Raw genomic sequence first — 57417 nt, 5'->3', positions numbered from 1 at the left:
TCTATGCCGAATACGATGCTTGGCCGATCCAGATCGGCGATGGCGATCAGTTCAGCAGCGGTTTTGTGAAGGTCAATCCGAACTCAAAGATTCCCGCGTTGATGGATTGCAGCACCACGCCCAAGCCCACCCGGGTATTTGAGTCCGGCTCGATCCTGCTCTATCTCGCCGAAAAATTCGACGCCCTGTTGCCCCGGGAGCCCGCAGAGCGTACCGAAACACTCAACTGGCTGTTCTGGCAGATGGGCAGTGCGCCCTATCTCGGTGGTGGGTTCGGTCACTTCTATGCGTATGCGCCGACCAAGATCGAATACGCCATTGATCGCTTCACCATGGAGACTAAGCGCCAGCTTGATGTCCTCGACCGCCGCCTGGCCGAGTCGCGCTATCTGGGCGGGGACGAGTACACCGTCGCGGACATCGCCAACTGGGCGTGGTATGGCCAGCTGGCGCTGGGGCAACTGTACGAGGCCGGCGAGTTCCTGCAGGTTGAGTCCTACGAGCACGTGCAGCGCTGGGCCAAGGAGATCAGTGCACGCCCGGCTGTCCAGCGTGGACGTATGGTCAACCGCACCTTCGGTCCGCTCGAGGAACAGCTACATGAGCGCCACGATGCCAAGGACTTTGACCTCAGAACGCAGGATAAGCTCGAAGCCAAGGGCTAGGGCATAGTGATCAGAACGGCGGCTGTTTGCGCTGCCGCTGTTCTTTTGCTGCTTCTGTCCACCAGGCCAGGTCCTCGGCGAAGCGCGCAAAGGATTTTTCCAGCGACTGGCCGGCGTCGCCGGTGGGTTGACCGTCGGCATCCAGTGTCTTGGTGATTGGGCCGACGGTCACCGAACTGGAAATGACGACCATCCCCATTTCTGCGAGCGTGCCGTGCCATAACAGGCCGGCACGTGCACCGCCCAGACGGCCAGCCGAATAGCTGACGATACCGGCCGGTCGCCAGTACCACTCTTCCAGAAAATGGTCGGTCAGGTTCTTGAGGCCGGGCTGCATGCCCCAGTTGTATTCACCAGTGACAAAGACGAAACCATCCGCCTCGCGAATCTTGCCCGCCAGTGCCTCCATTGCCTCGGGCGCTTCGCCCTTGGGGTACTCCTTGTACATGCGATCCAGCATCGGCAGGTCGATCTGCTTGGCATCGATCAGTTCCGCCTCGAAACCACGGGCCTGCAAGGTACGTACGGCATAGTCGGCAAGACGGATGCCGGTGCGGTCGGAACGATAGGATCCATAGAGCACGAGGATTCGGTCGGCCATGGCAGACTCCTTAATCAAGACGGGGCAACACGGGATGATGTGAAGCGAGGTGGTGTCATGAAGCGTAGCCTTGAGATAGCCGAGGAGCCATCTATGGAAGCAGGCCGGGATGGCGAAGCGGAAAGGGTTGCCCATTGTTGGCTTCCGGGATCGAGCTACCGAGCGTTTAACGTTTCACAAGAGTTTCTGCAGGAAAAACCTTATAAGTCAAAGTAACGCAAGTTAGTTCGTGGGTACGTCATGTTTGGCACAATGTGCGGCGTTGGGCAGGAAGCCCGATCAGGGAAGAACGAGCCAGGAAGGCTCTGGTAGCCAGGGAAGCGCGGACAGGACGTTCGCGAAAGCATCCAGGGAAGCATGGGCAGGAAGCCCGTGGAAGTGAAGCAAGGAAGGCAGCGCTAGAGCGCTTGAGAAAGCCCGATGAAGCCCAGATTGGCCCGGCCCCCCTAGGGGGTCCGGGCTTTCTTTTGTCCCGTTACATGAGAATGGATGCGCTGGTCTTTAGAGCATATGAGGGCTAAGCAGCAAAGAAACGCTGACAGTATGCCAATACAACGAGCATGCAGACCGGTCCTGCACGAAGACTAACCTCCTGACCTTTCCAACCTGAAGGCAGCCCTGCTCGGCAGGTACGCTTAAGCATCACAGGGTTCTATCTGGCAATGAAGATAGTTCGGGTTAAACTGCGCAAACGCCTTGAGGCGTACCCAATCGAGGATAACCAGGCGTTTATTGTCTGTAGCGATAAGGCCTTCTCCGCGTAGCCGCTGAAGAACCCGGTTGATGTGCACCTCAGTCAGGCCCATTGACTCACCTAGCTCTGCCTGGGTGATCGGAAACTCAAAGCTATTGTCTTGGGAAAGACCCGCAGCACGCGAGCGTATTAGCATCTCACAGAAGAAATGAGCCAAGCGCTTGTCGGCAGCCCGGCTACCCGCATTGACCAGCCACTCTCGCAGAATCGCCTCGTCAACCATCGTCGACCAGGTAAGCGCTCTTGCAAGCCGAACATTTTTCGCCATTAAGTTACTTATTTCGTTGGCCGAATAAACGGCAGCTTTCAGGGGAGTGATGGTGCGAATCGAATGGTCCATCTGATCCAGTATGGTGGTATGGAGGTCGCACAGATCACCGGGAATCAGATAGGCCATGATGTGGTGCTCGCCATTTTCAAGAAGCTTATAGCGGCAAGCCCAGCCTTCTTCTATGAGATACACCTCGTCAGGCTTCTGCCCTTCGCTGATGATGTCTTTCCCTTTTCTGATGGTAATCCTTTGCCTGGCTGCATTCTCCAATGTCTTTTTTTCTTCATCGGTCAGTTCCATGAACTGGCTCAGCCTATGTATCAAAGGGGATGGCAATGCATGGCTCCTTCCAATGACGTATAAACAAGTTCTTGTTTGACTTTAGCAGAGCTGGCCAGCCCCCCGCTACCCCAGCCACTCCGAGCTTTAGTGTCTTGCAGATGCTTGAACCACTGTTGGCGATGTCACATCGCCTGTCAGTGAGTAATCAGCTGTGCCGCGTCAGCAGGCAGTAATGCCGCGAGGTGACGCAGCTTGTCAGGATTTCGCACCACGAAGATGGCCTGTATACGCCCCGCCTCAAACTGCAAGGCCGTGGTCTGCAGCGTGCCGTCGTGTTCGACCGAAAGATGGCCGGGCAGGCCATCGATCCTGACATTGCGGGTCCAGAGGGGCATGGCGAAAGCCCTTTTGCGGGCCAAGCCTGCATACATTCGACCGATCTTGTCAGCGCCCGAGATGGTACGAAGGGCCGCAGGCTTGCGACCGCCGCCATCGGAGTGAAAGGTAGCGGTTTTGGTCAGCAGTTGTTGCAAGCTTGTGGCGTCGCCGCTGCGGGCGGCAGTGAAGAAGGCGTCGGCAAGACGCGCCCCCTCATTGGGGTCGATCTTGAAGCGGGGCTTAGCAGAGATCACGCGCCTCCGTGCGCGGCTGGCCAACTGCCGGCAGGCGGCTTCCGTTCGGCCCAACGCCGTGGCCACGTCGTCGAACGCCATGTCGAAGATATCGTGCAGGATGAAGGCGGCACGCTCCAGTGGCGACAAACGCTCAAGCGCCAGCATCAGGGCCACCGTGACATCCTGATCGACGGGTGAAGCCGCGTGTTCGGCGGCTGACCAGTCTTCCACCAGTGGCTCCGGCAGCCACACACCCACATAGTGTTCCCGCTGGTTGCGGGTCTGCTTGATCCGGTCGAGGCAGAGCCGTGTCACCACCTGATTGAGAAACGCCCGAGGGTTGTCGACCCTGGCCGTGTCCTGACGGTGCCAGCGCAGGTAGCCGTCTTGTACCGCATCCTCGGCCTCGGCGATCGAGCCGAGCATGCGGTAGGCAAGGCGCGTCAGATAGGCGCGGTGGGCCTCGAATTCGTGCGAGGCATTTGGCGTCCTGGCGCCTTGAGGGTCACTCATGAGGCAACCGTCTGCGGGGGAGAGGTCTCGACAGGGTGGATGCTGCGAAAGCCCACGGCAATACGGTTCCAGACATTGATCGCACCAATCAACAGGGTGAGATTGACCCGTTCTGCCTCGTTGAACTGCTGACTTACTAGCGCATAGACGTCATCCGGCGCGTGGGTTTCAGGCAGTAGGGTCAATGCTTCGGTCCAGGCCAGTGCAGCACGCTCACGGTCGCTGTAAAGCGGCGACTCCCGCCAGGCCGAAAGCAGGTAGATGCGCTCTTCGCGCTCACCGGTGGCTCGGGCATCACGCGTGTGCATGTGAATACAGTAGGCGCAGCCATTGAGTTGCGATGCGCGGATCTTGACTAGTTCGAAAAGACTGGGCTCCAGGCCGCTTTTCCTGATGGCATTTTCGAATGTCACCATCGCATTCATGGCATCGGGGGCGGCAGTAAAGGCATTCAGTCTCGGTTTCATCGGTGGGCTCCGTAGTGGGTCGTGCATAGACAAGACGAGCCCGTGGAGTCGGTTGTGACATCATGCGCGTAAATCTGTTGTGCCTATGCCTGCAGCGGCTCGATGCGATGGAAACGGCTGACATCCCGTATCGGGGGATGACCGAACAAGCGGGCATATTCCCGGCTGAATTGCGATGGGCTCTGATAACCCACCATGAATCCGACACTGGCTGCGTCCGTACCCTGAGCAAGCAACAGGCGCCGCGCCTCCTGCAGCCGGATCTGTTTCTGATATTGGAGCGGGCTCATGGTCGTCACGGCCTTGAAGTGGCGATGAAACGACGAAGGACTCATGTTGGCAACCTGCGCCACAGTCTCGATCCGTAGCGGGTCGGAGTAGTGGCGTCGGATCCAGGAGATGGCTCTGCTGATCTGGCTCAGGTGGCTTTCGGAGAGGGCGATCTGCCGGAGTGTCTGGCCCTGCTCGCCAGTCAGCAGATGGTAGAGAATTTCTCGTTCGATCAGCGGTGCCAGGATGGCAATGTCCTGTGGGCGATCGAGCAATCTCAACAGGCGAGCCAAGGCATCCAGTAGATCTGGTGTAGGTTGGCTCACCGTAAGCCCTGTGGGTAACCGGCTCACGGCGGGTCGGTCCGGCAGGGCGAGCAGAAGCTCAGCCATTATCGAAGTGTCGAGTCGCAGGGAAAAGGCCAGGTAGGGAGCATCAGGGCTGGCCTCAACGATTTCGCCTGAAATGGGCAGGTCGACCGAGGCGATCAGGTAGTCACCGGCCCCATATTCGAACAGCTTGTCGCCCAGCAAGGTACGTTTGCGTCCCTGGGCAATGAGGCACAGCATCGGCTCATAAATCGCTGGTATGGCGGCGGTCGGGCCATCCGAGCGTACCAGCGTGATGCCGGGGATGGGCGTGTTGCAGCGTTCGCTCTGGCAGAATCGTTCGACCAGCGAGATGACTTCGTCGAACCTTGCCCTGTCCCAAGTCATAATGCTGCCCCCCATATCGGCGAAGATAAGACGTTACGCCGCCTCGGCGGAGGCCGCAACGCTTGGAGGAGATGCTGCCAGAATCGTGCAAGTTTCGCGGAGAATCCGGATACCTCCGATGCAGTGAACGTCAGCATAGTGATCTGGCGGTTCACTCATGGGAGAAGGAACATGAACAAGACATGGTTCGTTACCGGTGCATCACGGGGCATCGGGGCTGAAGTCGCCAAAGCGGCATTGGCCGCAGGAGACCGGGTCGTGGCCACGGCGCGCACGCCGGCTAGCGTCGTACAAACCTTGGGCGCCGAGTCGGATCGCCTGCTGGCGCTACCACTCGATGTAACTGACAGGCAGCAGGCGCAGCATGCCGTGGACGGTGCGGTGGAGCGATTCGGCGCCATCGATGTGCTGGTCAACAATGCCGGTTACGGTCAGCTCGGCCTCTTTGAAGAGGTCACGCCGGACTCGGCCAGGGCGCAGTTCAACGTCAATGTCCTTGGTCTTTTCGATGTGACCCGAGCCGTATTGCCGGTCATGCGCCAGCAGCGCTCAGGCCATATTTTCAACCTTTCTTCGGTCGGTGGGATCCAGGGGGTGGAGTTCGCTGCGCTGTACTGCGCCAGCAAATTCGCCGTCGAAGGATTTTCCGAGTCGCTGGCGCAGGAGGTCGCACAGTTCGGCATCAAGGTCACCATTGTGGAGCCGGGCTACTTTCGAACCGACTTTCTTGACGCCTCGTCTATCCAGTATGGCGAGTTGCCTATCGCCGACTACGAAGCCTATTCACAACGGCTGCAAGAAGGGTTCGAAGCCCACAGCCACCGCCAGGCAGGTGATCCTGCAAAGCTTGCGGCGTGTCTCGTCGAATTGGCAAACCATACGAGGCCGCCGCTACGTTTTGCGGCCGGCTCGGATGCCGTGAAGGTCGTAAGTGACAAGATCGAGCAGCTCAGAACGGAGCTGGAGGCTTGGCGTCCACTGTCGGTATCGACTGATGGCCAGTTTGAATGAGCCATTCCTGAGCTAATCAGCGAATCAACGCAAACGCCCCATAGACTCTGTCATATGGGGCGTTCTGCTTTTACCACGGTAGCTCACGAATAACTTACTCCCGCTGTTCCTCGAACAGGTCCGCCTTGGCGTCCCGCATCACGTCTTCGCATGCGGCTTGGTGGGCGAGTTGGGTGAGTAGGCCTTGAGTCACTTCGAATCCCTTGCCAAGACAGGTGTCCACGTCTTCACGGCTCACCGCCGGGGTGACACTGCAGTCTATCTTCAAGGTGCGTCCGCTGCCGTCCAGCTTGTCTGCGAGACCTCGCAGCCGCCAGGCGACACGCTCTTTCCAGCTGGCTGATTCCTCTGCGCCTTCATTCACGTTGAACGTGCATCGCCATTCAGGTTTATAGACCTTCATGAGAACCTCCTGCGCTGGTTTGCAATAGTCAGTGATCGTTCGTGCTTTCCACTCCGTAATAACGATGTCGCTATACCAGCATACCGACTTTTTCGCGCCAACACAGTGGGGAGACGTAACCGTCGGTTCGTGGGGTGTAGCCTGTGGGTTATGACTCACTCCGTCGTTCAGGCGGAGAGGCTCTCGTTTGGGTCATGGCTGGACGCGGTCAGAGCCTGCTGAGCGATGGGATGGCCGGCCAGGGTGCGGGAGGCCAGGTCCGAGAGGACTGAATGCGGCACGCCGGCAGAGCCAGCGCACCGCTTGCTCTCAGTGCGTATCGTCGACGCTCTTGCCGTGTGACGGCACAGCCAGCTTGTCGAAGTTCATGGCCAGCGCTTCCAGGTCATGGATCAGCGACTCGCCGGACATGGGGCGACCATGGCCGGTCACGGCCACGTTGGGCTTGAGTGCCGATAGTCGCTTGACCGATTCGCGGGCGCTATCCCAGTCGGGGGTGAAGTAACGTGGTGGGCCACTGAGCTCCTGATGCTGGGTTATGACCTGATAGAGTTTGTCCTGACGAACGGTAACGAAGGCATCGCCCACGATCATGGCGCGATCCGCATCGCGAAAGAACGAGACATGCCCCGGCGTGTGCCCCGGGGTTGCCACCCAGCGCCAGCCCGGAAGTTCGGGAATACGACCGCCCTCGGGCAGCAGGCGAACGTACGGGCGCAGGTCCACCGGCGTGTTGGGAAAGTAGCCCGACAGCTTGGCGATCAAGCCCCCCTCGACCTGGGTATCGGGATAGGGGTAGTGCGCTTCGCCGGTCAGATAGGGCATCTCGTCGGGGTGCACATAAATCGGCACGCCCCAATGCTCTACCAGTTCCACTGCCGACCCGACATGATCGAAATGGCCGTGAGTCAGCAGGATGGCCTTGGGCTTTGCATCTTTGCCAAAGCGCTGTATCGCAGCATCGATAATTTTATCCTGCGAGTTGGGCATGCCGGCATCGACCAGCACCCAGTCGCCGCTTTCGGGATGGCCCACGAAATAGACATTGACGATCTTGACCGTCAGTCCGGCCACGTCGGGTAGTACCTCGAAGAGATCGCCGCTTTTGATCGACGTCATCGGCATGGCTTTGTGGCGCAGCGGGTTATCGGCCATGAGGGATCCTCCCTGATGTGTTTCGGTACCACGCATCCGGCGTGGTTCATGCAACAGCCAAGGTGATTTAGTGAGTCTAGCCAGTTAGGTAACTCTGCATAGGCAGGCAACGGTGATGAAGGGAGAAGATGGGTAAATATGCGCTGCCTCGCTGTGCTATTGGTTGACTTGTTCTGAAGTGAATAAAACAGAGTTTGCGATTTCCCAATGTATCGTTTGGTGACAGGAGGGAAACCATTGCTCCCGAATGCTTGCCAGTTGGCAAACCGCTGCTAGCTTGAGAAAGCGACATCGCCTGATCAGTAAATGGACTCACTGTCGAGACGGAGCGATATATGGTTATCAAGACCCCTAATGATTTGTTCGCGCGCCTGCTTGCGGAAATCAACAGCGCGGAGAAGCAGATTACCCGTGCCCTGCCCAAGATGGCGCGTGCTGCAGACGATCCCAAGCTGGCCGAGGCATTCAAGGAACACCTGGAAGAAACGCGTGGGCAGGTAGAGCGTATCGAACAGGCGGCGGACACGATTCCTGATATTCGCGTCAAGCGCATCAAGAGCTATCCCATGGAGAGCCTGATCGAGGAAGCGCAGGAGCTGATCGAATCGGGTGAGAAAGGCCCAGTGCTGGATGCCGGTCTGATCGGGGCGGCTCAGAAGGTCGAACACTTCGAGATCGCCGCTTACGGAACGATCTGTTCGCTGGCAGAACAGTTGGGGTATACCGAAGCCAAGAACATCCTGGCTGAGACCCTCAAGGAAGAAAAGGCCACCGATGACAAGTTGACGAAACTGGCCAAGAGCGACGTCAACAAGAAAGCGGGATAACACAACTCAACGCATTGTGTTTTCCTCGGAGGCAGGCCCACTCTGGGCCTGCCTCCTTATGTATCCACCCCCTCCGTTCTCTTTCTGTTCTTTCTCACCGCCCCGTTATTGTGCCGACGGCATAAAGGTGTCTACGCTCGCTAGAAATGGGCGGCGTTACATCGCGGGGTGTACGAGGGGGAAGATATGCATTCACGTTTGGCCACGTTGGGGCTCCTGACGCTGACACTGACGGCATGCGGTGACGTCGCCCGCCTGCCGGTCTCGGCGGGCACAGGGCCTGATCCCGTACTGCCGGCACCCAGCGAGACGCTGTTTCCCACCGTCAACATCGCCCCTGCCCAACGCTGGCCCACCGGCGAAAAGCCAAAGGCGGCACCCGGTACCGAGGTGGTGGCATTCGCCGATGGCCTCGATCACCCCCGTTGGCTCTACGTACTACCCAATGGCGACGTGCTGGTTGCCGAGACCAACCGTCCACCCAAGGAGGCCGGGGGCCTGAAGGCCCGGATCATGGGCTGGTTCATGAAGCAGGCAGGGGCCGGCGGTGAGAGCGCCGACCGTATCACCTTGTTACGCGATACCGATGCCGACGGTGTGGCGGACGAGCGTTCGACTTTCCTGGACGGATTGCATTCGCCCTTCGGCATGGCGCTGGTGGGTAACGGCTTCTACGTGGCCAATACCGATGCGGTGGTGCGCTTTCCTTATGAAGATGGCCAGACGCGCATTACCGCGCCGGGAGAGACCGTAACCGCGTTACCTGCCGGGCCGATCAATTACCACTGGACGAAAAGTCTGATCGCTAGCCCCGACGGTAGCCGGCTCTATGTCGGTGTAGGCTCCAATAGCAACGTGGGCGAGAAGGGCATGGACAAGGAGGAGGGGCGCGCGGCGATCTGGGAGATCGACCCGGCCACCGGCGAGTATCGCATCTACGCCTCGGGCCTGCGCAATCCAGTGGGCATGGCCTGGCAACCGGAGACAGGTGCGCTGTGGGTGACGGTCAACGAGCGCGACATGCTGGGCAGCGATCTGGTGCCAGATTACATGACCGCCGTACAGGAAGGCGGCTTCTATGGCTGGCCCTACAGCTACTTCGGTGAGCATGTGGATGAGCGTGTCGAGCCCCAGCGTCCTGAACGGGTCGAGCAAGCCATCGTGCCTGACTATGCCCTTGGCCCACACACCGCTTCGCTGGGCCTGGCGGCGGCCGAGGGCAATGCGCTGCCTGCGCGCTTTTCCAGTGGCATGTTTGTCGGTCAGCACGGTTCCTGGAATCGCAAGCCGCACAGCGGCTACAAGGTGATCTTCGTGCCGTTCGAAGACGGCGAACCGGCCGGCTCGCCGGAAGACGTGCTGACCGGATTTCTGAGTGACGAGGGCAAGGCGCTCGGTCGTCCGGTGGGGGTGGCCATCGACAAGCGTGGCGGGTTACTGGTGGCTGACGATGTCGGCGATATCGTGTGGCGGGTCAGCAACGAAACAGCGTCAGATGGGGCTCGCTAGTCGGCCGGCAAATTTATCGCTCGCCCTTCGGTCATGTAGGTCATGCTCTTCAGAGGGCCAAGGTAGCCTTTGTGGGTAGTGACGATTTCGAACCCGGCCCCTTCCAACAGGGCGTCGGCTTCCCGGTTCAGATGGCATCCCCCGGCGCAGCGCTTCCAGAACGGCGTTAGTCGATGCTGCCTGCGTGCCACCTGGTGCTCTGGCGACAAACCGTGCTCCGTGAACAGAAACTGGCCACCGGGCCTGAGCACCCGGCGCGCTTCGGCAAGGGACCGATCAATATCCGGAATCGTGCAGAGAGTCCAGGTACAGAGAATGGTGTCGACGCTTCGGTCAGGTAGTGGGATCTGCTCTGCACCAGCGTGTAATACCTCAACCGGGAACGCTGCCTGAGCACTACGCTGCTGCGCGAGTTCAAGCATTCCTTCTTCGGGTTCCAGCGCAAAGAGCCGGGTCACCTGGTGTGGGTCGTAGTAAGGCAGGTTGAGTCCCGATCCGAATCCCAATTCCAGCACGGTGCCCCGCGCTTGCGAGGCCAGGCGTTGTCGGTAGGATTCAAGCAGCTGGGAACCCATCACTAGATGCATGAGCCGAGGTAGAACATAGCGGTGATAGATACGCATCAATATGTTACCTGCGTCGGTCGTGAGAGGGTCGGTCAGTCAGAGTAGAGCCCCGCGCCTGAGAAAGGAATGCCATCGAAGGAAAGGAGTAGGGGCTTGTTGGCCCTTGACCCTTGCGCAGCTAACAGGTTGTAGGCTGAAATATTGCGAAGCCGATAATGAGGGAAAAATGATGCGCAAGCTACGTAACGCCATGTTCACGGTTGCTGTCGTGTCCGTCGGTGCCTTTGGGGCTGGCTCACTATTCGCCCAGGAGGAAGCCAAGGATAAGGTGCAATCCAACGACATGCACGGCCACATGATGGGTGAAGGCGGCATGATGAGCGAGGGCGGCATGCACGGCAACATGATGGGCATGATGGGGCAGATGCACTCCATGATGGAGAAGTGCAACGCCATGATGGACACCATGCAGAAGAGCCAGGCTGAAGGCGCCAAGACGAGTGCCTGACCGGTGCGTGGCCAGTTCCATTATCGGAAATGGCCACGGATCCATTGTGCTGACTAACCAGTGAGAATCGTCGTGAAGCATTTGAAGAAATTGGCATTTGCTGCCCTGCTGGCCTTCCCGGTGTCAGGCTTTGCTGCCGCAACATCGGCCACTCTCTACAAGAATCCCAACTGCGGGTGCTGCAGCGGGCATGCCGAGTATTTGAAGGAAAACGGCTTCGATGTCGAGGTGGTCAATACCAATGACCTGTCGCAGCTCAAGGCCGAGCATAACGTTCCCGAAAGACTGGCAGGCTGCCACACCACGCTGATCGATGACTATGTCTTCGAAGGCCACGTGAATGCGGAAAGCATACGGCAAGTGCTGGATAGCACCCTCTTCATCAAGGGGCTGAGTGTGCCGGGAATGCCGGCGGGGTCGCCGGGGATGGGAGGTGAAAAGCAGGGGCCCATCGAGGTTTATGTTCTGGCTTTTCAGCCAACCGACTCCCCTGATGTTTACGCCACTTACTGATCTGCAACCGGAAGCTCCTGCCAGTGAAGCATCGCCATGAGCAGTTGTCATACCTCCTCCAGTCGGAAGACAAGAACGACCACGCAGCCGGACCGGTTTTCAGGTCCCCGTCGGCTCTGGCTGCTGGCTGACCTTGGGCTGGCCAGACCTGGGCCGCTAGCAATGCGTAAGACCGGCGCTTTAGTGCTTGCAGGTTGGCTGTCGGGCGTCGCCGGCCAGGCCTTGGCAGGTGGCGGGCCTGCTAGTGACGATAAGGCCGGATCATTGCACGAGGGCAAGCAGCTCTATCAGCAATACTGTGCCAGTTGTCACGGTATTGATGGTGAAGGGCAGCTCGACTGGCAGACACCGAATGCCCTGGGCGAACTGCCCGCACCGCCCCATGACCCCACAGGGCACACCTGGAAGCACTCTGATGCGATGCTCTACCGGATTATTGCAGAGGGCTGGCGGGATCCCTGGAACAAGACCGACCGACTGACTATGCCGGCGTTTGGAGAGGTGCTGTCTCCGCACCAGATCCGTCTCGTGGTGGATTACCTGAAGACGCTCTGGACCCCGGAACAGCGCCAGCACCAGCAGGAAGAAAGCCAGGATGCGCCGTTTCCACTCGTTGGGGATTAACTCGGCAGGATCCTGGGCCTAGGCCGTAGCGTGATGCTTGGCCTAGGGAGAAGCCCCCTTCATGAACTCCACGACACGCTCAGGGCGTGCAGTGGTAGAAATGTGCCGGCAGGAAGTTCATGGGTTCGAAGCTTTTCGTCACCTTCGAGAAGGTCTGGTTCAGGTGGGGCATGATGTTGGGCGAAAACTGGTAGAGCAAGAATGCCCCATCCGAGGCAATGGCCTGCTTCGTGGCGCGCAGGATATTGTCTTTTACCGTCACGGGCAGGGTGCTGAGCGGTATGCCCGCGACGATGTAGTCGACCGCGTCGAAGCCCCGCTCCTCAAGAATCGTCTGGATATCCTCGGCCGAGCCATGAATGACCTGCATTCTTGGGTCTGGATAGGCGCGCTGGATATATTCGACGAAGTCCTCATTGGTCTCGATCACGATCAGGACCGCGTCCGGGCGCATCTGCCGCAAGATCTCTTTGGTGAACGTGCCGACGCCGGGACCGTACTCGACCAGAACATTGGCACGCTGCCAGTCGACGCAGTCCAGCATGCGTTTGACCAGAAAGGGGGAGCTGGGAATGATCGAGCCGAGCATCTTGGGATGCTTGAAAAAGTTCTTGGCAAAGAGACTGATCTGACGCCGGCGGGAAAGGTGGTTCTGGGTTTTTGGGGTTATATGTTCGTTAGCTTCCATGCACGGTCCTACCTGGTGAGTTACAGACGCATGTGTTCACAGTAGCCCACGCCCCCTTTCAGGAAAAGAAGCGCAAACCTGGCGAGACCGTCGAGGGTGCCATAAGCACGGTAAATAACCAAAGGCGGTTGCCGCAAAAAAGCGCCCTGATCCTCAATGGACGGGCGCTTTTGCAATGTCGGTGCGTTGGGTCAGCGTGTTCGGGCGGCCTCGAGCTGCTGGCGCCGGGCCTCACCCTGACGTTCCAGCATCCAGCCCGGATATTCGGCCGGCAGGGCACTGACGGCATCGAGCTCGACAAGCTCCTCATCACTCAGCCGAACCTCACTGGCGGCAATGTTGTCGTCGAGCTGGTCTACTCTCTTGGCACCGACGATGACGCTGGTCACGGCCGGCTGGTGCAGTAGCCAGGCCAACGCGACCTGGGCCACCGAGACGCTGCGAGACTCGGCGATGCGGCGCATCACGTCGATGCAGTCGTAGGCGCGTTCGACGTTGACCGGTGGAAAGTCGAACGTGGTGCGTCGGCTGCCGGCTTCGGCCTGGCCATCGCGAGAGTACTTGCCGCTGAGCAGGCCGCCTGCCAGTGGGCTCCACACCATCAAGCCAAGATTCTCGCTGTTGAGCAGCGGAATGAGTTCTCGCTCCAGGTCGCGCCCGGCCACGGTGTAGTAGGCCTGTAGCGATTCGAAGCGTGACAGCCCATGGCGCTCGGCAATGCCCAGGGCCTTCATGATCTGCCAGGCGGCCCAGTTGGAGACACCGACGTAGCGTACATGGCCGTGCTGTACGAGCAGATCCAGGGCGCGTACAGTCTCCTCGATCGGCGTGGCCGGGTCGAAGCCGTGAACCTGATAAAGGTCGATATGGTCGAGCTGTAGACGCCGCAGGCTGGCCTTGACGCCTTCCATGATGTGGTAGCGGCTCAGGCCGCGGGCATTCACACCGGGGCCGGTCGGGCCGAAGACCTTGGTGGCGACCACCACCTCGTCGCGCGGCACCCTGAGATTCTTCAGCGCCTGGCCGGTCATGATCTCGGAATGCCCCTCGGAGTAGACATCGGCAGTGTCGATGAAATTGATCCCGGCATCGAGGGCGCGCCCGATCAACTTGTCGGCGTCGGCCTGCTGCAGGTCGCCGATCTGACTCCATAGCTCGCCCTGGCCGCCGAAGGTCATGGTGCCGAGGCAGAGCTCCGAGACGAACAGCCCGGTATTGCCGAATCGTGTATAACGCATGCGTGAAACTCCTGAGCGAGTGGCGCCAGCGTGTCGGGGTATCTGACGATGCCGTTTATCGATATCGGGCCCGGGGCTGGCAAGTCGGGAGAGAAAGTGCGCCACCAGTATGGGTCGCTCCGCACGGGACCAGCCAGTGCAATCCTGTCGGATTCTTGCCTGATCCTGTTCCCTTGTTGCCGGTCTGCTCATGATGGCGTGCATGAACGCAAAAGGGCTGCACCATGAATGATGCAGCCCTTCGATGTGCTCGTTCCATGCCGGTTCAGGATTTCTGGTTGTGTTCAGGCTTGTCCTTCTGCGAGGTGGAGGCCATCTTTTCCAGTTCCTTCTCGTCCATGGATTCGTACATCTCCTTGGAGGCTCCCTCCAGCTCGCTGACTTTCTTTTCGCCACGCTTGGCAGAAAGTGCGGCACCGGCGGCCATCTGTTGAGCCTGTGATTTTGCTGGCATCGTTCAACCTCCTGTTAGCTTGGACGCCTTTCCTGCGGCACCCGGTCCATTGCGGTTTCGACTCCACGCAAACGATGACGTCCATTCCAAGATAGACGGGGCATGACTGGCGCGCCAAGCGGAGCGGGGCTGAAATGGTGCCCAGAATAAGCCTCGGCCCGCACTGAGGCGGGCCGAGAAGCGAACGTGGCAGGCGGGAATGATACCTTACGCGGTCTCTTCCACTTCGGCGTTATGGTAGACGTTCTGCACGTCATCCAACTCGTTGAGCATATCGAGAAACTTCTCGAACAGTGCCACATCGTCGCCGCTGATCGGCGTGGTGGTCTGGGGCAGATACTGAATCTCATCGACCTCGAAATCGAGCTCGCCGAAGGCGTCGGTCAGCGCCTGCTTGGCCTTGGCATATTCGGTATTCGGGGCGAATACCGTGATGCGGCCGTCCTCGTTCTCGATGTCGGTGACGTCGACATCGGCTTCCATCAGCGCTTCGAGCACGGCTTCCTCGTCATCGCCATTGAAGGCGAGGATGGCACTGTGGTCGAACATGTGACTGACGCTGCCTGGCGTGCCGATCTTGCTCTTGGTCTTGGTAAAGCACATGCGCACGTCGCCGAAAGTGCGGTTGGGGTTGTCGGTCAGGCACTCCACGATCACCATGCAGTTACCGGGACCGAACCCTTCATAACGCGCCGGAGAGAAGTCCTCGCCGCCACCGCCCTTGGCCTTGTCGAGCGCCTTGTCGATCACGTGGGAGGGGACCTGATCCTTCTTGGCGCGATCGATCAGCCCACGCAGTGCCAGGTTGCCGTTGGGGTCGACACCGCCCGCCTTGGCGCAGACATAAATCTCGCGACCGTACTTGCTGTACACCTTGGTCTTGGCGGCGGCCGTCTTGGCCATTGATTCCTTGCGGTTCTGGAAGGCCCTACCCATGTCTTTGTCCTGTCAGGTTGTCATCGACGCGCGAATTTTACTCAACATTCGCCTAGTGTGGCAGGTTTATTTCCGTCCTGACCAGCCTGCGCCGGGCCTGGCGGCAGTCGCTTGACCGCCCTGAGTGCATCCGCCACGGCTGATTGGATTTGGGGCGATCCGGAATTAGTTAATTGGTGCTATGGACACGTTGGAATTATGACTTTCCTTGCACTACCTTGAGGGGGTTTCTCATACCAAGGTCGGAATGTCTGTCGCTGCGCAGGCATACATGAAGCAATCAATCCCGGTGACGCCAGCGATGCTTATGTTCCAGAAAGTTCCCGCGCTCCTGTTGGCAACATTAATGACGTTGGCTTATCAGCCAAGCTCGGCAGCGGAGACCGAGGAGTCCGCTGCGCTGCAGCGTCAGGCAGCGCAGCACTTGTACCAGGGAATTCGCCAGCATGACGAGCAGGCCATCGACAAGGCGATGACCCTCGCCGAGCGAATCCTGACCCTATCGCCTGATAACCTCGGTGCCTGGCACACTAAGCTGCAGGCCCAGCTTTACCGGCATCAGTACCAGCAGGCGTTATCTAGCGTGAACGAGGCGCAGCAGCGTCATCCGAACGATCAATCATTACGCCTGCTGCACTGCATGCTGGTCGACCGGTCCCAGGGCGAGGCGGCAGGTGATGCCTGTTATGCGAAGCTCGAACAGGAATACGCCAGCCAGGCGGCCAATGGCCAAGGCGAAACCCGGCCCGTCAGTAATGCACCGGATACGGCATCACCGGTCGCCTTCAACCAGGTGGGTGCCGCCATTCTGGGCGGATCGCCGCATGCCCAGGCGCTGGCTGAGGCTTATGTAGCGCAGGTGAGATCATTGGGCGGTATCGAGGCCGAGGATATCGCCAGGCATACCGTTGAGTCATTGCAGGATGGACGCTATGTCGAAGGTGTCCTGATGACTGGGCGTCGTTAGGCCCTATCGCTTTTGGCCTTGATATCGTTCATGGACGGGACGTCGCTCATGGTATGATTGGCCCTGAGTGACAGACGCTTCCGCGCGTTTCTGGTAATCTAGCCGCCTATCCCAACATGGCGGCATTTTCGTCTCGGCCTTTCCGCCTCGCCCCTGCCTGCCGCTTTGCCTATCGCCTCCTACAGGATCTGAGCTTGTCTGAACCTATCCCTTCCCAGGCTTTCGCCTCCTTGCCGTTGCCCTCTGAGTTACTGACGACCCTGGAGTCCTTGGACTATCGCGCCATGACGCCGATTCAGGCGGAAAGCCTCCCCCTGATACTCGCAGGGCGGGACGTGATCGGTCAGGGCAAGACCGGCTCGGGCAAGACCGCAGCGTTCGGTCTTGGCCTGCTGTCACGTCTCGATGTGATGCGCTTTCAGGTGCAGGCATTGGTCCTGTGCCCGACCCGGGAACTGGCCGATCAGGTCTCTGGCGAAATACGCAAGCTGGCGCGTGCCCTGCCAAACGTAAAGGTGCTGACCCTGTGTGGTGGGGTACCGATGGGGCCACAGCTGAACTCGCTGGCAAGTGGCGCGCATGTGATCGTCGGCACGCCAGGGCGGGTGGAGGCGCACCTGCGCAAGGGTGCCCTGGACCTTGCTGGGCTCGATACGCTGGTGCTCGACGAGGCCGACCGCATGCTCGACATGGGCTTTCAGGAGACGTTGGAGGCCATCGTGGCGCACACCCCCGAGACGCGCCAGACGCTGCTCTTCAGTGCCACCTATGCCGAGGGCATTCGTCCCATTGCCGAGCGGCTAATGAAGTCGCCAGCGGTTGTCGAAGTCGAGGCGACCCATGATAGCGACAGCATCCGTCAGGCGTTCTTTCGCGTGGATGATGACGCTGCTCGCTTCATGGCGCTGCGCCTGCTGCTGTTAAAGCATACGCCAGCGTCGAGTGTCGTGTTCTGTAATACCAAGCGGGAAACCCAGAACGTCGCCGATGCGCTTTGCAATCATGGATTCAGTGCCTTGGCGCTACATGGCGATCTGGAGCAGCGTGACCGCGACCGGACGTTGATCCTGTTTGCCAACCAGAGTGCATCGATTCTGGTCGCGACCGATGTAGCGGCGCGTGGGCTGGACATCGAGTCGCTGGATGCCGTGTTCAACTACCGCATCGCTCAGGATCCCGAGGTACATGTGCACCGCATCGGGCGCACCGGCCGCGCCGGTGGCCAGGGCGTCGCATATACCCTATATACCCCTGATGAGGGTGCGCGACTGGTGCGCCTGGCAGAGTATTTCGGGGGCGATATCGATGACTCGCCGCTGCCGCCTGCCAGCCTGCTCGAGAAACGCCCACCTGCGCCTCGCATGGCGACTCTCCAGGTCGATGGCGGCAGGAAGCAGAAGCTTCGTCCCGGTGATATTCTCGGTGCGTTGACCGGCGATGATGGGATCGCGGGGACACAGGTCGGAAAGATCAAGGTGCTGGAGCGCAGCGCCTACGTGGCCGTCGAACGCGAGGTGGCCAGGGAGGCGCTTGAAAAGCTCGCGACGGGAAAGTTAAAGGGCAAGTCGTTCCGCGCGCGTCGTGTGAATCGGTAACTGCAAGGTGCTATGAAGATACCCAAGAGGCTACAACCGCTACTCGATGAGGGCATGATCGACGAGGTCGTGACCCAACTGATGAGCGGCAAGGAAGCGCAGGTCTATGTCGTGCGCTGTGGTGATGAGCTGCGCTGCGCCAAGGTTTTCAAGGAAGCCAAGCAACGCAGCTTCAAGCAGGCGGTGGAGTATCAGGAAGGGCGCAAGGTGCGTAACAGCCGTCGCGCCCGGGCGATGTCCAAGAAGACCCGCTATGGTCAGCGCGAGCAGGAAGACGCCTGGCTGAATGCCGAGGTCGATGCGCTCTACCGGTTGGCGTCTGCTGGCGTGCGCGTGCCGAAGCCCTACTCCTTCGTCGATGGCGTGCTGCTCATGGAAATGATCGCTGATGAGGAAGGCTACGCCGCCCCCCGCCTGGACAATGTGACACTCACGGAAGACCAGGCGCGCGATTACCATGGCCAGGTCATCGCCGACGTGGTTCGCATGCTGTGTGCCGGGCTGGTGCATGGCGACCTGTCCGAGTTCAACGTACTGGTCGACCGGCATGGCCCGGTGATCATCGACCTGCCACAGGCCGTCGATGCGGCCGGTAATAACAACGCCGCACGCATGCTTGAGCGTGACGTCGACAACATGCGGGCCTATTTCGGCCGCTTCGCCCCGGAACTGCTGGACACGGAATACGGCAAGGAAATCTGGGCGCTGTATGAGTCCGGCGAGCTGCATCCGGACGTGAAGCTGACCGGGCGCTTCGAGCATGACACCTCAAGTGTCAACGTCGATGAGTTGATGGCGGTAATCGATGATGCGCTGGAGGAAGAGGCCGATCGCCGCGAGCGGACCCGCGACGATCAGGAGGACGAATAACTAGATGGATGGTGGCTGCTAGGGACGTCAAACCATCCAGGAGCGGGGATTAGTGATGGGCTCGTGGTTAATGGCACGCACGAGTCCGACAATCATGCGTACGTAATACCAGATAGCCAGCACCAGCATGGCCAGGTAGGCGGCACCGGAAATCAGGAAGCCGATTCCGATGACCATGAGCATGGTGCCAATGATTGTCGCCAGTAACAGGCCCAGGCCCATCAGGGTACTGATCCAGAAGCTCCGGATCTGGAAGTGATAGTGGCTGGCGTGTATGGGGCCCGCTTTGCTTCGCTGTACATAGCCTATGATGAGCGCGATAAGCGGCGTAATCAGGAAAAGCGGGGCGCTCAGGTACAACGCGTAGGTCACGATGACATAGGTTCTGTCGTTGACGGTTCCGGCTGCCCGGGGAGCCTGGGCATCTGAGGCGTCCATGGAAATGGTCGCGTCTTGTTGGGTTCCGATACTGGGCTCGCTCATACTATATTCCTTTCTCGTTGACGTTCTGGTTCATGACATGAGTGACGAGCAACCGCTCAACTGCGGTTGCTCATGTTTCAGCGGGTAATGGTTTACTGCAGTTCTACCATCAGCATGGGCTCGCCCCAGCCCTTCAGCGTGGCTTGGCTGCGCTGGAAATAGCCTGTCCAGAAAGAACGAAGCGCGCTGAGGGCCTGCTTGCTTCGGTAAGCGGAGGTGTCGCCGACCAGACCGGCACCCATGATGTAGATGCTAGCGCCGCCCCAGTCGGCCTGGATGCCACTGGCATCGAGTTTGGCGAGCTCCGCATCAGGCTCGATGACGCGAACCGCGCCCTGACGATAGAACGTGGTTAAATCGGAGTTTTCCAGCATGTCGGAAAACAGCAGCACGGTCTTGCGGGGTGCCTCGTTGTTAGCCACCACCTCACTGAGTGAACTCAGGTTGCCCAACAGTTCGGTCTTCGGAATGTCTTCGTTGGGGTTGAAGCTCTCCAGGATGGCGGATGTGACGCGCTGCTTGACGAAGTTGCTCTGCTTGCTCATGCAGCCGTCGAAGCCCACAAGGGCGCGTTTGGAAATCGAGAAACGCGCCTCTTCGTCAAGTGTCGGATCCAGCTGCCCCTTGAGAGGCAACTGGGTGTAGTGCTCTCCGATATACGCTGCAAAACGTGCCACGATGATATCGTCGCCGGGGCGAAGATAACGTAGTGTCTTGTCCACGACGGCACGTTTCAGTGAGTCGTCCGCCGCTACGGTCTCATCGATGATGACGAAGAGGGCCCGAGGCGATGCAGGGACGGTGGGCGCGGCATCCCCGAGCATGCCATAGCAGGAGGGGAAGTCATCACGCTCAGCCGCCTGGGCCGGTGTTATGGGCAGCAAACTCAGTAGCAGGCCCGCCAGGAGGGCGGTGGCAGGTCGGAAATATCGCATCATTCGAGCCCCATTTCCTTGCGTAACTGAGCTTCCATGTCGGCCTCACGCTGTTGCTGTGACTGTGCCTGCTTGGCCTTCATTTCCGCTTCCAGCTTTTTACGGATACGACCCTCCATGTCGTCGTCGCTCTCAACGAGAGATGTGTCGTCAGCTGCCCGGGCCACGTCTGGTACTGGCATGGGCGGTACGCTGTCGGCGTTGGAAACGGCGGGTTCTGCGCGTGCGAGGGGCTCTGGTGTGACGGTCTGTCTAGTTCGCTGTTTGGCTTCGGACTCGTGCTGCCTTTGCAGCGAATCATCGACATAGGCCAGGAAGGTGCGCTGACCGGGGTTGCGCAGCTGATTGATGCTATCGCCATCGGTGTTGTGGTGCTGAGCGTGGCCGACCATCGCATGTTGCAGGCGGGACAGGTACTTCTGGGCGACCTGGGCGTACTGCATGCGCTTCTTGGCGTAGTAGTTGGCGAATTCCTGTTTGTTCTTGAAGCCTCCGATATAACCGCGAGCGGCGGCGGACTCCTTGCCGGCAAAGCCGGTGAAGTAGCCGATCATGATACCCATGATCTGCAGGAACACGAAGATGACGGCGAGGACGATAAAGGTGCCCCAGCCGCCTTTACGCTGATGCGAGAGTGCGCTGTCCTGGGCGCTTTCATCGGCAGCGCGCTGGATGCCTGCCAACTCATCGGGGAGGGCGGTGCTGCTGTAAGGGTCCTGGTAACCCCCACTCATCGTGTTTTCCGGAGTGATCTGTTGGCGAGACAGCATCTCGTCCAGCGCCTGGCCACGGACATAGGTGGCCCCGATAGCTACGGCAACGATAAAGACCAATGTCACGATCGTGATGGTGTGGGAAGGTTTGACGTGAGCGTTTGTACTCACCCGGTTCAACAGCTGTTTCCAGGCGGGCTGTCCATCGTCTCGCTCGTTATCTTCAAGCGTGACACTGGTGTCAGGTATCAGTTGGTCGCGCTCACCGCTGAACCACGTCCGCACCTTCCTCACCAAATGATTCTGGTGCATCTCGTGCCCGGTCTTGTGGGTAAGGTAGACGAGCAGCGCTGAAATCAGAAAGGCGATGCCGACAGCGCCTTGCTGCTGAAGCGCCTCGCTGGCGCCGGGAATGGTCCAGCCGGCAAGGACGTAGGAAAACCCCATTGCCTCGACAAACACCATCAAAGCGATCAGCACCCAGCCCAACAGATGCAGTTTCTTGCGGCCAGTCTCCTGCGCCTTGCTCAGATAGCTCTGGCATTTGCCAAAGAATTCCTCGTCCTTGTTGACGTTCTGGTAATAGTGCAGGAATTCAGCACACAACAATCTTTCACTACTGAACCAGCCGCTGTCCTTTTCTCGGGCGTTGGTCTGTTTGGATAGCTTGGCTACCTTGCCGAATATGGGCATGGCACAGCGGACTCGTAACCAGAAGAAGCCGACCTGCTCCCAATAGGCTCTCAACAAAAGCGTCGTGATCAGAAGCAGTGCAATCGCGCCTAGAATGATGCGGTACTCATTGATCAGCGATAGAAGATCATTCATCGATGTTCCCTTGCGTGATACGTCGTGTCGTTATTGGCGTGTAGGACGAGCGGGGGTGTAATTCACCGCCATCAGGCCCTGGTTTCCTGCATAGAAAAGACGGCCGTCATTGGCGTGAGTCGCGTCCTGCTTGTTGAAGACCAGGTCGAAGCAATCGACCGGTGCCTGATCATCGTCAACGAAAGCGCGGTAAAGCCACGCCTCGTCGCCTTCGTAGACATTGACGCTGACCGGGAGGCGGTATTGCGAATGCTGGTTGTCACCAGGCTGGTAAACGTAGAGTTGCGGCGCGGATACCGGCTCAAAGTGACGCGTGACGGCGACCGGGCCCAGGCCAATCAGCCGATCTTCCAGCGTGGTGACGAGCAGGCTCTGGTTGAGACCTGGTAGGTAGTCCTCCGCGCTGTAGGCCACGGATTGATCGTCTCCCAGTCGCTTGACGCTGCCCGACTGGCGGAAGTTGTCCTGATAACACGCCTGTTGACTGTTGTTGGCCTGAGCTTGGCCGACTGGCAGGAGGCGCTTCCAAGTGCTGGATGTATCAAACAGGCTTTGGTAGAGCGCCAGGTCGGCTTCCGATACCGGGGCGCCGCCCAGGGCCATGGTGTGTCGAGGAGTGGTCACGGCAGGAGGGGTGACGGTCGTCGACTCGCTGCTCTTGCTGGTTGAAGGTGCCGTTGTCTTTGCGGTGTCGCGAGGCTGTTTCGAGGTGCTGGACGAAGCAACGGAGGGTGAGGATTCGGTGCGTGTCTGAACCGAGGACCGAATGTTGTCGAGAGACAACTGTTTACGCATCGTGTAGGCCATCAACTCGTCTTCCGAGGTGATCTCCACGATTTCTACGCGCCGGTTCGTTGCCTGACCACTGACAGAGGTATTATCAGCAATTGGTCGAGATTCTCCGACACCTTGAAAATACAGGCTGGTCTCGGGGATGCCTTCTTGCATGAAAAGTCGAGCCACGGTTCTTGCGCGCTGTTCCGACAAACGCTGGTTAAACTCGCTACTGCCGGTGGCATCGGTGTGGCCGATAACCAGGATTTTTTGAGGTTGTTGCAGATAGGCTTGGGCTATCTTGAGTAGCTTTTCACGTGCAGACGGGGCAAGAGTTGACGACCCCGTGGCGAACATGGCTTGGTCGGTAATGGTAGTACTTAGCCCCGCTGATTCTCCCTCCAGCGTGTCGATTTCTTCATAGACGAGGGCGAGATTTTCCTGCTGCGATACTTGCTCGAGCGCCTGGCGCCTCTGGTCGATCAGGTCGCCGATTGCCCAGCCTGCCGCAGCACCAGCTACGATACACGCCGCCTTGTCCAGGTCGTTCTTGTTACTGCACGCCAAATAGCCCAGACCCGCCCCAAGCGTGGCACCAGCAGCACGGCCGGCATATTCTGACATGGTTTCCATGTTTTGTTGCATGGAGGCACACCCGCTCAGTGCGAAGACTGACGAGGCCAATAGCGCCTTTTTTCCAATTACCATTATGTTCCCCGCATTGCCATTTAATACAAGTGTATTTTTTTAAGTTTTATTAGATATTTTGAAGATTTTATCGGCAAAGGAGGTGGGAAATTAAGTTAAATTTTTATTTTTAAGCAAGGGTATTGTTGAAAAGATCAAGAAGTGGTTTTTAGGGTTTTGCGGCTATGTTGATGATAAAAATTAAATCAATTATCTCTTAATTTTGTGTAAGACATGACGTACAAAGCACATAAATTGGCGTGTTGTTTCACATTTTCTGTGCAGGTAATTATCAGAACCAGTAACTGGTTGCCAGAGGGGAGCCTGTAGCTTCCCTCTGGCTCGTTAAGTCTGTTCAGGCTGGCAGATCGGTTACTGTCGAAGCATTCCTGTGAATCACGAACGTGCGTGTTTCTACCGGTAGGCAGGCTGACTCGTTGCAGGGCTGTACTTGGAGTTCGAGCGCCAGCGGGCTGGCGGAACGTTCTCGGGCGGTGAGGTCGATATCGAGCCGCCCCGTGTACCCCTCATTTTCCGAGCCCACTCGTTCCGGGGTGGGATAATGGAGTTCCACATCCTGCCAGTCGTCCCGGTTGACCACGGTCAGGCGTGTGGACTCGGGACGTTGCAGGTCATGCTGCTGAATATGCCAGCCTGGTGCTATATCGAGGCGAAGGAGGACCTGCAATTGGGTTTCGCTGGATTCAACGATGCGGCAATCGGCCCGAATCGCGCCCTCAGCCAGATACTGAAGCGGCTCGGGCGAGGGAGACATCCACTGGCGCAACCCCTGCAGAAACACGGGGCCGGCTAGCGGCGCCTGCGCGACACGACCGGAAAACGCCTCGATCTGGCGTTCAACACGTGTACGTAGCTCCGTTTCTCCGCTGCGCTGATAAAGGGCGATAAGCACCGGCAGCATCAGTGAGTTCCCCCCGATGGTCGCGCCGTCCATCAGCTGCTTGCTGCGTACCAGTTGCGGTCCCACGCTATCCATCGGGGAAATGTAGTATCCGCCATGCTGGCTATCGCCATGGTATTCATCCAGTTCGGCGAGTAGCACAAAGGCGCGTTCCAGCCATTGCCTGTTCTGGGTCATGTCGTACACGCCCACCAAGGCACGAAGGAAATGCGCATAGTCCTCGAGCTGGGCTTTGATAGAGGCCGTACCATTCAGGCTGGTCCGCCACAGCCGCCCCTCGTTTTCGTCATGATGATGCTGCCAGAGGTCCTCGGCGGCAGCGATGGCGGCTTGTCGATAGTCGTCGCGCTCCAAGGCCAACGCGGCCTGTGCCAGAGCGGCGATTACCATGCCATTCCACTCGGTGATCTGCTTGTGATCACATAATGGGGGAGTGCGTTGCGCGCGGGTGGCGTAAAGGCGGCGCTTGATATCGGCCATGGCCTCGTCGAGCGTGTGTCGCGGCATGCCCAGCGTGTCGGCAACCGTGTCGAGCGGATGCGGCAGGTGCAGCACGTTGGTGCCTTCGTAGTTGCCGGCACGGCTTGCTCCGTATGCTGCCTTGCACAGCGCCAACGCCTCGGTATCCAGTTCATGGGCCAGTTCGGCGTAATCCCAGACAAAGAACTTGCCCTCCAGTCCTTCACTGTCGGCGTCGGTAGCGGAGTAGAAACCGCCATGGGGCGAGCGCATCTCGCGCAGCACGTAGTCCAGGGTCTCCTCCGCGACACGCCGATACTCGGCGTGTCCGGAAAGCTGCCAGGCCTGCAGATAGACGCTGGCCAGTTGTCCCTGGTTGTAGAGCATTTTTTCGAAATGCGGGATCTGCCATGCCCGGTCGGTGGCATAGCGGTGGAAACCGCCGCCCACCTGGTCGTAAATGCCACCCCGCAGCATGCCATCGAGCGCCTGACTGACGACCTGCCAGCTCAACTGTTGGGCCAGTGGGCGCGCATCGCGCCGGCTCTCTTCCAGCAACAGGAAAAGGTTGGGCTCATGGGGAAACTTTGGCGCGTCGCCGAAGCCGCCGTGCTCGGTATCGGCCTGCTCGAGCAGGCTGGCGACGGCCTCATCGACCAGACCATCCGGCAAATCGGCGGAAACGGTCATGGTGAGTTGCCGGCGAATGGCGGCATCAAGCGTGTTGGCATCCTCAAGCAGCCGTTCGCGGCTGTCGTGCCAGATTTCCTGAACCTGACCGAGCAGGCCCACGAAGTGATCCTTGGGGTAATAGGTCCCGCCGAAGAAAGGCATGCCATCCGGCGTCAGGAAACACGACATGGGCCAACCGCCGTGTCCGCTGATCAGCTGCACGCCGGTCATGTAGATGCTGTCGAGGTCGGGGCGCTGTTCGCGGTCGACCTTGATCGATACGAAATAGCGATTGAGCAGTTCGGCGACCTCCTTGTCGTCGAAGCTCTCGTCCTCCATCACGTGACACCAGTGGCAGGTGCTGTAGCCGATGGACAGGAACACCGGCTTGTCTTCCTGAGCGGCCTTGACGAAGGCTTCGCTGCTCCACGGGTACCAGTCGACGGGGTTGTGGGCGTGCTGCAGCAGGTAGGGAGAATCTTCCAGGATGAGATGGTTGATATAAAGCGGCTCGCCCTGGTCGTCCTTGTGATGGGTGCGCAGCGGGTAGCGTTCGCGTTTTCGCTTGCGCGCCTCGCGTAGTGCTTCCGGCGTGGCCATTGGCAGTCTCCTGTTCCTTGGATCGTTGGGCGAAGTGTAGCAGTGGCGTCAAATCGCCCTGGTCTGGTGATTCCACAAGACACTTAACGCGCTAAGCTGAAGGGCTCATGGAATCAGCAAGGAGGTAATCATGAAGGTCGTTACTCTGCGCAGCCCCGGTGGGCTGGAATGCCTTGACGTCAGCGAGCGCGATGCGCCGGGCGAGCCAGGTCCCGGCGAGATCCGCGTGCGGCTCCATGCCAGTTCGCTCAACTTTCACGATTACGCTGTGGTCGCGGGCATGATGCCCACCGAGGACGGCCGTATCCCGATGTCCGACGGGGCTGGGGTGATCGAGGCCGTCGGCAAGGGTGTCGATGAGTTCAAGGTCGGCGATGCCGTGGTGTCCTGCTTCTTCCCGTACTGGCAGGATGGCCCGGCGCGGGTCGGCGATTTCACGACCACGCCCGGCGACGGCATAGACGGCTATGCCCGCGAGCAGGTGGTGCGACCCGCGACCTGGTTCACCCATGCCCCCAAGGGCTACAGCCACGCCGAAGCGGCCACGCTGACCACTGCCGGCCTGACCGCGTGGCGTGCGCTGGTGGTCGATGGCCAGCTCAAGGCCGGCGACACGGTATTGGCGTTGGGCACGGGCGGTGTGTCGATCTTCGCCCTGCAGATGGCCAAGATGATGGGGGCTAGGGTCATCGCCACATCATCCTCCGACGAAAAGATCGAGCGGCTCAAGGAGTTAGGCGCCGACCATACCCTCAATTACAAGCGTGAGCCGGAGTGGGGCAAGCGCGTCCAGGAATTGACCGACGGGCGCGGGGTCGACCACGTCATCGAGGTCGGTGGTCCCGGGACTCTGCCGCAGTCCATTGATGCCGTACGCATCGGCGGGCATATTTCGCTGATCGGTGTTCTCACTGGCCGCGGCGGCGAGATTCCCACTGCCAAGCTGATGGCCAAGCAGGCCCGCCTGAAAGGGTTGATCGTGGGCAGCCGTACGCACCAGCAGGAAATGATTCGCGGTTTGGAAGCCGGCGGGCTGCGTCCGGTGATCGACCGCTCGTTTGCCCTGGATGAGATTGCCGATGCGTTCCGCCACGAGGAATCGGGCCGGCACTTCGGCAAGATCTGCCTGGAGTTCTGAACGAATTTGCTAAAGGGCGTGGGGTGGCGGGTGTCGTTGCCCGCCACTCCGCGATGTGTTGTACCGCCATAATGGATGTGACATGCCAAGGATTTCTGCACTGACTGCGCTTTTGACCATGACGCTAGCGTCACCCCTTTTCGCCGCCAGTGGTAGCGAATGGTCCTACTCGGGGCAGGCTGGTCCCCAGCACTGGGGCTCGTTGTCGTCGGAGTTCGATGTGTGCGGCTCAGGCAAGAACCAGTCGCCGGTCGATCTGGCCGGTATGATCGAAGGTAATCTGCCCGAGCCCGCATACGACTACAGCGAGCCGGGCGAGACGCTGATCAATACCGGCCATACGTTGAAAATCGCCTATCCCGAGGGCAACGCCCTAACGCTCGACGGACGCCGCTATGCCTTGAAGCAGGTGCATTTCCACACACCAAGTGAGTACACCATCGATGGCCAGCGCTATCCGATGGAAGCGCACCTGGTACACGCGGATGCCCAGGGCAACCTGGCCGTCATTGCGGCGATGTTTGAACAAGGCGAGTCTCATGACGCCTTGGCCGGGTTTAGCGATTCGCTCCCCGGCCAGGCGGATAAACGCCTTTCCCTGCCGGGAGAGGGTGTGTCAGCGACAGCATGGCTGCCGGAGCGGCGTGACTATTACCGCCTCAACGGCTCGTTGACCACGCCGCCATGCACCGAAGGCGTGCGCTGGCTGGTGATGAAAGATCCCGTGACGGCCTCGCCGGCACAACTCGAGGCCCTTCGGAAAGCGATCGGCCATGCCAATAACCGGCCGCTGCAACCCGTGAACGCCAGGTTGATCGTGGAGTAGCACCAGCGCACCGTGCGTCATGCAAGGAGGAAGGCATGCCCAGTCGTACAGTCAATCGGCAATATCCTGCGTACCGCGACGATATCGGTGATCTTCTCACCCGTCGTCCCGTGCCGGGTCCGGCCATCGATCAGGTCGACCCTTTTCTGTTCCTCAACCATCACGGGCCGCAGGAGTACCGGCCCAACAACCAGGGGTTACCGTTCGGGCCCCACCCGCACCGCGGTTTCGAGACCGTCACGTTCATTCTGGCCGGTGAGCTGGCGCACCGCGACAGCGGGGGGCATGAGAGCGTGATTGGTGCCGGAGGCGTGCAGTGGATGACCGCCGGCTCGGGGCTCATCCACGCGGAACTGTCTCCCGAATCGTTCAAGCGCCGTGGAGGCCCGCTGGAGATCCTTCAGCTCTGGGTCAACCTGCCGGCGCGGCTAAAGATGACCCAGCCCGCCTATACAGGCCTGCAACGTGAACAGATCCCCGCGATTTCGGCCGACGATGGCCGGGCAACGGTCAATCTTGTCTCGGGGCAGTTCGATGGCCAGGTAGGGCCGATCGAGTCATTGACTGGTGTGGCAATGATGACCGTGACGATGAATGCCGGCAGCCGAGTCACGCTGCCCGCACCCGCCGGAAGGGCGGTGTTTCTTTACATCGTCGCCGGTGAGTTGGACGTGGACGAGACGGCGGTGAAGCCGTGGCATCTGGTCGAGATGAACGATGACGGCGATGACGTGGCGTTGGTGGCACGCAGTGAGGCGGTAGTGCTGTTCGGTCATGCCGAACCGCTGCGGGAACCCGTGGTATCGCATGGTCCATTCGTGATGAACACTCACGAGGAAATCCAGCAGGCCATCGAGGATTACCAGAGCGGTCGTCTCGGTGCGGTATCGCTGTAAGGTACGAAGGAAAGCAGTAGCACGGGGCGTCAAGCGACGCCCCGTGGTCTTTCAGGACTCGGATGCTGAAAGGCCGGCAACGCCGCTTCCGGCCGGTTAAGGACGGTGCCGACATCCTCGCTTGCCGGTTTGCCGGAAAACACCGAGCATATAATAACCCCGCTAACGACACGGAGAGGACTGTCATGTCTTCCGCCCGCCTACCTGCGGCCACTTGGTGGTTGATCCTGAGCGGCTGCACGATCCTGATGCTCTCGTTCGGTTTCCGTTCCAGTTTCGGTCTGTTCGTTCAGCCCCTCGATGAGGCCAACGGCTGGGGGCGTGACGTCATTGGCTTGGCCCTGGCTATCCAGAACCTGGCTTGGGGCGTGATTGCAGTCATCGCCGGCGGGCTGGCCGATCGCTTCGGCAGCGTGCGTGTCATCCTTGCCGGCACCTTATTGTACGCACTGGGCCTGTGGCTGACCGCCGGGGTCAGTGACGTGTGGGTGCTGAATGCCGGGGCTGGCCTGCTGGTCGGTGCCGGCGTGGCGGGCACGGCGTTTGGCATCGTACTGCCGGCGATGGCGCGCGTAGTGGATGAGTCCCGGCGTCAGATGGTGCTGGGCATCGGCACCGCGGCGGGTTCGATGGGCCAGTTCCTGCTTGCCCCGGTGGCCCAGGGCCTGATCGACTGGCTGGGCTGGAGCGGCGCGCTCAATGCCATGGCATTGATGTCGCTATCCATGGCCCTGCTGGCCATGCCGCTGGCGGCAAGTGACCGGCCAGCTGCGCCTGCCGGTCAGGTCGTTTCGCCTGAAGCCTTCCGCGATACCCTCAGGCTCGCCCGCGGTCATGCTTCGTACTGGCTGCTGACCGCCGGCTTCTTCGTCTGCGGTTTCCACCTGGCATTCATCACCGTACACATGCCGCCCTTTTTGATGGATGCCGGATTCGACCCGGAGGTTGCTGCCTGGTCGATCAGCCTGATCGGGCTATTCAACGTGGCCGGCGCCTTCCTGGCGGGGGTCGTCTCGGGCAAGGTATCCAAGCGTCTGGTGCTGATAGGCATCTACGGCGGTCGTGCCGTGGCTATCGCCCTGTTCATGCTGTTGCCGCTGAGCCTGACGACGGTGCTGGTGTTCAGTTGCGTGATGGGTTTCCTGTGGCTAGCCACGGTACCACCCACGACGGGGCTGGTAGCGACCATGTTCGGCACCCGCTACATGGCGACACTGTATGGCGTCGTCTTTCTCAGCCACCAGCTCGGCAGTTTCACTGGGGTATGGCTGGGCGGCTGGCTGTACGAGACGACTGGCACCTATAACGTGGTGTGGTGGGCAGGGGTGGCATTGAGCCTGGTGACCATGGCGCTGCACTGGCCGATTCGCGAGACACCGGTGACCGGGATCCGGCCAACGGCGGTGGCGTGAAGGGAAGTCGGGCCTGCCCTGAGGCAGGCCCGTACATTCAGGCGCTCTTGGCTAGCGGGACCGGTTGGATGTGCTGGTTCACCCGAGCCATGCGTTTCAGTTCAGGCGCTCTTGATTGCCAATACGAGCAAGCATTTCCGTGAACATCTGAATGTCCAGCATCAGGTTATCCATACGCTTGAATTCTTCAGAAGTATGGCCGGTATAGTCTTCACCCGGCATGGACGGACCGAAATTGACGGCGTTGGGCAATAACTTGGCAGTCGTGCTACCGGCTGAGGATACCGGGTCGGCGGGCAGCCCAGTGGTATCGCCGAAGATATTCAGCAATGTCTGTAACCAGGCGCCTTGGGGGTCGCGCAGCATCCAATCGCGGATATCCACTTCGACCTGCATGTCGGGATTATGCTGTTCGGCGTAAGAAACCAGCTTTTCCCGAATGGCCTTGGCCAGTTCCTCCACCGAGCGTTCGCCGGCGGGAGCACGCACGTTGACGGCGACACGCAGCTGGTCGTTATCCAGCGCCAGGTAAGTCGGCGAGACCAGCAAGGGCCCCATGAAATCATGTTTATAGGCGACACCGAGCTTTTCGCCGTGGTAATCCAGCCCATAGTTGTCGTTGATGTACTCGACCGCCGCTAAATAGTGATTGTCCTGGAATGGCACATCGGATGTGGCTAGTAATCCGGCAAGGCGTGGTACAGGGTTGAGCCCCGACTCGGGCTTCGAGGAATGGGCGGACTTACCCCTGACGGTGAGTTTTACCGTATCGCCTTCGACCTTGCTGGTGACCTCGAAATCTCCTCCGTGCTCCTCTGCATAGGCCTGGCCTTGGGCCTTGAGTGTCTGGCTCAGTTTCTGAGGATTGGCAGCTTCGATAGTAGCCACGGAGGTGGCGGGAATCTGGTTGGTCGCCAGGCCGCCGGTTATGTCGGTGATCTTGGGTCCGTCCCCGTTGGCTTGCTCTCGCGGAAAATAGGCATCAATGGTGCCAAATCCATTTTCGGCGATGACCGCAGGGTAGCCGCTATCCAGAACGATGTTGTAAGCCGGCAATTCATTGTGTGCCTTGTAGTACTCGAAGCCTTCACCGCCTGTCTCCTCGGTGGTTTCGATCATCAGGCGGATAGTACGTTTCAAGGGAACATCGTTTTCCTTGATGGCTTTCATGGCGTAGAGCGCCGCAGCGATGGAAGCCTTGTCGTCCTCCGTGCCGCGTCCATATAGCTTGCCGTTCTTGCGAGTGATCTCGAGCGGGTCGACCTGGGTTCCGTCTTCCAAGGTCCATCTGTCGGCTGCGGGAACGGTATCGCCATGTGTAAGGATGCCGAAGGCCTCGTTCGAACTGCCCGGAAGTTCGACTTCGAAGATACGGTTGTCGATGTTCCGGAATTCCAATCCGAAGGCCTCGGCCTTGGCCTTGATCAACTCACCGAAGCGCTGGATGCCAGGGTTCTCGTGCTGGGGGGTATCACCCTGCTTGCTGGTGGGGATGGCAACCATCTCGCCGAGCAGATCAACCACATCGTCGCCATAGTGCAACCGGGTGTAGATACCCAGTAGTCGGTAGAGGTTGACGAAGTTGCTCCCTTCAAGTGGCTTACCTTGCAGGTAGCCATCAATGGCGGACTGCAAGTCTGCATTGTCGGTTTCGTTTCTGACCTGCTTGAGGAAGCTTTTGAAGCTCTCGGGAACCTGCTCGGCGTGGGCCTTGAGCAAACGCTGTATCTCGTCACGCTTGATAGTTGTCGTTTCACCTTCAGCGGCAACGACAGGGCCAGACAGGCCAAGCATTAATGCGGTTGCTGATAGTAGTGTGCTAGATCTTTTCATGGTTTTCATTGGCATTGCCCAGTCTAGGTCACTATTAACCAGCACCATGCTGGTTAAATCGTCTCGTCTCCAGCGTAGTGACTAACCACGGTTTTTGCTGAGTAAATAGCGGTCTTATGAACAAGGGAGGCCGAAACGCTTGGCTACCGATAGCACCGAGACGTTCTTGCCGCGGGGCAGAACGCTGAGTGAAAGGGGGCGGGAGGTTATGTCTTGGTGTAATGAACTACCGCAACTGCCGGCTTCTATCCAGGCAATTGATTCGGCGCGTAAGATTCCCGAGCGTGCAATGACGGCAGCACGAAGATGCCGATAATCATAAGAATGTTAGTGATCCCGGACAGTAGGTGGCGAGCCCGGTTCTGGCTAGTTTCCTGCTTTCGCTCATGCGAGATGAGGCGCTCAGATATGCCTTAATGATAAGATGCTAACGTTTCGTTCTGGCCGTCGGGCAGCCTATCGTGTCGATCCCTCTCACTATCGCTTTCTTCGTCGTGGTCTTCTTCACTGCTGCATTGTCCGGCGTATTCGGCATGGCCGGCGGACTGATCCTGCTGTGGTTCCTGCTGCTGGTGCTACCGGCTACCTCGGCAATCGTCGTCCACGGGGTGATCCAGCTCTGTTCCAACGCGTCGCGGGCCTGGTTTTCGCGACGTTACATCGATTGGCGCATCGTCTCGATCATCGCCTCGGGAGGAGCCGTGGCGGCGCTGCTGCTGGCGTTGGTCAACTACTCGCCAAACACTACCATCGTCTCGCTATTGATCGGACTGATGCCGATTCTGGTGTGGATCCCCAAACGCTGGTTCCACTTCGATGCCTCGCGCCCGGGCCACGCCTTTGGTTGTGGCCTGGTGGCGGGCGGGCTGACTATTGCCGCAGGCGTGTCCGGGCCAACCATCGATATCTTCTTCATCCGTACCCAGATGGATCGCCGTCAGATTGTTGCCACCAAGGCAGCGATCCAGGTCATCTCGCATGCCATCAAGATTGTCTTCTATGTTACCGCTACCTTGGCGCTGACGAGTACCCAGTGGGGCGTGGTGCTGCTGGCGATTCCTTTCGCCATCCTGGGAACCCGTTCGGGCAATGCCATCCTGCGGCGTCTCACCGATGCCAACTTCCGCTACTGGACACGCTGGATCGTCACCGTGATAGGCGGCTTCTACTTCCTGCAGGGGTTGTGGCTCCTGCTGGCATGACAGGTGCGGGTGCGCTAGCTGGCGCGTTCGGCGGCTGGGCTGTTCCCGAAGTAGCGCTTGTAATCTCGGCTGAATTGCGACGGGCTCTGATACCCGACTGCAGCGGCGGTGCGGTTGACGTTGTGGGCGCGCTGCCCCAGTAACACACGGGCCTTGAGCAGACGCAGACGCTTCAGGTACTGCATGGGGGCAAGCTGGGTAGTGTTCTTAAAGTGATGATGGAAGTGCGACGGACTCATGTTGACTTCGTTCGCCAGCCGCTCCACCGAAATCGACTCGGCATAGTAGCGATGCAGATAGGCCAAGGCATCGGCGATACGCGAGTATTTGCCGGCGTCCTGCAGCAGTTGCCACAGTGAATCGCCCTGTGGGCCGCGGAGAGCTTCGAACATCACTTCGCGGATTCGCCCCGGCCCCAATGTCTCGCAGCGCAGCGGATCACTCAGGCAATCAAGTAGGCGCAGTACGGCATCGCCCATCGTCACGTTCATGGGTACGGCCGCCATGGGCAACGGTGATCTGGCCGGCGGTGTCATGCGTCGCGCCTGCATCGGGCGGACCAGTTCATCGAGCATGAGCCGGTTGATGGCGATCGATACACCCAGTAGCGGCTGGTCGGGGGTCGCATAGGTCTCGCATTCGAAGGGCAACGGCAGAGCTTGGATCAGGTAGTTGCCGGCGCCGTAGTGGATGACCCGATCCTCGAGATAACCGATCTTGCGGCCTTGAGCAATCACGATCAGGCTGGGCTCGTAGATCAGGGGCGTGCGCGGATGACCGCACTGCGAGGCCACGATCTGCACGCCAGGCAGGCCCGTCGGAATGAAGCCTTCGCTGTTGGCCAAGGGCGAAATCAATCCCGCCATGCGTTGGCCCAGCGTATCCGCTCCCTGAGGCATATCACGGGCGGGTGAGTCGACCGCCGCAAGCAACGTATCCATGGGCTAGAACTCGCAGAATGGGACGTTCAATGTCGGACGATTGTGCATGAAAATGCCGGGCTTGTCTGAAAGATGCCAGATGGTTGCAGAGAATCAGGCAGGAATAACGCAGAATTCGGCATGGCCGGAAACGCCACAGGCGGCCACACTGCACGGCGTTATTCGTACGGACAAGGAGTTCTCGCATGTCAGAAGCCAAAGGTTACGCCGCCCACGATGCCACCTCACCGCTGGCCCCTTTCTCGTTCGAGCGCCGTGAACTGCGCACCGACGACGTCGCCATCGACATTCTCTACTGCGGTGTCTGTCACAGTGACCTGCACTTCGCCCACGACGACTGGGGAATGGCCGCCTATCCCGTGGTGCCCGGGCACGAGATCGTCGGGCGAGTGACCGCCGTGGGGCCGGATGTCACCCACTACAAGGAAGGCGACATCGTTGGCGTGGGGTGCATGGTCGATTCCTGCCGTCACTGCCAGGCCTGTAACGATGGCCTGGAGCAGTATTGCCTGGAAGGGTTCACCATGACCTACGGTAGCTCGGACCGCCACGACGGCACGCTTACTCAAGGCGGTTATTCCGACAAGGTGGTGGTCAGCGAGCGCTTTGTGCTGCGCATGCCCGAAGGTATTGACCTCAAGTCTGCTGCGCCGCTGCTGTGCGCCGGAATCACCACTTACTCGCCGCTCAAGTATTACGGCGTGAAGCCTGGCGACAAGGTCGGCGTGATCGGCATGGGCGGTCTGGGTCACATGGGCGTCAAACTGGCCAAGGCCTTCGGTGCCGAGGTGACGATCTTCACCCGCTCCGAGAGCAAGGTTGCCGAGGCCAGGAAGCAAGGTGCTGATCATGTCGTGGTGTCCACCGACGAGGCTCAAATGGCCGCCGTCGCAGGTAACTTCGATTTCATGCTTGACACTGTGCCGGTCCAGCACGACATCAACCCGTACCTGGCCGCACTGAAGCACGACGGCACGCACATCCTGGTTGGTCTGCTGGAGCCGATCGAACCGCCTATCGAAGCCTTCAACCTGGTATTCAAGCGTCGCGTCATTGGCGGCTCGTTGATTGGCGGCATCCCAGAGACCCAAGAAGTGCTGGATTTCTGCGCCGAGCGCGGGATCACCTGTGATGTGGAAATGATCGATATCCAGGACATCAATGAAGCCTGGAAGCGCATGGAGAAGGGCGATGTGCGCTATCGCTTCGTCATCGATATGGCATCAATGAAGAAAGCTGCCTAACAGGCCCGCTGTGTTGGAACGCCAGTGCCGTCGCCTCGCTGGAGGCGGCGGCATGTTTTTCGTTACGACCCCAAGGGCAGGCCTTAATGCGCCGGGCAAATCGGGCAAGCACTGAGGTTGTGAAGCGGCACAAGACTCTCCGGAGCTAGGCGAGCCTTTTCAAAAAGCTTAGGCCGGCTTCCGGATTAGACGGCATCGCCTTGGTACAATTACGCCCCGCCTCTTTTGCGGCATACAACGCCTGATCAGCATGTTCTACCAGCTGGGCCGCTGCGTCGTCTACAAGGGGAACCGCCGTCGCTACCCCGATGCTGACCGTGACATGCGAGGCAATGGGGGACTCGGGGAAGGAGAGAGCGAGCTCGGCCTGATGGGCATGGATACGCTGGGCGACATGCTGAGCGCCTTCCAGATCAGTATTGGGCAAGAGTACGGCCAATTCCTCTCCGCCGTAGCGAGCGGCCAGATCTGCTGGACGCTGGATTACGCCGGCGACGGAGGTAGCTATCTGCTGAAGACAGACATCACCTTCGGCATGTCCATAGGCATCGTTGTACCGCTTGAAATAATCGACATCCAATAGCAGCAGGCTGAGCGGCTGGCGTTCTCTCAAGCTGCGTTGCCATTCTTGCTCCAGTCTGCGATCAAACTCCCTGCGGTTGGCAATGCCCAGCAGGCCATCGGTACTGGCTTGGCGGTGCAACTCATAATTCATTGTGACGAGCAATGCCTGATCTGCCTTGAACTGGGTAATGTCCTGGCTCAGCAAAAGGCAGCGCTGAATCCGGCCGTCATCGTCAGGTAGCGGGGTGCCAAACGTACGGAAGACACGGCCCCGGTACGCTATTTCCCCTTCACTTTCCTGTCCATTCAGCGCATTGGCGATGAGTGGCTTCAACTTGCTCACCGTTTCGACTGGATAGATCTCGTCGATATGTCGACCAAGCATGGCCGATGGTTCCAGAGCGGGACAGTTATCGCCCAGGTGGCCTTCGACAAACTCGTAGCGATACTGTCGATCCAGAACGAAAACCCGGCCGTTGGGGAGGCGGCTGGCGATCGCGTGACACAATTGCAGTGTGGACGCCTGCTCGCGAAGGGCCATGGTGCGGTCATCGCGTGCCCGGTATACCTCACCCATGGAACGGCTGATCAGCATGGTACATAGCACGCCGCCGCCGGCGAACAGCAGGAAGAGAATCCCGTTCCTCCGGAAGGCGGGCATCAACTCATTGAGAAAAGCCTCATGACCAAGAGATATGGCCACTGCGACAGGCCATTGCTGAAGGTTACGATAAGCCGCGAGCCGTTCGCTGCCGTCCAAGGGGGAAACAAGGCGTAACGTATCCGCTTGCTGGGTAGACACAAGTGCTGCCAACCCCTCTGCCGAAGTGGGCAGCTCGTTAGGTGGAGATGGATATAATGACAAGACGCTGCCGTCACGATGCAGCATGCTGATACGCAGCGTCTGGTCCTTGATCACGTTGCGATAGAAGTCACGAAAGTAAGCGGCGTCGAGCAGCACCATCGCGACCCCGGCGAATTTGCCCTGGTTGTCCACTAGGCGTTGGCTTATCGGGATCACGCGGCTCGCTTCCCCGCCGGAAGACAGGGGCCGCCCCACAATCAAGGAAGCGCCAAGACGGTGTGCCTGCAAATTCGACAGGTTGGCGAAGCTGTCAGGAGGTAGAGGCCTCTTGGTTACGGCGTAAACGGAGGCGCCTGCCTCATCCGTTACGACAAGGCCCACGAACTGCGTGGTATTCATTACTCGCTGCTGCATCGGGCGACTATTCAGCGACGACACCATGGTTCCCTGATGCTGCTCCCAGGCAATATCGGCTAGCAGCCGGTTGGCCGTTGCAAACGCCAGTTGGGCATGCTCGGCGAGCAGAACCGTCTCTGATTCCAGGCTGCTCTGTACCCTATCGAGTTCGCTCCGATAAAGCTGCCAGGACTCATAGGAAAGAAATCCCCCTATGGCCAGGATGGCCAGGGTGCAGAATGAGAACAGTAGGCGACGAGGGGCATGCAAGGACATTGAAGGCTCGCGAATCGGCTTGGCATGAGAGAGCGTCCTTTCCCTCGGTTAACGATCGGCGGAAATGCTTCTGACAGGGCCATCGTTGTTGTTCGCAACCGGCAGAGTTTACGATCTGGCTAATCGGGCAATTTGCTTTTTAAGCGCTTTTTTACTTGGCTAATTCACCGATAGGCGGGAAAAAGCCGCTGAGTGTTGTGTGGACTCGGGGAATTGGACAATCTAAACATAACGAAATTTCGATGTGCGGGCTGACGGCATGATGAGGAACAAAGGGGAACTGGAGGCGCAGCAGGCCATCCATGACCTGATTGCACAGGATGCACCGCTTGAGGACACGTTGAGCCGTGTCTGCCTGATGCTCGAAGCGCTGGCTCCCGGTACGCTCAGTACCGTCATGCTGTTGGATCCTGAGGCGGGGGCGCTTAGCCTGGTAGCTGGCAATGTGCCTTCAGGTTACCAAGAGGCAATGAAGGCTGTGCCCGTTGGTCCTGAGTCGGGCAGTTGCGGAAGGGCGGCCTACTTCCAGCGGCTCGTGGTCACCGAAAATATCCAACACGACGCATGCTGGAGCGAATATCGACATCTCGCGGCGCACTATGGCCTACGCGCCTGCTGGTCCTACCCGGTGGTTTCGAATGGGCAATGCCTTTTAGGTACCTTCGCGATGTACTATCCGGAACCTCGGTCTCCCAGCTACAAGGAGCTTCAGCAGCTATATCGAGCGGTCGCGCTAGCAGCGTTAGCCATTGAAAGAAAGCAGGACCGCCAATCCCTGCGTGAAAGTGAGCAACGCTACCGGTCGCTGTTTACGCAGCATCCCGATGCTGTCTTTTCGCTGGACCTGAATGGCGTATTTACCAGTGCAAATCCTGCTGTAGCTCAAGTAACCGGCTACAGCGAAGGCGAGATTGTCGGACAGCACTATGCCCGCTTGGTCGTGGCTGACGAGCTACCGCGCGTGGACGAAGTCTTCTCTCTCGCATGTCAGGGAACGCCACAACACTACGAAGTCGAAGCACTTAGGGCCAGCGGCGATACGTTTCACTTGGCGATCACTAATCTGCCCATTGTCATCGACGAGAAAGTGATCGGGGTATATGGCATTGCCCGGGATATCACGCAGCGCAAGAGGAATGATACGCGCCTGCGCCTGCTCCAGCGTAGCGTGGAAGCGAGCACCAATGGCGTCATCATCGTCGATGCATTACAGCCCGACATGCCGGTGGCCTATGCCAATAAGCCCTTTCTGGCCATGTCCGGCTATACGTTGGAAGAAGTGCTCGGAAATAACTGCCGTATTCTGCTTGGCCCAGCTACTGATCCGCAGGCGATTGCGCTAGTTCGCGACCGAATCGAGGAGCAACGGGATGTTAACGTCACGATGCTCAGCTACCGCAAGGATGGCTCCACTTTCTGGAATGAACTCTATATTTCCCCTGTTCCTGATGAGTCCGGGAAAGTTACACACTTCATCGGCATTCACCATGACGTCACGGAGCGAATGGACTATGAAGCGCAGCTGGCCTATAGCGGTACCCATGATCCACTGACAGGGGTCGCCAACCGGGCGTTGCTCGAGCATCGACTGGAACATGATTACCATTTGACGCAGCGACATCTCGGGCAACTGGAAGTCATCTTCATCGACCTGGACGACTTCAAGTCGATCAATGATAGCCTCGGTCATGAGGCAGGGGATCAGGTCCTGAAAGAGGCGGCGCAGCGGCTCAATCGCCTGCTGAGGCCAGGCGATACACTGGCTCGCTTCGGCGGCGACGAGTTCGTGATTCTGCTGCCTTCCATGACCCTGGAGGGATGCGGGATGGACTTGTCCAGGCAGGCACGGCGAGTCCTGGCTGAGCCTTATCAGCTCGGCGATCATTGGGTGACAGTCTCCGCCAGCGTTGGTCTGGCTAGTGCGCAGGCGGAGTTGGCTCTGCCAAAGGATCTGGTACAGCATGCTGACCTGGCCATGTACCAAGCCAAGAGGCATGGCGGAGATAATGTCAGCGTGTATACCCCCGACATGAAGGAGCGGGTCCAGGAAAGACTCGTGCTGCGGCGGGACCTGGCAAATGCCATCCGAGAAGAGGATCTTGAGTTACATTACCAGCCACTACTGCAAGCTGACGGTGATATCAGCGGTTTTGAAGCCCTGGTGCGCTGGAACCATCCAACGCGGGGCAATATTCCTCCGCCCAAGTTCATAGCGTTAGCCGAGCAGACAGGGCAGATATCGGCGCTAGGAGATTGGGTGTTGCAACAGGCTTGCCGGGACATCCAGGCGATAAATATTGCGCAGGGCACCCAGTACCGTGTCGCCGTGAATATTTCTCCGCTGCAATTCCATCATCAGGATTTCTTCGCTCATCTGATGCAGACAATCGAGACTGCTGGATTGCCGCCTCATTGGCTTGAGGTGGAAATGACCGAAGGTGTCCTGATGGAAGATGCCGAAGAAACCATCACGACGTTGCGGTTGCTGCGCAAGCAGGGGATTACTACTGCCGTCGATGATTTTGGCACCGGGTTTTCCAGCTTGAGCTATTTGCGCGACCTGCCGGTCAACAAGGTAAAGCTGGATCGTAGTTTCATTCAGGATATCTTGGACTGCCCTCGTAATGCCGCGATCGTACAGGGCGTCATTGATATCTCGCACTCCCTGGAGCTTCAGGTGGTAGCCGAAGGTGTCGAGATGGCGGAGCAATACCAGGATCTGCGAAAGCGAGGCTGCGACCTGTTCCAGGGATACTTGTTTGCCCGCCCGATGCCGTTGGAGTCCCTGCGGGACTACTTGGACGTAAAGGTCTGCGTGCCTCCAGCATAAAGTGCCTGCCCTGGCTCCTGTCAGTCACGCATGCGAATCAGCCCTTCCTGCGCGCTCGAGGCGACCAAATAGCCCTGGGCATCATAGAGGCTGCCGCGCGAGAAGCCGCGTGCGCCGCCTGCCCAAGGGCTATCCATGTCGTAGAGCAGCCATTCATTGATATTCACGTCGCGATGGAACCACAGCGCATGGTCAAGGCTGGCGATCTGAAGGCGCGGGTCGCCGAAGCGCGTGCCGTGGGGCACCAGGCTGGTGGTCAGTAGATTGAAATCGGAGCTGTAGGCGAGCAAATAGCGGTGCAGGGCAGGCTCGTCGGGCAACTCCCCGGCGAGGCGGAACCACAGCCGCTTGCGGGGTGGGACATTCTCGTCATCGGGTAGATGCAGGAACTCCACCGGATGCTCCTCGAAGCGATGAACCTTGGCTTCGCCACTGTCGATCAGTTCGTCGGGCAGCGGCACGTCGGGCATGCTGCGCTGGTGATGGTAACCGTCCTCCTCGCCGTGGAACGAGGCGCTGCAGAAGAAGATCGTCTTGCCGTGCTGGATGGCGCTGATGCGTCGAGTGGTGAAGCTACCGCCGTCACGCACACGGTCGACCTGATAGACTACCGGATGCTTGGCATCGCCCGGGCGCAGGAAGTAGCCATGCAGCGAGTGCACGCGGCGCGAGGGATCGACTGTCTGGCTGGCCGCCGATAGCGCCTGGCCCAAGACCTGACCGCCATAAAGCTGGGGAAAGCCGAGGTCCTGGCTGTAACCGCGAAACAGGTTCTCCTCGAGCGTTTCCATGCCCAGCAGGGAGACCAGCTTGTCGAGTGGGGTAGTCATGACGATGTTCCTCAGCGACTTCCGGGGCCGGCGCCGACCCTACGGATTTCATACGATTGTTTCAATATCTGCAGCATACCGGAGAACGTGGCGATGCGCAGTGACGAATTCTACATGCATCGTGCCCTCGATCAGGCCCGAAAAGCGCTCGAGGCTGGCGAGGTGCCGGTGGGCGCGGTAGTGATCGATGCCGCCGGGGAGATCGTGGGCACCGGCTTTAACGCACCGGTGTCATCTCACGATCCTTGCGCACACGCCGAGATACACGCCCTACGCGAGGCCGCCAAGCGCCTGGGCAATTATCGTCTCGATGGCTGCACGCTGTTCGTCACCCTGGAGCCCTGCATGATGTGCAGCGGGGCGATCATCCATGCGCGCATGGCGCGGGTGGTCTATGCCGCGGCCGAGCCCAAGACCGGCATGGTTGAGTCCCGTGCCAACCTGATTGCCCAGCCGTGGCACAACCACCAGGTACACGTCGAGGGCGGCTTGCTGGCTGCTCGGTCGAAGAAACTTCTGCAAGCCTTCTTCGTCACGCGGCGGGAGACCTGACGAATTACAGGACCGGCGGCACGACATCGAACAGCGGCGCATCCTCGCCCTTGTCTGGGGCACGCTGGTTGAGCTGGAAGAACTGCTGCTGGCTGCGATCGACGTAATTGAGCACTTCGTAGTAGCGCCGGATGTTGCGAACGTAAATCACTGGCTCGCCACCACGCGCATAGCCATGGCGGACCTTCTCGTACCATTCGCGCTTCTGCAGCAAGGGGAGTGCCTCTCGTACGTCGGCCCAACTGTACGGGTTGCCGCCACGCATCTCGGCGATGCGCTGTGCATCGTAGAGGTGCCCCAGGCCGACGTTATACGCGGCCAGCGCCATCCAGGTGCGGTCCGGTTCCTGAATTTCTTCCTGCAGGCGTTTCTTGACGCTGAGCAGGTAGCGTGCGCCGCCGTCGATGCTCTGTTCGGGGTCGAGGCGATTGTCGACGCCGACCTGCTTGGCGGTGGGCCGGGTCAGCATCATCAGACCGCGCACGCCGGTCGGCGACGTGGCCTCGGGCTCCCAGTGCGATTCCTGATAACCCAGGGCCGCCAGCAGTTTCCAGTCGAAGCCGGTCTGGCGTGCTGCCTCCTTGAAGAGTGCTTCGTACTTGGGCAGGCGCTGGTGAACGTGGCGGATGAACAGGCGGGCCCCCACGTATTCCAGATAATCGTCATGGCCGAAGTGGCGTTCTATCAGGGTGTCGAGCAGCCCTTGCTCTCGCAGTTCATCGATGAACCGGTTGGCCTCGCGGAGCAGGCCCAGGCCGCTACTGGCGGGGATGGCCCAGGCCAGGGTCATCGGCTTGCCGAGCGAGAAACCATCCTCCACGCCTGGAAAGAATAGCCGGTTGAGCTTGAACTGATGGGCGTAGATTACCGCGGCGTCAAGTTCGTCGGCCTCGATCATGTGCAGCAGATCGGCGACCTCGAGATCGGCGGATTCCTTCCAGCTCAACTCCGGGTAGGTCTTCTGAAGCTCGCGCAGAGCCAGGCTGGCCCCCGAGTCAGCGATGGTTCCGATCGACAGGCCGAGCAGTTCCTGAGGGGTGTCGACGGGTGGCATGCCGCGCCGGAACACCACCAGGGGCTGCAATTCGAGAATCGGGCGACTGAAATGAATGCCGCGCTGCGTCGCGTCGAGCGGCAGGGCGGCCGAGCCCAGGTCGACGTTACCTTGGCGTACGGCATGCAGCACATCGCTGATGGTGCCGGTCGTTTCCAGCGACAGGCTAACCCCCAAGTGCTCGGCGAAGCGCCGGACCAGCTCGTATTCGAACCCGGTCGGCCCCTGTCGGCCCTGGTAATAGGTCGTGGGTGTGTTGCGCGTCAGCACCTGGATGAAGTCCCGGGCACGGATTTCTTCGAGCAGGGGGCCTTCCGGTGGTGAGGGAAGGTGGGGCACCAGCAGCAGCACCAGGGCCGTCGCCAGTAGAGCCCACCGGCGCGGATAGCGGGCAAGCGCCTTGAGCATGCGTTGCATTCGGTAACAATGGACGCCTCACCATACCGGCGAGGCGGCGGGCTGTCACCTGGCAATGTTCCACGATTTCTCGCCGGAGCGGCTTTCCAGTATCATAGGCGTTCATTGCCGCCGCTCGCGGCCCCCCATTCGGCTTTCTTCAGAGGCTTCTTCCGAAATGCTCGAACTGCGAGGAGCGCCCGCCCTTTCCGATTTTCGTCATGCCAAGCTGTTGGCTTCGCTGCGTGCCCAGGTGCCCGAGGTGGAGTCCCTGCATGCCGATTATGTCCACTTCGTCGATCTCGATGGTGACCTGGACGCCGACGCCCGCACGGTGCTCGAAAGCCTGCTGACCTACGGCAGGAGCTACGACGCCGACGAGTCCCGCGAGGGCCATCTGTTCCTGGTCGTACCGCGCCTGGGCACGTTGTCGCCGTGGTCGTCCAAGGCCACCGACATCGCCCACAACTGCGGCCTGTCACAGGTCCGCCGCATCGAACGCGGCGTGGCCTACCGCGTCAAGCTGGGCGGCGTGCTCAGCGAAGAAGCGTTCAACGCTATCGTCGCCATGCTGCACGACCGCATGACCGAGTCCGTACTGGCCAACGCGTCCGACGCGGTCAAGTTGTTCGCTCATCACGATCCCGCGCCACTTGGGCAGGTGGACATTCTGGAGGGTGGGCGAGCCGCGCTGGAGGCCGCCAACGGCGAGTTGGGTCTGGCGCTGGCCGAAGACGAGATCGATTACCTCGTGCAGTCCTTCCAGGACTTGGGGCGTAACCCCAGCGACGTCGAGCTGATGATGTTTGCTCAGGCCAACTCCGAGCACTGTCGTCACAAGATCTTCAATGCCGAGTGGACCATCGATGGCGAGTTGCAGTCGCACTCGCTGTTCAAGATGATCAAGAACACCTACGAGCAGTCCCCCGACGATATCCTGTCGGCATACAGCGATAACGCCGCGGTCATCAAGGGCAGTGAGGCGGGCCGCTTCTTCGCCACACCGCTGACCGGCAAGGCGGACGAGACGGCGACCTACCGCACCGAGCATGAGCCGATCCACATTCTGATGAAGGTGGAGACCCACAATCACCCTACCGCCATCGCGCCGTTCCCCGGCGCGGCGACCGGCTCCGGCGGTGAGATTCGCGATGAGGGCGCGACCGGGATCGGCGGCAAGCCCAAGGCCGGCCTGACCGGCTTCGCGGTCTCCAATCTGCGGATTCCCGAGTTCGTCCAGCCCTGGGAAGCCTTCGACTACGGCAAGCCCGAGCGTATCAAGAGTGCACTGGACATCATGCTCGAGGCGCCCATCGGCGGCGCGGCATTCAATAACGAGTTCGGCCGCCCCAACCTGACCGGTTACTTCCGTACTTACGAGCAGGATGCAGTGGACGCCGAGGGCATCGAGCGACGCGGCTATCATAAGCCCGTGATGGTCGCCGGTGGCTACGGCAACATCCGGGCCGAGCACGTCGAGAAGGGCGATATCCCGGTCGGCGCCAAGCTGATCGTCATGGGTGGCCCGGCGATGCTCATTGGCCTCGGAGGCGGGGCCGCCTCGTCCATGGCTTCCGGCAGTTCCAGCGAGGACCTCGATTTCGCCTCCGTACAGCGAGAGAACCCCGAGATGGAGCGCCGCGCGCAGGAAGTCATCGACCGCTGCTGGGCGCTGGGTGAAGGCAACCCGATCCGCTTTATCCACGACGTCGGTGCTGGTGGTCTATCCAACGCACTGCCGGAACTGGTCAAGGACGGTGGCCGTGGCGGTCGCTTTGAACTACGCGCCGTGCCCAATGCCGAGCCGGGCATGAGCCCGCTGGAAATCTGGTGCAACGAGGCTCAGGAACGCTACGTGCTGGCGGTGGCCCCGGAGGATCTCGATACCTTCGATGCATTGTGCGAGCGTGAGCGTTGCCCCTACGCCGTGGTCGGTGAGGCCGTCGAAGAGCATCACCTCAGCGTCCACGACGGACACTTCGAGAGCCAGCCCATCGACCTGCCGATGAGCGTACTGTTCGGCAAGCCGCCCAAGATGCAGCGCGAGTTCGAGCGCCAGAGCCTCGAGATGCCGGGCGCGGATTTCGATAATTTGGACCTTCGCGAAGCGCTGGATCGAGTATTACGCTTACCGGCGGTAGCTTCCAAGAGCTTCCTGATTACTATCGGCGATCGTTCGATCACCGGTATGGTTGCCCGCGACCAGATGGTCGGGCCGTGGCAGGTGCCGGTAGCCGACGTGGCGGTGACCACAGCCAGCTACGATACCCATGCCGGCGAGGCCATGGCGATGGGTGAGCGCCCACCGGTGGCGCTGATCGACCCCGCGGCGAGTGCCCGTCTGGCCGTCGCCGAGGCGCTCACCAACCTGGCCGCGGCGCCGATTGCCAGGATCGAGGACGTCAAGCTCTCCGCCAACTGGATGAGCGCGGCTGACCATCCCGGCGAGAACCAGGCGCTATACGACGCCGTTCACGCCGTGGGCATGGAACTCTGTCCGCAATTGGGCATTGCCATTCCGGTGGGCAAGGACTCGATGTCGATGCGCACCGCCTGGCAGGAGGGCGAGGGCGACGATGTCGAGCAGAAAGCGATCACTGCACCGCTGACCCTCAACGTGACCGGCTTTGCTCCGGTACTCGATGCGCTGAAAACACTAACCCCGCAACTGCGCCTGGACCAGGACGAGAGCGATCTGATCCTCATCGATCTGGGTGGCGGCAGAAACCGCCTGGGTGGCTCGGCACTGGCCCAGGTCTACGGCCAAGTGGGCGATGAGTGCCCCGACCTGGATGACGCCGAGGACCTGAAGGCATTTTTCACCGTAATCCAGGGGCTGAATGCCGACGGCAAGCTGCTTGCCTATCACGACCGCAGCGACGGCGGTCTGATCGTGACCCTGCTGGAGATGGCCTTCGCCGGTCGCGGTGGCCTGGAGATCAAGCTCGATTGGTTGGTCGACGACGGTTACGCTGCGCCCAGCGCGCTGTTCGCCGAAGAGCTCGGCGCGGTGATTCAGGTCAACCGACAGGACACCGAGTTCGTGCTGGCACAGTTCGCTGCGGCGGGAATCGATACGTGTGGTGTCATCGCACGCCCGCGCTATGACGATCAGGTGCGCGTAACGTTGTTCGAAGAGCCGTTGCTCGAGACCACCCGCGCCCTGACCCAGCGCACCTGGGCGGAGACCAGCTACCGCCTGCAGGCGCTGCGCGACAATCCCGACTGCGCCAAGTCTGAGTTCGACGACTTGCTGGACCTGCGCGATCCGGGGCTGTCTGCCGAGCCGACCTTCGATGTCGACGAAGACATCACCGCGCCGTTTATCAACACCGCACGGCCGCGCATGGCGATCCTGCGCGAGCAGGGCGTCAACGGCCAGCTCGAGATGGCGGCCAACTTCGACAAGGCCGGCTTCGAGTCCGTCGATGTGCATATGAGCGACATCCTCGCTGGTCGCGTGACTCTCGACGAGTTCAACGGACTGGTCGCCTGTGGTGGCTTCTCCTATGGCGACGTGCTTGGTGCCGGCGGCGGCTGGGCCAAGTCGGTGCTGTTCAACGCGCGCGCCCGTGAACAGTTCGCAGCGTTCTTCGAGCGCGACGACAGCTTTGCATTGGGCGTGTGCAATGGTTGCCAGATGCTCTCTCAACTCAAGGAGCTGATCCCCGGTACCGAAAACTGGCCGCGTTTCGTTCGCAACGAGTCCGAGCAGTTCGAGGCGCGCGTGTCGATGGTACAGGTCGAAAAGAGCCCATCGATACTGCTGGCCGGTATGGAAGGCTCGCGCTTGCCGATTGCCGTGGCTCATGGCGAGGGGCGCGCCGAATTCCGCGATAGTGCCCACCTGCGAAGCATGCAGGGCAGCGGCCAAATCGCGGTTCGCTACATCGATAACTACGGGCAGGTGACCTCGCGTTATCCAGCCAACCCCAACGGCTCGCCGGCAGGCATCACCGGGCTGACCAACGATGACGGTCGCGTCACCATTCTGATGCCGCACCCCGAGCGTGTCGCCCGTGCGGTGACCAACTCCTGGCGCCCCCAGGAGTGGACGAAGGATGGTGCGTGGATGCGCATGTTCCGCAACGCGCGGGTGTGGGTGGGCTGAGCGCGCCTGCCCGGCAAACGAAAACCGCGACCCTCGGGTCGCGGTTTTTTTAGGTAGATAATTTCAGGTTGGGGTTGCGGCGGGAGGTACGTCGTGGCTCAGGCTGCTTTCCGCATCGGCGACCAACTGGAACTCCTCTTCGGCAGTCTTGGCGACCAGTTTGTGGCGGCTGTAGAGGAAGTAATACGCCGCGCCGATTACGAACAGCACGATCGTATAGTTGAACGCGCGAGGATCGAAGGCATACACCCCGGTCAGCGCCACCAGCGACAGTACCAGTGCGACGGAAGACGTCACGATGCCACCCGGCGTCTTGTAGGGGCGGGGCAGGTCAGGACGCTTGAAGCGCAGCAGAATGTGGCTGAGCGCCATCAGCGCGTAGGACAGTGTGGCACCCACCACGGCCATGCCCAGGATCAGGTCGCCTTCACCGCTCAACGAGACCAGAAAACCGAACACGCCCGGCACGACGAGTGCCCAGGTCGGCGCCTTGCGCCGGCTGGTCAGCGACAGCGCTTTCGGCAGGTAACCGGCACGCGACAGCGCGAAGACCAGGCGACTATAGCCGTAGATGATCGAGAAAAACGAGGCGACCAGCCCGGCCAGGCCGAGCACGTTGACCACCGTAGCCAGCGTTCCGCTGCCAGTGGCATTAAGTGCATCGACCAGCGGCACGCCGCTTTGCCCAATGGCCTCGGCACCCGCCGCACCGGCGAGCAGAAAGACCACCAGCACCGCCGTAAACAGCAAAAATACCATGGCGCCGATGATGCCCTTGGGCACGTCGCGTGCCGGATCCTTGGACTCTTCGGCGGCCAGTGGGACGCCTTCCACTGCCAGGAAAAGCCACATGCCGAACGGTAGCGCTGCCCAGATGCCGGCCCAGCCGAAAGGCATGAAAGCGTTGGCGCCCGCTGCGTCAGTGGGGGCGATGTCGAACAACCGGCTGGTATCGAAGTCGCCAAGCAGGGCAATGGCGGTAGCAACGATGGCGAACACTGCCAGGCCGCTGATCACCATCATCACCTTCAAGGCTTCGCCTACGCCGGCCAAGTGGATACCGATGAATACCATATAGAACAGGGCATAGACCAGTGGCCCGTTGATGCCCAACAGTTCCTCCACGGCGGCACCGATGAAAATCACGATGGCCGCCGGCGCCAATGCATATTCGATGAGCACCGCCAGGCCGGTCAAATAGCCACCCGCCGGCCCCATGGCCTGGCGTGCGAAGCTGTAGCCACCGCCAGCGGCGGGAATCGCCGCTGACATTTCCGCCAGTGCCAGCACCAGGGCGAAGTACATCAGACCCATCAGCACGGCGGCGATGGCGAAGCCGCCCCAGCCGGCTTCGGCGATGCCGAAGTTCCAGCCGGCGAAGTCGCCGGAAATCACGTAGGACACGCCGAGACCGGCCAGCAGAATCCAGCCGGCGGTACCCTTGCGCAGTTGACGTTTGGCCAGGTAATCCTGGTCGACGGGGTGGTCGCTCATGCGACATCTCCTTGCCTGTTGTTGTTGGAGCGCTCAAGAAATCAGGAAGTTGTGGATGCCATCGGCTTGATGGTCTATCACATCGTCCTGGGTTCGATCCTTCAGCTGCACGCCGGACAGTTGTTTCTGGCGCGACTCGCGCAGCAGGTAAAGCAACCGTCGGCTGGCCTCGGGGTAGGTCAGGCCTGCCGGACGTACGTTGGAGATGCAGTTGCGATAGGCATCGGTGAGACCTACCTTCGGCGCCCAGGTCAGGTAGAGTCCCAGGCTGTCGGGTGAGCTCAATCCGGGCCGCTCGCCGATCATGACCAGCACCGCCCGGGCATTGAGCAATTCGCCGATCTCGTCGCCGATGGCGACTCGCCCTTGCTCGACCACTGTCACCGGCGCCAGGTGCCAGTCATGCTGCGGATCGTTGTCCAGCGCATTGAGCAGCGCATCCAGAAACGGTGCAGCATTCTGTTGTATCGCCCTTGAGGAGAGGCCGTCGACGATGACGATGGCCAAGTCGTAAGGGGCCTGCGGCGTATCTTCGCTGTGACTCAACCGCTCGCGGGAGGCCTCGTCGAGTCGCCGTCCCCAGTCCGGGCGCTGCAGGTAAGTCATGCGATCCACGGCGCGGCTGTGCACGACGACTGGAGGAACGTCGCCCCCCATCTCGGCCAACTGATGGCACAGATCATCGACATCGAGCGGCAGGTGCACGGCATCCTGGGCGCGGGCGTGAGCCAGTTGGAATTCCAGCAGTCGGTCGGTGGGCAAGCTGATACCGGCCCGGCCCAGGCCGATACGCGCATCGGTGAATTCACGCAGTCGCCGCCAAGGGTTGGCCGTGACGCCGTTGCTTGGCAGGTTATCCGTCATGGTCGGCTCCGGCGGGCAGGTTGGCCAGCGAGCGGGCGAAGGCACCGGGCAAGCCGGGGTTGAGGCGATGCGAGGCGACGTCCTCGAAGATCGCCATCTCTGCCAGCCAGCGCTCGAACTCGGGGGCCGGGCCCAGCCCCAGCACGCGGCGTGCGTAGAGCGCATCGTGGAACGAGGTGGTTTGATAGTTGAGCATGATGTCGTCCGAACCGGGGATGCCCATGATGAAGCTGCAGCCCGCCACGCCGAGCAGTGTGAGGAGGTTGTCCATGTCGTTCTGGTCGGCCTCGGCGTGGTTGGTGTAGCAGATATCGCAGCCCATCGGCACGCCGAGCAGCTTGCCGCAGAAATGGTCTTCCAGCCCGGCGCGGATGATCTCCTTGCCATCGAACAGGTATTCGGGGCCGATGAAACCCACCACCGTATTGACCAATAGCGGGTCGAAATGGCGCGCCACGGCGTAGGCACGCGCCTCGCAGGTCTGTTGGTCGAGGCCGTGATGGGCGCCAGCGGACAGCGCGCTGCCTTGACCGGTCTCGAAATACATGACGTTGTCGCCCACCGTGCCTCGCTTCAGTGACTTGGCGGCATCCTGGGCTTCGGCCAGCACGCTGAGATTGAAACCGAAGCTGGCGTTGGTGGCCTCGGTGCCACCGATCGACTGAAAGACCAGATCGACCGGCGCGCCCTGCCCGATGGCCTCCAGGGTGTTGGTGACATGGGTCAGTACGCAGGACTGAGTGGGGATGGCGTACTTGCGGATCACTTCGTCCATCAGGTGCATCAGCTTGATGCTCTGTGCGACGTTATCGGTGGCAGGGTTGATGCCGATTACCGCATCGCCGTTGCCATAGAGCAGGCCGTCGAGAATGCTCGCGGCGATGCCGGTTACGTCATCGGTCGGGTGGTTGGGTTGCAGGCGCGTCGACAGCCGACCCGGCAGGCCGATGGTGTTACGGAATGCCGTGGTGACTCGACATTTGCGGGCCACCAGGATCAGGTCCTGATTGCGCATGATCTTGCTGACTGCGGCGGCCATTTCCGGCGTGATGCCGGCTCGCACACCGGCGAGCACCTCGGGGGTGGCCAGGTCGCTGAGCAGCCAGTTGCGAAAGTCGCCGACGGTCAGGTGAGCAATGGGGGCAAGCGCCCCGGCGTCGTGGGTATCCACGATCAGGCGGGTGATCTCGTCGCTTTCGTAGGGGATCAGCAGATCCTCGAGAAATGTCTTCAGTGGCAGCTCGGCCAGTGCCATCTGCGCTACCACGCGTTCTTCGGCGGACGTGGCAATCACTCCCGCCAGGCGGTCTCCCGAGCGTGCCGGCGTCGCCTTGGCCATCAGCTCGGCCAGATTCTTGAAGCGGTAGCGTTGGCCACCTAGCGTGTAGTTGTACTCCTCGGCCATATGATGCCTACCTCAACAGGCGTCCTGGGTGTATCACGGACGTACCCGATCTTTCAGGGCGGAACGAAACTTGCTTATTCAAGGTAGCGAGGCCACCGATGGCGCCGTTATCGATTTTTGGCAAAACTGAGTTTTTACCTAAAAACAACGAGTTGCAGCCGGAGGCGCAAAAGGCGCTTTACGGAGGAGGAGGGACAGCGTGCCGCTACAGACCCATGAAAACAAAAACGCACCAAAAAGGTGCGTCTGGGAGGCCCGAGATGCCGACGAGCATGCTCATAACCTTACCGACTGGCGACAGGAATACGATCAGGTCAGCGCCGGGGCCTTCTATGGTCGTATCGATGAGATTCAACTGGATGAGATGCAGATCTTCAAGGAACACACCAGTCAGGCCCTGCGCCAGCAGTGCAACGTCTGGCCGGAATCGTTGTGGATAGGCATACCCAGGGACCGGACCTGCCGAATCAATGGCCGGCCGGTGGGCGAGTACGAAGTGATGTGCCAGCCGGGGCGTTGCGACTTCGAACTGGTCACCCCGGAAGCTTTCGACATCTACGGGCTGGTGGTGAGCCGCCGACTGCTGGCGAGCGCTGCCGGCGAATCCGGCCTGGCGTTAATGGAGCGCGCACCCTCGACGTACATGCGGTTGCGCCTGCCATCTCACACGCGGAAAGCGGTTACCTTCCTGATAGAGCGGTTGTTAAGGGCCGATCGGGAAACACTGGCGCCCCAGGTTCACCGCGACATCCTGATGATGGCTCTGGTCGAGATGCTGCAGCAGAAAGTACCCAATGATGACGTACCACCGAGTTACAGTCATCGCAAGCGGGTCGTGGATCAGGTCAAGCGCTATGTCGATGCCCCAGAGTATGTGCCGGTGACCATGGCCGAGCTATGTGGGCTGACGCACGTCAGCCAGCGAACGCTGCAATACTGCTTTACCAGCATTCTGGGCATCAGCCCGGTACAGTTTCTGCGCACAGCACGCCTGAACCGGGTGCGCCGTGCCTTGGCGCACCCGGTTGACGGGACCACAGTGACCGGGGTGGCCAACGACTGGGGGTTTTATCACCTTGGCCAGTTCTCGCGAGACTATCGCCGTCTTTTCGGCGAACCGCCTTCCGAAACGCTGGCCCGTTATCGAGACGCCTCACTACTGCTCAGCTGATTTTTTACCTCAGCGAGGAGTGGGATCGACGCCCAGCTTGCGCTCCAGGTCGTCGAGCATGTGCTCGTAATGTCGGCTCAGGCTGTCGAAGCGGCCAAAGTCGTAGCCGCATTGGTCACAGAATACGTGATAGGCGCCCTCGCGGCCGGGCGGGAAGCGCTTCTCGCGGCTGGCGCACTCGGGACATTCGGGGCCAGTAGGGAGTTTTGCCGGGAATTTCATGGTTCCCCTCCTCTATGCGATGAGTGAGTTCCAGTGCCTTCCCTGGCCTTGTCTCATTAGTCTAGGTTCTGTCTGCAAAGTCGGCGAGCCTAGGTACTTTCCAGGCAGAACCTGGCAGTTCGGTATGATGACAAAGCCGAGTACAATGGCGGCATGTCGAACCATCCTTCAGGTGATGTCCGCGCCATGCCATCACCGCCTTCTCTTCGTCCCTACCAGCGCCAGGCCGTATCTCGCGTCGTCGAGCACTTTCGCGCCAGTGATGAGCCTGCCGTGGTCGTGCTGCCCACCGGTAGTGGGAAGTCCCTGGTCATCGCTGAACTGGCTCGCCTGGCGCGCGGACGGGTACTGGTGCTGGCCCACGTACGCGAGTTGGTCGAGCAGAACCATGCCAAGTATCAGGCTTACGGACTCGAGGCGGACATCTTCAGTGCCGGGCTGGGCCGCAAGGAGGCCGACCGTCAGGTGGTGTTCGGTTCGGTGCAGTCGGTAGTGCGCAATCTGGCCAGCTTCGATGATGGTGGTTTCACGCTGCTGGTCATCGACGAATGCCATCGTGTCTCGCCGGACGAGAACGCCAGCTACCGTCAGGTCATCGATCACCTGCGGCGCGCCAACCCGCGTCTCAAGATTCTCGGCCTGACCGCCACGCCGTTCCGGCTGGGACAGGGTTTCATCTACCATCGCCATTACCATGGCATGGTGCGCGGCGAGGAAGACAGTTTCTTCAAGGCTTGCGTGTTCGAGCAACCACTGCGCCTGATGGTCAAGCAGGGCTACCTGGCGCCACCTCTGCGCGTGGATGCGGCGGTCGAACGCTACGATTTTTCGCAGCTAGCGCCTAACGTCCGCGGGTTGTTTGCCGAGGAGGAGCTCAACCGGGTGGTACGCGGCAATCGCGCGACACCGACCATCCTTGCCGAGGTAGTCGAGCGGGCTCGGGAGCGACGCGGGGTAATGCTGTTCGCCGCGACGGTCGACCATGCCGAGGAGATCATGGGTTACCTGCCCGAAGGCGAGGCGGCGTTAATCACCGGCAATACCCCATCGCGTGAGCGAGAACGGCTGATCGATGACTTCAAGGCGCAACGGCTGAAGTATCTGGTCAACGTGGCGGTGTTGACTACCGGCTTCGATGCGCCGCATGTCGATCTGATTGCCATCCTGCGGCCGACCGAGTCGGTAAGCCTCTACCAGCAGATTGTCGGGCGAGGCCTGCGCCTGGCACCTGGAAAAGAGGACTGCCTGATTCTCGACTACGCCGGCAACCCTTGGGACCTGTACGCGCCCGAGGTCGGCTCGCCCAAGCCGGCCTCGGATGCCGAGCCGGTCCAGGTCGAGTGCCCGGCCTGCGGTCATGCCAACCTGTTCTGGGGCAAGCGCGACGGTGAGCTGGTCATTGAGCACTACGGTCGGCGTTGTCAGGGGCTGGTCGAGGATGAAGCGGGGCGTTCCCGGCAATGCGATTTTCGCTTCCGCTTCAAGGTCTGCGAGGCCTGCGGCGCCGAGAACGACATCGCGGCACGCAGCTGCCATGGTTGCGGCGAGCGTCTGGTCGACCCTGACGACAAGCTCAAGGACGCGTTGCGCCTCAAGGACGCGCGGGTATTGCGCGTCAGTGGCATGCAGCTAGCCGCCACCGTCAACGGCCGCGGCCTGCCGCGTCTCAAGGTGACCTATCACGACGAGGACGGTGCCACGCTGGATGAATGGTTTGCGCTGGAAACACCGGCCCAGCGCGGCGCATTCGCGGCCGCCTTTCTGCGTCATCACCTGCGTGCGCCCGGCAGTGCCTGGTGGCCTGCCTCGCCAGACGACGTCATCGCCGAGCGCCGCCGGTTGAAGGCGCCGGACTTCGTGATCGGCCGCCGTGTCGGGCGGCATTGGCAGGTGCGCGAGAAGCTATTCGACTATGTGGGACGCTACCGCAAGGCGGATAGTGCCGAATCGCCGGCCTGATAGACCGTATTTCGAATGCTAGGAGTCGACATCACTTGGTAGACTACGCGTTTGTCCGTCGCTGTCCGTACCGAAGGTCCCGCTGCCCGTGAGTGAAACGCCGGAAAGTGTTGCAATGTCCGAATCGCCGGTTGCCCAGCAGACGGCGGCGGTACTGGCGCGCTTGCATGACCAGCCAATCACCGAGCTGCCAGAGGATCTTTACATTCCGCCGGAGGCGTTGCGGGTCTTTCTAGAGTCCTTCGAGGGTCCGCTGGATCTGTTGCTCTACCTGATCCGCCGCCAGAACCTCGATATCCTGGCCATCGATGTCGCCGCGATCACCCATCAGTACATCGAATACATCGAGCTGATGAAGGCCCTGGAGATCGAGCTGGCTGGGGAGTATCTGCTGATGGCGGCGATGCTCGCCGAGATCAAGTCGCGTACGCTGCTGCCTCGCCCGCCCAAGGCCGAGGGCGAAGAGGACGAGGAGGATCCGCGTGCCGAGCTGATCCGCCGCCTGCAGGAGTATGAACGGCTCAAGATTGCCGCCGAGGGGCTGGATGAGTTGCCCCGCGTGGGGCGCGACTGGTACGGCGCCCAGGCGGGCCTGCCGTCACTGGAAACCCGGGTCATCCACCCCGAGGTCGAGCTCGACGAGTTGCTGCGTGCCCTGTCGGGCATCCTGCGGCGTGCCGAGCTGACCCAGACGCATACCATCAGCCGTGAGGTGCTCTCCACGCGCGAGCGCATGCTGCGTATCATGGAACGCCTCAGTCATGAGCATTTCACCCCTTTCGTGGCTCTCTTCACGCTCGAGGAAGGGCGAGCCGGGGTGATCGTCACCTTCATGGCGATTCTCGAGCTAGCCAAGGAATCGATGATCGAGATCGTGCAGAACGAGCCCCTGTCGCCCATTCATGTTCGTGCTCGCCAGCCGCTGGGCGAAGAGGGGGCCTACGAGGCCGAGGTTGCCGACACGGAGAGTGACTCGGACGACGTGGGCGAAAGCGCGTTCGAGGAGGCGACCTGATGGCCAGCGTGCGCCTCGACGAGATTCTCGAAGCGGCCCTGCTCGCGGCTGGCGAGCCGCTCCCGGTGGAGCGCCTGGAAGGCCTGTTCGATGAGCATGAGTGCCCGCCACGGCGCGAGCTGCGCGATGCGCTGGATGCCCTGGGTAATCGCCTGGAGAATTCCGCGCTGGAACTCATCGAGACCGCCTCCGGCTATCAGGTGCGTATTCGTCAGCGACTGTCGCCGTGGGTGTCGCGACTGTGGGACGAGCGGCCGCAGCGCTATTCTCGGGCCTTGCTGGAAACGTTGGCGCTGATCGCCTATCGTCAACCGGTCACTCGCGGTGATATCGAGGAGGTGCGCGGCGTGGCGGTTAGCAGCTCGATCATGCGCACCCTGAGTGAACGTGGCTGGATTCGTGTGGTCGGACATCGTGACGTACCGGGGCGTCCGGCGGTCTATGCTACGACAAGGCAGTTCCTTGATGACTTCGGCCTCAAGACCCTCGATGCCTTGCCGCCGATGCACGAACTCAAGGAGTTCGACCTGCCCGAGTCCCCGCTCTACGAGGACGACATCGATGTTCAGGCCCGTCAGGCCAGCGAGCCGCAGGCGGGAGGAGAGGAAGTCAACGAGCCCGTTACTGATGCGCAGAGCGACGATTCTGAGCATGACGCTGGGCAAACCGAATCACAGCAGGACTCGACGGCCGGGACGGCCGACGACACAACACACGCCGGGACGGCGTCCGCACGGCCGGAACTGAGCTTCGCCGATCTTGAAGCCCGTCTGGCCGAACGCGCCCGCAACCAACAGCCCGTCGATCGCGAACGCGACGAAGACGGCCTGGCCGGCGCGGAAAATTCATCCGACGAGAACACGTCCGATTCATGAACAGCAAGACACCACCTGCCTCAGAAAAGCTTCAGAAGGTCCTCGCGCGCGCCGGTCTGGGCTCGCGCCGCGAGATGGAAACCGCCATCAGTGCCGGCCGCGTCAAGGTCAATGGTCAGGTCGCCAGCCTGGGCGACCGCGTGGAAATGCGCGACAGGGTCACCTTCGACGATCGACCGATCAACCTGCGTGACGTCAACGAGGTGCCGCGTCGAGTGATCATGTACAACAAGCCCGAGGGCGAGCTGTGCACGCGCAAGGATCCCGAGGGTCGACGCACCGTCTTCGACCATCTGCCGCGCCTCAAGGGCGAACGCTGGATCGCCATCGGGCGTCTCGACATCAACACTAGTGGCCTGCTGCTGTTCACCACCGATGGTGAGCTGGCCAACCGTTTGATGCACCCGTCGACGCAGATCGAGCGTGAATACGCCGTACGCGTGATGGGCCAGGTAAAGCGCGAGCATATCGTGGCGATGGTCGAGGGCGTAATGCTCGAGGACGGCCCGGCACGCTTCACCGATGTGCAGGAGTTCGGTGGTGAAGGCATCAATACGTGGTTCCACGTAGTGATCATGGAAGGCCGCAACCGCGAGGTGCGCCGCCTATGGGAGTCCCAGGGCTTGACCGTCAGCCGCCTCAAGCGCGTGCGCTACGGCAACATCTTCCTCGACAAGCGCGCCAAGGCCGGTGAGTGGGTCGAACTCTCCCAGGAGGAGATCGACGATCTCTCTACCATGGCCGGCCTGACGCCGCGCAAGGTGCCCGATCTGACCCCCGATGAGAAGAACCGCTGGAGCCGCGACAAGCACAAGCGTCGCCCCGTCCAGGCCATGCGCAAACCCAAGCACGCCAAGCCGAAGCGCTGACGATTGATAATTAGGCAAATTTCTCTTGCCAGGATCGGGCGCGCTAAGTAACATATGCGCCCTGTCGGGAGGGTCGTTAGCTCAGTTGGTAGAGCAGTTGGCTTTTAACCAATTGGTCGTAGGTTCGAATCCTACACGACCCACCAT

General features: G+C 60.3%; 50 protein-coding genes and 1 tRNA gene (1 of these 51 running past the window's edge). 25 read left to right on the top strand and 26 right to left on the bottom strand.

All coding sequences use genetic code 11. The annotated features are described in order from the left end of the window. Positions 1-665: the 3' portion of a glutathione-dependent disulfide-bond oxidoreductase gene (gene yghU / locus F568_RS0101955; protein ID WP_019017016.1), read on the top strand. The gene continues 211 nt to the left of window position 1, outside the view; 665 of the gene's 876 nt are visible here — the last part of the coding sequence; the start codon falls outside the window, past its left edge; it ends in the stop codon at positions 663-665. Between the two features lie 10 nt (positions 666-675). Here yghU and F568_RS0101950 read toward each other — a convergent pair whose 3' ends face one another. The 5 genes from F568_RS0101950 to F568_RS0101930 all read right to left on the bottom strand — a co-directional run bounded on the left by F568_RS0101950 (position 676) and on the right by F568_RS0101930 (position 5153). Next, on the bottom strand, positions 676-1266 hold the full coding sequence (locus F568_RS0101950) for an NADPH-dependent FMN reductase (RefSeq protein ID WP_019017015.1): 591 nt from the start codon (positions 1264-1266) through the stop codon (positions 676-678). A gap of 635 nt (positions 1267-1901) precedes the next feature. Then, on the bottom strand, positions 1902-2591 hold the full coding sequence (locus F568_RS0101945) for a Crp/Fnr family transcriptional regulator (protein ID WP_156817317.1): 690 nt from the start codon (positions 2589-2591) through the stop codon (positions 1902-1904). Positions 2592-2767: 176 nt separating this feature from the next. After that, entirely contained in the window at positions 2768-3700 is a 933-nt protein-coding gene (locus F568_RS0101940; protein WP_019017013.1) for a sigma-70 family RNA polymerase sigma factor, read from the bottom strand. Then, positions 3697-4167, bottom strand: a complete 471-nt coding sequence (locus F568_RS0101935; RefSeq protein WP_019017012.1) for a carboxymuconolactone decarboxylase family protein — start codon at positions 4165-4167, stop codon at positions 3697-3699. Before F568_RS0101935 ends, F568_RS0101940 begins: the two co-directional genes overlap by 4 nt. 83 nt (positions 4168-4250) lie before the next feature. After that, entirely contained in the window at positions 4251-5153 is a 903-nt protein-coding gene (locus F568_RS0101930) for an AraC family transcriptional regulator (protein ID WP_019017011.1), read from the bottom strand. Between the two features lie 171 nt (positions 5154-5324). Here F568_RS0101930 and F568_RS0101925 point away from each other — a divergent pair, with 171 nt between their 5' ends. Further along, on the top strand, positions 5325-6164 hold the full coding sequence (locus F568_RS0101925) for an oxidoreductase (RefSeq protein WP_019017010.1): 840 nt from the start codon (positions 5325-5327) through the stop codon (positions 6162-6164). Positions 6165-6258: 94 nt separating this feature from the next. On the opposite strand, the gene F568_RS0101920 is transcribed toward F568_RS0101925, so the two are convergent. Next, entirely contained in the window at positions 6259-6567 is a 309-nt protein-coding gene (locus F568_RS0101920) for a hypothetical protein (RefSeq protein WP_019017009.1), read from the bottom strand. A 309-nt stretch (positions 6568-6876) separates the two neighbouring features. Further along, complete coding sequence (locus F568_RS0101915; RefSeq protein ID WP_019017008.1) at positions 6877-7722, bottom strand: MBL fold metallo-hydrolase; 846 nt, start codon at positions 7720-7722, stop codon at positions 6877-6879. A 335-nt stretch (positions 7723-8057) separates the two neighbouring features. On the opposite strand from F568_RS0101915, the gene F568_RS0101910 reads away from it, so the two are divergent. Then, positions 8058-8549: a YciE/YciF ferroxidase family protein gene (locus F568_RS0101910; RefSeq protein ID WP_019017007.1), complete on the top strand. Its 492-nt coding sequence runs from the start codon at positions 8058-8060 to the stop codon at positions 8547-8549. A 186-nt stretch (positions 8550-8735) separates the two neighbouring features. Continuing rightward, the gene (locus tag F568_RS0101905; RefSeq protein ID WP_019017006.1) at positions 8736-10058 is read left to right on the top strand and encodes a PQQ-dependent sugar dehydrogenase; all 1323 of its coding nucleotides are present in this window, start codon (positions 8736-8738) and stop codon (positions 10056-10058) included. Here the strand turns inward: F568_RS0101905 and F568_RS0101900 are convergent. Continuing rightward, positions 10055-10681 carry a class I SAM-dependent methyltransferase gene (locus F568_RS0101900; protein WP_019017005.1) on the bottom strand — a complete coding sequence of 209 codons (627 nt, stop codon included), beginning with the start codon at positions 10679-10681 and terminating at the stop codon, positions 10055-10057. The two genes, F568_RS0101905 and F568_RS0101900, sit on opposite strands and share 4 nt — an antisense overlap. 169 nt (positions 10682-10850) lie before the next feature. Between F568_RS0101900 and F568_RS0101895 the strand changes: the two genes are divergently transcribed. The 3 genes from F568_RS0101895 (at position 10851) to F568_RS0101885 (ending at position 12269) form a co-directional block, all read left to right on the top strand. Then, positions 10851-11132, top strand: coding sequence for a hypothetical protein (locus tag F568_RS0101895; protein ID WP_019017004.1), 282 nt, complete (start codon positions 10851-10853; stop codon positions 11130-11132). A 72-nt stretch (positions 11133-11204) separates the two neighbouring features. After that, positions 11205-11645, top strand: coding sequence for a DUF411 domain-containing protein (locus tag F568_RS0101890; protein ID WP_019017003.1), 441 nt, complete (start codon positions 11205-11207; stop codon positions 11643-11645). Positions 11646-11807: 162 nt separating this feature from the next. Further along, positions 11808-12269 (top strand): c-type cytochrome, encoded by a 462-nt coding sequence (locus F568_RS0101885; RefSeq protein ID WP_019017002.1) that lies wholly within the window; start codon positions 11808-11810, stop codon positions 12267-12269. 79 nt (positions 12270-12348) lie between these two features. Here F568_RS0101885 and F568_RS0101880 read toward each other — a convergent pair whose 3' ends face one another. The 4 genes from F568_RS0101880 to F568_RS0101865 all read right to left on the bottom strand — a co-directional run bounded on the left by F568_RS0101880 (position 12349) and on the right by F568_RS0101865 (position 15585). After that, positions 12349-12957, bottom strand: coding sequence for a class I SAM-dependent methyltransferase (locus F568_RS0101880; RefSeq protein WP_019017001.1), 609 nt, complete (start codon positions 12955-12957; stop codon positions 12349-12351). A 191-nt stretch (positions 12958-13148) separates the two neighbouring features. Then, on the bottom strand, positions 13149-14195 hold the full coding sequence (locus F568_RS0101875; RefSeq protein ID WP_019017000.1) for an aldo/keto reductase: 1047 nt from the start codon (positions 14193-14195) through the stop codon (positions 13149-13151). A 265-nt stretch (positions 14196-14460) separates the two neighbouring features. Continuing rightward, entirely contained in the window at positions 14461-14649 is a 189-nt protein-coding gene (locus F568_RS0101870) for a DUF3008 family protein (protein WP_019016999.1), read from the bottom strand. A 207-nt stretch (positions 14650-14856) separates the two neighbouring features. Then, positions 14857-15585, bottom strand: coding sequence for a YebC/PmpR family DNA-binding transcriptional regulator (locus F568_RS0101865; RefSeq protein WP_019016998.1), 729 nt, complete (start codon positions 15583-15585; stop codon positions 14857-14859). 271 nt (positions 15586-15856) lie between these two features. Here F568_RS0101865 and F568_RS0101860 point away from each other — a divergent pair, with 271 nt between their 5' ends. From F568_RS0101860 to F568_RS0101850, 3 genes are all read left to right on the top strand, one after another. Next, a complete protein-coding gene (locus F568_RS0101860; protein WP_156817316.1) occupies positions 15857-16552 on the top strand; it encodes a tetratricopeptide repeat protein in 696 nt (231 codons plus the stop codon). Between the two features lie 194 nt (positions 16553-16746). Then, complete coding sequence (gene dbpA, locus F568_RS0101855; protein WP_019016996.1) at positions 16747-18147, top strand: ATP-dependent RNA helicase DbpA; 1401 nt, start codon at positions 16747-16749, stop codon at positions 18145-18147. Positions 18148-18159: 12 nt separating this feature from the next. Further along, positions 18160-19017, top strand: a complete 858-nt coding sequence (locus tag F568_RS0101850; RefSeq protein WP_019016995.1) for a PA4780 family RIO1-like protein kinase — start codon at positions 18160-18162, stop codon at positions 19015-19017. Positions 19018-19044: 27 nt separating this feature from the next. Here F568_RS0101850 and F568_RS0101845 read toward each other — a convergent pair whose 3' ends face one another. The 5 genes from F568_RS0101845 to F568_RS21960 all read right to left on the bottom strand — a co-directional run bounded on the left by F568_RS0101845 (position 19045) and on the right by F568_RS21960 (position 26090). Continuing rightward, positions 19045-19500, bottom strand: a complete 456-nt coding sequence (locus F568_RS0101845; protein ID WP_019016994.1) for a DUF4870 family protein — start codon at positions 19498-19500, stop codon at positions 19045-19047. 92 nt (positions 19501-19592) lie between these two features. After that, positions 19593-20438, bottom strand: a complete 846-nt coding sequence (locus F568_RS0101840; RefSeq protein ID WP_019016993.1) for a hypothetical protein — start codon at positions 20436-20438, stop codon at positions 19593-19595. Next, a complete protein-coding gene (locus F568_RS23765; RefSeq protein WP_019016992.1) occupies positions 20435-21976 on the bottom strand; it encodes a hypothetical protein in 1542 nt (513 codons plus the stop codon). Before F568_RS23765 ends, F568_RS0101840 begins: the two co-directional genes overlap by 4 nt. 30 nt (positions 21977-22006) lie before the next feature. Then, positions 22007-23458 carry an OmpA family protein gene (locus F568_RS0101830; protein ID WP_083932953.1) on the bottom strand — a complete coding sequence of 484 codons (1452 nt, stop codon included), beginning with the start codon at positions 23456-23458 and terminating at the stop codon, positions 22007-22009. 334 nt (positions 23459-23792) lie between these two features. Beyond that, entirely contained in the window at positions 23793-26090 is a 2298-nt protein-coding gene (locus F568_RS21960; protein WP_019016990.1) for a DUF255 domain-containing protein, read from the bottom strand. Positions 26091-26220: 130 nt separating this feature from the next. Between F568_RS21960 and F568_RS0101820 the strand changes: the two genes are divergently transcribed. From F568_RS0101820 to F568_RS0101805, 4 genes are all read left to right on the top strand, one after another. After that, positions 26221-27228, top strand: coding sequence for a zinc-dependent alcohol dehydrogenase family protein (locus F568_RS0101820; RefSeq protein ID WP_019016989.1), 1008 nt, complete (start codon positions 26221-26223; stop codon positions 27226-27228). A gap of 82 nt (positions 27229-27310) precedes the next feature. Beyond that, on the top strand, positions 27311-28054 hold the full coding sequence (locus tag F568_RS0101815; RefSeq protein WP_156817315.1) for a carbonic anhydrase: 744 nt from the start codon (positions 27311-27313) through the stop codon (positions 28052-28054). A gap of 35 nt (positions 28055-28089) precedes the next feature. After that, a complete protein-coding gene (locus F568_RS0101810; protein ID WP_019016987.1) occupies positions 28090-28950 on the top strand; it encodes a pirin family protein in 861 nt (286 codons plus the stop codon). A gap of 185 nt (positions 28951-29135) precedes the next feature. Further along, entirely contained in the window at positions 29136-30362 is a 1227-nt protein-coding gene (locus F568_RS0101805; RefSeq protein ID WP_019016986.1) for an MFS transporter, read from the top strand. Positions 30363-30458: 96 nt separating this feature from the next. On the opposite strand, the gene F568_RS0101800 is transcribed toward F568_RS0101805, so the two are convergent. Further along, a complete protein-coding gene (locus F568_RS0101800) occupies positions 30459-32195 on the bottom strand; it encodes a dipeptidase (protein WP_026300269.1) in 1737 nt (578 codons plus the stop codon). Between the two features lie 461 nt (positions 32196-32656). Here F568_RS0101800 and F568_RS0101790 point away from each other — a divergent pair, with 461 nt between their 5' ends. After that, positions 32657-33397, top strand: coding sequence for a sulfite exporter TauE/SafE family protein (locus F568_RS0101790; protein ID WP_019016984.1), 741 nt, complete (start codon positions 32657-32659; stop codon positions 33395-33397). A 14-nt stretch (positions 33398-33411) separates the two neighbouring features. Here F568_RS0101790 and F568_RS0101785 read toward each other — a convergent pair whose 3' ends face one another. Continuing rightward, a complete protein-coding gene (locus tag F568_RS0101785) occupies positions 33412-34338 on the bottom strand; it encodes an AraC family transcriptional regulator (RefSeq protein ID WP_019016983.1) in 927 nt (308 codons plus the stop codon). A gap of 185 nt (positions 34339-34523) precedes the next feature. Here F568_RS0101785 and F568_RS0101780 point away from each other — a divergent pair, with 185 nt between their 5' ends. After that, positions 34524-35582 carry an NAD(P)-dependent alcohol dehydrogenase gene (locus tag F568_RS0101780; protein WP_019016982.1) on the top strand — a complete coding sequence of 353 codons (1059 nt, stop codon included), beginning with the start codon at positions 34524-34526 and terminating at the stop codon, positions 35580-35582. Positions 35583-35727: 145 nt separating this feature from the next. Here F568_RS0101780 and F568_RS0101775 read toward each other — a convergent pair whose 3' ends face one another. Next, the gene (locus F568_RS0101775; protein ID WP_019016981.1) at positions 35728-37623 is read right to left on the bottom strand and encodes a diguanylate cyclase domain-containing protein; all 1896 of its coding nucleotides are present in this window, start codon (positions 37621-37623) and stop codon (positions 35728-35730) included. 259 nt (positions 37624-37882) lie between these two features. Here F568_RS0101775 and F568_RS0101770 point away from each other — a divergent pair, with 259 nt between their 5' ends. Further along, positions 37883-40453, top strand: a complete 2571-nt coding sequence (locus F568_RS0101770; RefSeq protein WP_019016980.1) for a bifunctional diguanylate cyclase/phosphodiesterase — start codon at positions 37883-37885, stop codon at positions 40451-40453. Between the two features lie 20 nt (positions 40454-40473). Here F568_RS0101770 and F568_RS0101765 read toward each other — a convergent pair whose 3' ends face one another. Beyond that, positions 40474-41283 carry an acyl-CoA thioesterase gene (locus tag F568_RS0101765; protein WP_019016979.1) on the bottom strand — a complete coding sequence of 270 codons (810 nt, stop codon included), beginning with the start codon at positions 41281-41283 and terminating at the stop codon, positions 40474-40476. Positions 41284-41376: 93 nt separating this feature from the next. Between F568_RS0101765 and tadA the strand changes: the two genes are divergently transcribed. Continuing rightward, positions 41377-41835 carry a tRNA adenosine(34) deaminase TadA gene (gene tadA / locus F568_RS0101760; RefSeq protein ID WP_019016978.1) on the top strand — a complete coding sequence of 153 codons (459 nt, stop codon included), beginning with the start codon at positions 41377-41379 and terminating at the stop codon, positions 41833-41835. 4 nt (positions 41836-41839) lie between these two features. On the opposite strand, the gene mltF is transcribed toward tadA, so the two are convergent. Continuing rightward, positions 41840-43297: a membrane-bound lytic murein transglycosylase MltF gene (mltF, locus tag F568_RS0101755; RefSeq protein WP_019016977.1), complete on the bottom strand. Its 1458-nt coding sequence runs from the start codon at positions 43295-43297 to the stop codon at positions 41840-41842. Between the two features lie 166 nt (positions 43298-43463). On the opposite strand from mltF, the gene purL reads away from it, so the two are divergent. Beyond that, on the top strand, positions 43464-47396 hold the full coding sequence (purL, locus tag F568_RS0101750; RefSeq protein WP_019016976.1) for a phosphoribosylformylglycinamidine synthase: 3933 nt from the start codon (positions 43464-43466) through the stop codon (positions 47394-47396). 63 nt (positions 47397-47459) lie between these two features. Here purL and eat read toward each other — a convergent pair whose 3' ends face one another. The 3 genes from eat to F568_RS0101735 are packed head-to-tail and all read right to left on the bottom strand — an operon-like array spanning position 47460 to position 51159. After that, complete coding sequence (eat, locus tag F568_RS0101745; RefSeq protein ID WP_019016975.1) at positions 47460-48890, bottom strand: ethanolamine permease; 1431 nt, start codon at positions 48888-48890, stop codon at positions 47460-47462. Between the two features lie 33 nt (positions 48891-48923). Then, entirely contained in the window at positions 48924-49754 is an 831-nt protein-coding gene (gene eutC / locus F568_RS0101740; protein ID WP_019016974.1) for an ethanolamine ammonia-lyase subunit EutC, read from the bottom strand. Continuing rightward, a complete protein-coding gene (locus F568_RS0101735) occupies positions 49744-51159 on the bottom strand; it encodes an ethanolamine ammonia-lyase subunit EutB (protein WP_019016973.1) in 1416 nt (471 codons plus the stop codon). The genes eutC and F568_RS0101735 overlap by 11 nt, the downstream gene beginning before the upstream one ends. A gap of 199 nt (positions 51160-51358) precedes the next feature. Here F568_RS0101735 and F568_RS0101730 point away from each other — a divergent pair, with 199 nt between their 5' ends. Next, positions 51359-52330 carry a helix-turn-helix domain-containing protein gene (locus tag F568_RS0101730; protein WP_019016972.1) on the top strand — a complete coding sequence of 324 codons (972 nt, stop codon included), beginning with the start codon at positions 51359-51361 and terminating at the stop codon, positions 52328-52330. Positions 52331-52339: 9 nt separating this feature from the next. Here F568_RS0101730 and F568_RS0101725 read toward each other — a convergent pair whose 3' ends face one another. After that, positions 52340-52552 carry a hypothetical protein gene (locus tag F568_RS0101725; RefSeq protein ID WP_019016971.1) on the bottom strand — a complete coding sequence of 71 codons (213 nt, stop codon included), beginning with the start codon at positions 52550-52552 and terminating at the stop codon, positions 52340-52342. 186 nt (positions 52553-52738) lie between these two features. Between F568_RS0101725 and radD the strand changes: the two genes are divergently transcribed. The 5 genes from radD (at position 52739) to F568_RS0101700 (ending at position 57416) form a co-directional block, all read left to right on the top strand. Further along, a complete protein-coding gene (radD, locus tag F568_RS0101720) occupies positions 52739-54511 on the top strand; it encodes a DNA repair helicase RadD (RefSeq protein WP_019016970.1) in 1773 nt (590 codons plus the stop codon). A gap of 88 nt (positions 54512-54599) precedes the next feature. Further along, positions 54600-55526, top strand: coding sequence for a segregation and condensation protein A (locus F568_RS0101715; protein WP_026300266.1), 927 nt, complete (start codon positions 54600-54602; stop codon positions 55524-55526). Next, on the top strand, positions 55526-56401 hold the full coding sequence (gene scpB, locus F568_RS0101710) for an SMC-Scp complex subunit ScpB (RefSeq protein WP_019016968.1): 876 nt from the start codon (positions 55526-55528) through the stop codon (positions 56399-56401). The genes F568_RS0101715 and scpB overlap by 1 nt, the downstream gene beginning before the upstream one ends. Continuing rightward, a complete protein-coding gene (gene rluB, locus F568_RS0101705) occupies positions 56398-57270 on the top strand; it encodes a 23S rRNA pseudouridine(2605) synthase RluB (protein WP_019016967.1) in 873 nt (290 codons plus the stop codon). Before scpB ends, rluB begins: the two co-directional genes overlap by 4 nt. Before the next feature lie 70 nt (positions 57271-57340). Beyond that, positions 57341-57416, top strand: a tRNA-Lys gene (locus F568_RS0101700). Position 57417: the final 1 nt, after the last annotated feature.

This window comes from Modicisalibacter luteus DSM 23508 (assembly GCF_000378505.1).
GTDB lineage: Bacteria > Pseudomonadota > Gammaproteobacteria > Pseudomonadales > Halomonadaceae > Modicisalibacter > Modicisalibacter luteus.
Note: the sequence above shows the minus strand (reverse complement) of the source record. Positions and strands in the feature narration are given on the sequence as shown.

Excerpts from the sequence above, each read along its gene's own strand:
- F568_RS0101780 (WP_019016982.1), top strand. The coding sequence starts at position 34,524 with ATGTCAGAAGCCAAAGGTTACGCCGCCCACGATGCCACCTCACCGCTG.
- F568_RS0101735 (WP_019016973.1), bottom strand. The coding sequence starts at position 51,159 with ATGGCCGAGGAGTACAACTACACGCTAGGTGGCCAACGCTACCGCTTC.
- F568_RS0101880 (WP_019017001.1), bottom strand. The coding sequence starts at position 12,957 with ATGGAAGCTAACGAACATATAACCCCAAAAACCCAGAACCACCTTTCC.
- tadA (WP_019016978.1), top strand. The coding sequence starts at position 41,377 with ATGCGCAGTGACGAATTCTACATGCATCGTGCCCTCGATCAGGCCCGA.
- F568_RS0101800 (WP_026300269.1), bottom strand. The coding sequence starts at position 32,195 with ATGAAAAGATCTAGCACACTACTATCAGCAACCGCATTAATGCTTGGC.
- eutC (WP_019016974.1), bottom strand. The coding sequence starts at position 49,754 with ATGACGGATAACCTGCCAAGCAACGGCGTCACGGCCAACCCTTGGCGG.
- F568_RS0101930 (WP_019017011.1), bottom strand. The coding sequence starts at position 5,153 with ATGACTTGGGACAGGGCAAGGTTCGACGAAGTCATCTCGCTGGTCGAA.
- F568_RS0101950 (WP_019017015.1), bottom strand. The coding sequence starts at position 1,266 with ATGGCCGACCGAATCCTCGTGCTCTATGGATCCTATCGTTCCGACCGC.
- F568_RS0101920 (WP_019017009.1), bottom strand. The coding sequence starts at position 6,567 with ATGAAGGTCTATAAACCTGAATGGCGATGCACGTTCAACGTGAATGAA.
- purL (WP_019016976.1), top strand. The coding sequence starts at position 43,464 with ATGCTCGAACTGCGAGGAGCGCCCGCCCTTTCCGATTTTCGTCATGCC.
- F568_RS0101770 (WP_019016980.1), top strand. The coding sequence starts at position 37,883 with ATGATGAGGAACAAAGGGGAACTGGAGGCGCAGCAGGCCATCCATGAC.
- F568_RS0101845 (WP_019016994.1), bottom strand. The coding sequence starts at position 19,500 with ATGAGCGAGCCCAGTATCGGAACCCAACAAGACGCGACCATTTCCATG.
- F568_RS0101840 (WP_019016993.1), bottom strand. The coding sequence starts at position 20,438 with ATGATGCGATATTTCCGACCTGCCACCGCCCTCCTGGCGGGCCTGCTA.
- F568_RS0101850 (WP_019016995.1), top strand. The coding sequence starts at position 18,160 with ATGAAGATACCCAAGAGGCTACAACCGCTACTCGATGAGGGCATGATC.
- F568_RS0101905 (WP_019017006.1), top strand. The coding sequence starts at position 8,736 with ATGCATTCACGTTTGGCCACGTTGGGGCTCCTGACGCTGACACTGACG.
- F568_RS0101815 (WP_156817315.1), top strand. The coding sequence starts at position 27,311 with ATGCCAAGGATTTCTGCACTGACTGCGCTTTTGACCATGACGCTAGCG.
- F568_RS0101900 (WP_019017005.1), bottom strand. The coding sequence starts at position 10,681 with ATGCGTATCTATCACCGCTATGTTCTACCTCGGCTCATGCATCTAGTG.
- F568_RS0101860 (WP_156817316.1), top strand. The coding sequence starts at position 15,857 with ATGAAGCAATCAATCCCGGTGACGCCAGCGATGCTTATGTTCCAGAAA.
- scpB (WP_019016968.1), top strand. The coding sequence starts at position 55,526 with ATGGCCAGCGTGCGCCTCGACGAGATTCTCGAAGCGGCCCTGCTCGCG.
- radD (WP_019016970.1), top strand. The coding sequence starts at position 52,739 with ATGCCATCACCGCCTTCTCTTCGTCCCTACCAGCGCCAGGCCGTATCT.
- F568_RS0101805 (WP_019016986.1), top strand. The coding sequence starts at position 29,136 with ATGTCTTCCGCCCGCCTACCTGCGGCCACTTGGTGGTTGATCCTGAGC.
- F568_RS0101810 (WP_019016987.1), top strand. The coding sequence starts at position 28,090 with ATGCCCAGTCGTACAGTCAATCGGCAATATCCTGCGTACCGCGACGAT.
- mltF (WP_019016977.1), bottom strand. The coding sequence starts at position 43,297 with ATGCTCAAGGCGCTTGCCCGCTATCCGCGCCGGTGGGCTCTACTGGCG.
- F568_RS0101935 (WP_019017012.1), bottom strand. The coding sequence starts at position 4,167 with ATGAAACCGAGACTGAATGCCTTTACTGCCGCCCCCGATGCCATGAAT.
- F568_RS0101870 (WP_019016999.1), bottom strand. The coding sequence starts at position 14,649 with ATGCCAGCAAAATCACAGGCTCAACAGATGGCCGCCGGTGCCGCACTT.
- F568_RS21960 (WP_019016990.1), bottom strand. The coding sequence starts at position 26,090 with ATGGCCACGCCGGAAGCACTACGCGAGGCGCGCAAGCGAAAACGCGAA.
- rluB (WP_019016967.1), top strand. The coding sequence starts at position 56,398 with ATGAACAGCAAGACACCACCTGCCTCAGAAAAGCTTCAGAAGGTCCTC.
- F568_RS0101865 (WP_019016998.1), bottom strand. The coding sequence starts at position 15,585 with ATGGGTAGGGCCTTCCAGAACCGCAAGGAATCAATGGCCAAGACGGCC.
- F568_RS0101875 (WP_019017000.1), bottom strand. The coding sequence starts at position 14,195 with ATGCGTTATACACGATTCGGCAATACCGGGCTGTTCGTCTCGGAGCTC.
- F568_RS0101830 (WP_083932953.1), bottom strand. The coding sequence starts at position 23,458 with ATGGTAATTGGAAAAAAGGCGCTATTGGCCTCGTCAGTCTTCGCACTG.
- F568_RS0101925 (WP_019017010.1), top strand. The coding sequence starts at position 5,325 with ATGAACAAGACATGGTTCGTTACCGGTGCATCACGGGGCATCGGGGCT.
- F568_RS0101725 (WP_019016971.1), bottom strand. The coding sequence starts at position 52,552 with ATGAAATTCCCGGCAAAACTCCCTACTGGCCCCGAATGTCCCGAGTGC.
- F568_RS0101775 (WP_019016981.1), bottom strand. The coding sequence starts at position 37,623 with ATGTCCTTGCATGCCCCTCGTCGCCTACTGTTCTCATTCTGCACCCTG.
- F568_RS0101940 (WP_019017013.1), bottom strand. The coding sequence starts at position 3,700 with ATGAGTGACCCTCAAGGCGCCAGGACGCCAAATGCCTCGCACGAATTC.
- F568_RS0101915 (WP_019017008.1), bottom strand. The coding sequence starts at position 7,722 with ATGGCCGATAACCCGCTGCGCCACAAAGCCATGCCGATGACGTCGATC.
- F568_RS23765 (WP_019016992.1), bottom strand. The coding sequence starts at position 21,976 with ATGAATGATCTTCTATCGCTGATCAATGAGTACCGCATCATTCTAGGC.
- F568_RS0101945 (WP_156817317.1), bottom strand. The coding sequence starts at position 2,591 with ATGGAACTGACCGATGAAGAAAAAAAGACATTGGAGAATGCAGCCAGG.
- F568_RS0101785 (WP_019016983.1), bottom strand. The coding sequence starts at position 34,338 with ATGGATACGTTGCTTGCGGCGGTCGACTCACCCGCCCGTGATATGCCT.
- F568_RS0101765 (WP_019016979.1), bottom strand. The coding sequence starts at position 41,283 with ATGACTACCCCACTCGACAAGCTGGTCTCCCTGCTGGGCATGGAAACG.
- F568_RS0101820 (WP_019016989.1), top strand. The coding sequence starts at position 26,221 with ATGAAGGTCGTTACTCTGCGCAGCCCCGGTGGGCTGGAATGCCTTGAC.
- F568_RS0101885 (WP_019017002.1), top strand. The coding sequence starts at position 11,808 with ATGCGTAAGACCGGCGCTTTAGTGCTTGCAGGTTGGCTGTCGGGCGTC.
- eat (WP_019016975.1), bottom strand. The coding sequence starts at position 48,890 with ATGAGCGACCACCCCGTCGACCAGGATTACCTGGCCAAACGTCAACTG.
- F568_RS0101895 (WP_019017004.1), top strand. The coding sequence starts at position 10,851 with ATGATGCGCAAGCTACGTAACGCCATGTTCACGGTTGCTGTCGTGTCC.
- F568_RS0101910 (WP_019017007.1), top strand. The coding sequence starts at position 8,058 with ATGGTTATCAAGACCCCTAATGATTTGTTCGCGCGCCTGCTTGCGGAA.